The following is a 56808-nucleotide window of genomic DNA, read 5'->3' as shown; positions in this document are numbered from 1 at the left end:
CCCGCCGAGCGCGGCGAGGCCGAGCGTCTTGTAATCGCTTCGCCCAAGAGGGCGTGGGGTGACAGCCTGCGCTCCACCCAGATTTGTCGCTTGCATTGCTTGTGTCTTGTCTTGAATTGGGAACCACACGTAGCGCGTGGAAATGTGGCGGTCGTCGGGCGAGAAGTGTGGCAAGCGCTGGGTAGAGCACGGGACACCGGCGCGCCGGCCCGGATAGGGGAAGCGCGGTGACGACTGGGGCCAGGGCGGGGATTTTACAGGATGAAAGCCGGCGGTTTCGGGAAGTACTTAATTAGATTGGGAAAAGTTCCCCGAGACGTGCCTTTTCGACGGCAGGCAGGACCTCTTAGGCCGCACGTCGTGCGAGCCGCAGCGATTGGATGTAGGAATGCCGCGCATAAGCTGTCGGAGCGGGGCGATTTGTGTGCAATTTAGGAATGCTCTTATGGGATGGCTTGGGCGTCCCTCTGAGAATCGCGTCCGAGCTATTAGTTAAGAGTAATCCCATGCGTATTGCCATCCTTCAGCGTGACCCCGTCATGCGTCAGTCGATCGAAAAAGTCCTTATGAGCGCCAGTCATACCTGTATGGCCTACGACGACGGTCTGAGCATGTCGAAAGCGCTCGCCCGTTCCACCGTGGATATGCTGGTGCTCGACTGGCAAGGCACGCGCCTGTCCGGCGCCGAAGTCCTTCGCTCAGTGCGCGCGGTCGGCGGCGACCGCCTGCCGGTCCTGTTCGCCTCGGCGGAGATGTCGGAGGACAGCGTGGTGCGCGCCTTTGCCAGCGGGGCCGACGACTATGTCGCACTGCCGCTGCGCCCGGGCGAGTTCCGCGAGCGTGTTGCGGCGTTGCTGCGCCGTGCCTATCCGGACCGTTTCAGCGCCGCGAGCTTCGATGTCGGCCCCTACCATTTCGATACGCATCGCCAGCTCGTGATGCTGCGCGGCCAGCCGGTGCAGCTATCGGGCACGCAGTACCGGCTGGCGTCGCTGTTCTTTTCCAATATTGGCCGCGTGATGTCGCGCGACCATATCTTCGCGATGGTGTGGGGCCGTGAGTTCCGCGAGTTCACCCGCACGATCGACAGTCACGTGTCGCGCCTGCGCTTGCTGCTCGAGATCGAGCCGCAAAACGACTTCCGGCTTCAACCCGTTTACAAGAGCGGTTATCGGCTGCTGCATCTGCGCCAGGCCGAAACGGACGCGGAGAAGCAGGCAGCCTGAACCTGCCGCAACTCAAACCTGCGGCAGCGCCGGTCGGATTTCGATCGACCGGCGGATCAACGCTTCAACGTCCTTGCGTTCGTCTCCGGCCAACGGCAGGCGCGGCGGCCGGACCGGCTCCGTGCCAAGCCCGACGATGGTCTCGGCCAGCTTGATGTTCTGCACCAGTTTCGACGAGACGTCGAGCGCGAGCAGGGGCGCGAACCAGCGATAGATCGCGCGCGCTTCTTCAAGACGGCCCGCCTTCAGCAACTTGTAAATCACAACCGTCTCGCGCGGAAACGCGCACACGAGACCGGCCACCCAGCCATGTGCGCCCATCAATATCGCTTCCATCGCAAGGTTGTCGACGCCGCACAGGATCGCGAAGCGATCGCCGACCACGTTGATCAGATCGGTCACGCGCCGTACATCGCCGCATGATTCCTTGATCGCGACGATCTTCTTTTCGTCGGCGATTTCCGCGAACATCTCGGGCGTCATGTCGACGCCATAGGCAAGCGGATTGTTGTAGATCATCAACGGCAGCGCGCTTGCATCGGCGACGCTGCGAAAGTGGTGCAGCGTCTCGCGCCGGTCGGACAGATAGCGCAGCCCGGGCAGCACCATGAAACCGGCCGCACCGCGCCGGCTGCCGGCTTCGGCCTGGCGGCAGGCGTCGAGCGTGCTGTTCTCGGCGATCGTCAGCAAAACCGGCACACGGCCGCGCGAGGCATCGACCGCGATGTCGAGTACTTGCAGCTTCTCATCCAGCGAGAGCGTCGATGCTTCGCCGAGTGATCCACAGACGATGATGCCATCCGCACCCGCTTCGATCTGTGCCTCGATATTCTTGCCGGTCCATTCGCGATCTATGCTGAAATCCGCGTGAAACTTGGTGGTCACCGCGGGCCAAACGCCTTCCCAGATATGCGCCACGACTGCTCTCCTGAGTGTGTTGAGTCGAAGCGCAGTGTAAGCAGGGAAAATGCCGCCGTCTTGCGTGATTCACGCGTGACGGATGACGATTTCAGCATAGTGGTTGTGCCTGTAAGCCTTGCAAGAGCAAGCAGATCGACTATTTCGGGACAGCACGCAAAGTGCGTCGAAGTCGCTTGGACAGGACCTCGCATAAGTTTTTGAGTCCGCTTGCCGGGTGTTGTTCAGCCGTGGATTTCGCCCGTTCCCAAAGATGGAAGGGTGAGTGCACGGGCGCAAAGGCTATGCTGAAATCGTCACAATCCACGCTTAAGCACACCAAGACCCCGGCGCCCGTCATTCCTACCATGTGCATCATGAAAACCCTAGACATCATCGACTCGCACACCGGCGGTGAACCGACCCGCCTGGTGGTGTCGGGTGGCCCGGCGCTTGGCGGCGGCACGCTGGCGCAGCGTCTGAACGTATTTCGCGCGCATTTCGACGACTGGCGCGCGGGCGTCGTCACCGAACCGCGCGGCTCGGACGTGGTGGTCGGTGCGCTGCTGTGCGAGCCCGACGACCCCGCGTGCGCGGCCGGCGTGATCTTCTTCAACAACGTGGGCTATCTCGGCATGTGCGGGCACGGCACGATCGGCCTCGTCGTCTCGCTCGCGCACATGGGGCGGATCGGGCCGGGGCGTCATCGGATCGAGACGCCGGTCGGCATCGTCGAAGCGACGCTCAACGAGGACGGCAGCGTGGCCGTGCGCAACGTGCCGGCTTATCGCTACCGGCAAAGCGTGCAGGTGGACGTGCCGGGCTACGGCATGTTGAGTGGTGACATCGGCTGGGGCGGCAACTGGTTCTTTCTCGTTGCCGACCACGGGCGAGCGCTGGAGGCATCGCGTATCGCCGAGCTGACCGAGTTCAGTGGGGCCATCCGCGACGCGCTGATCGCACAGCGCATTACCGGCGCGGACGGCGCCCTGATCGACCACATCGAACTCTTTGGACCCGGCTCGCGCGATGGCATCGACAGTCGCAGCTTCGTCCTTTGTCCAGGCAACGCGTACGACCGCTCGCCATGCGGTACGGGCACGAGCGCGAAGATCGCCTGCCTCGCCGCCGACGGCAAGCTTTCCGAAGGCGCGGTGTGGCGGCAGGAGAGCATTATCGGCAGCGTATTCGAGGCGAGCTATCGTCATGCCGGCGACGGCGTCTCGGTGATTCCGACCATCACCGGCCATGCGCACATCATGGCGGAAGGGCGTTTGTGTTTCGACGAGCGCGACCCGTTTGCGTGGGGCATCCGCACGGCATGACGGCGGACGCGTTGATCGTCGGGGCCGGCATTGTCGGCGCGGCTTGCGCTGCGGAGCTGGCCGGACTCGGCATGCGGGTCGAAGTACTCGACGCACAGGGCATCGGGGGCGGCGCGACGGCGGCGGGCATGGGCCATATCGTCGTGATGAACGACTCGCCCGCGGAATTCACGTTGAGCCGTTATTCGCGCGACTTGTGGCTGGCGCTCGCGCCGCAGCTGCGTGCGCGTGACGCGTTCGCGCGTTGCGGCACTTTATGGGTCGCCGCCGACGAGGAGGAATGGCAAGCAGCCCGCGCCATGCATGCCGCGTTCGAGGCACAGGGCGTCTCTGCGCAGCTGCTCGACGCATCCGAGCTGCGGGCGTGTGAACCGGCGCTGTCGCAGACGATGGCGGGTGGTTTGCGGATCGAGCACGACAGCATCGTGTATGCGCCCACCGTTGCAGAGTGGCTGCTGACGCAATCCTCAGGAGTCGAGAATATCCGTGTGCGGCCTGGCACCCGGGTTGTCGCAATCGGTGCTGGCGGCGTGACGCTGGCCAACGGCGAACGCATCGGCGCCGCACATGTGATCGTTGCCAATGGACTGGGCGCTCAACAACTGCTGGGGTCGCTGCCCTTGCAGCCGAAGAAAGGCCATCTGCTGATCACCGACCGTTACCCCGACCTCATTCGCCATCAACTGCTCGAACTCGGCTACATCAAGAGCGCGCATCATGCGGCCGGCACCTCGGTGGCATTCAATGCGCAGCCGCGGCCCACGGGCCAGTTGCTGATCGGCTCGTCGCGCCAGTTCGATACCACCGATCCCGCCGTCGACATGCCGGTGCTTGCCCGGATGCTGCGCCGCGCCGCGCAGTATCTGCCCGTCCTGCCGACACTCAATGGCATTCGCGCGTGGACCGGCTTTCGTGCGGCGTCGCCTGACGGATTGCCGTTGATCGGTCCGGCCGGCGAATTTGCACCGGGCGTGTGGCTCGCTGTCGGGCACGAAGGTCTTGGCGTGACGACCTCGCTGGCAAGCGCAAAGTTGCTCGCCGCGCATATCACCGGGAATGCGGCACCGATTCCTGTCGAACCGTACTTGCCGGTCCGTTTTGCGCAAAAGGTGGCTCATGAGTAACGCCAGTACAACGCGTTTCCACCTGGTGATCGATGGTAGAAGCGTCACGGTCGAAGCGGGTACGACCGTGGCCGCGGCGCTCGTCATGGCGGGCGCGGGCGGCACACGGAGGTCGGTGAGCGGCGAGGCTCGCGCAGTGCTCTGCGGGATGGGTGTGTGCCAGGAGTGCCGCGTCACGATCGACGGCCGGGCGCATGTGTTGGCCTGCCAGACGCTTTGCCGCGAAGGGCAGGTGGTTTGCACTGCTGCTGCTGCTGCCGCTGCCGACGCCACCACCGTGGGCGTGAGATGAAGCAGCACTTCGACATCGTGGTCGTGGGCGCCGGTCCGGCCGGGTTGAATGCCGCGCAGGCCGCAGCGCGCGAGGGCGCCACAGTCGCACTGCTCGACGACAATCCGCGTGCCGGTGGCCAAATCTGGCGACAGGGTCCCGGCCATCCGCCGCAAGCTCAGCTCCACGCACTGCTCGACGCTGTAAGCATGCGGACCCATGTCACGTGGTTCGCGTCGACCCGCGTGATCGCGCCTTTGGGTTCGCGCGGTTTGCTGCTTGAGTCGGCTGAGCAGGGTGGCGTATCGATCAGCTACGATCGATTGATCCTCGCGACCGGTGCGCGAGAGCGGCTATTGCCATTCGCCGGTTGGACGCTGCCCGGCGTGACCGGTGCCGGCGCGCTGCAGGCACTCATCAAAGGCGGCATGCCGGTGCGCGGCGAACGGATCGTGATTGCAGGCAGCGGCCCTTTGCTGATCGCCGCACTCGCTACGGCGCGTGCTGCCGGTGCGAAAGTCGTTGCGGTAGTGGAGCAGGCGTCGGCACTCGAGGTTGCGCGCTTCGGCATCTCTCTGCTGGGCGAGAAGGCGAAGTTGTGGCAAGCCGTTGCCATGACACGCGGCTTCGCGGGCGTGCGTTACTTGACCGGAAGCATCGTGCGGCAAGCGATTGGCGAGGGGCGCGTCGAGCGCGTGACGATCCGGCGCGGCCAGCGGGACCTGACGCTCGATTGCGACCGCATTGCGTGCGGCTATGGGCTTGTACCGAACATCACGCTTGCGCAAGCGCTCGGCTGTGCGATCGGCGAAGCGGGGGAGATCGTTGTCGACAGCGAGCAGCGGACTTCGGTGGACGGCGTGCTGGCGGCAGGCGAATGCACGGGCGTCGGCGGCGCGGAGCTGGCTGGCGTGGAAGGCGAGATCGCGGGTCTCGCGGCAAGCGTCGCCATGGCGAGCGGAACCTCCGCGGGCAGCGCCTCGCCAAGCGGGGCTTCGGCGAGCGGCACCTATGCAAACCGCGATGCGCTGGTTGTGCAACGAGCCCGATGGCGGCGTTTCGCGAGACGCGTCGAAACGGCCTTCGCCCTGCAAGCTGCCGCGCGCACGCCGCCCGGCGACGCCACGCTGCTCTGCCGGTGCGAAGACGTCAGTCTCGGCGAGGTGCGCGTCTATCCGGATTGGCGCGAGGCCAAGCTGCACACCCGCTGCGGGATGGGCGCATGCCAGGGACGAATCTGCGGCGCCGCGGCCGGGCTGTATTTCGGCTGGCAAGCCACCGCTCCGCGCCCGCCGTTCAGTCCCGCGCAAATCGGCACATTGATGGCGGCAAGCGAGGAGCCGCCGCCGGCTGAATGACACCGGTATCCTCCTGCCCCTTGCTGGATAGTGTCGATGGCAACGCGGCCCTATAATCGATCGCACACGCTAACCGCCCAATTGCGCGAACGAACGCGTCGGCGAAGGCATCGGCGAACGCACGGTTGAAGGCACGCGCACACGCCGTATGCAGCCCGGCGAGTGCTTCAGCCAATGCTTCGACGGATACACAGGCAATCGCATCAATAACCGCACCGACCACGGAACCCGCACGATGAACACGCAGGCTCATCTGCTCGAACCGGACGACGCAACGCTGTCCGGCATGCTGTCGCATTTCACTTTGCTCGAGCCCGTGTTCGACGCGATGCCGGACGTCGTGTTCTTCGTCAAGGACGCGCACGCTCGCTATGCGCTGGTCAATCGCACGCTGGCTTCGCGTTGCGGTTTCAAGGAAAAGGCCGCTTTGCTCGGCAAGACCGCCGAAGACGTCTTCCCGCGCCGTTTCGGCCGCATCTACACCGCACAGGACAAAGCGATCATCAGCGCCGGCAGCCAGATGATCGATCAACTGGAACTGCACCTGTATCCCGGCCGCCAGCCGGGCTGGTGCCTGACCTGCAAGCAGCCGTTGCGCGATCCTGCGGGCAAGGTGGTCGGCCTCGCCGGCATCTCGCGCGACCTGAAAGCGGACGAAAGCAATCATCCCGCTTACGGCCGGCTCGCCGCGGTGGTGCAGTCCATCCAGGAAAACTACGTGCAGCCGTTAAACCTGAAACAGCTTGCTGCAATGGCGGATATGTCGGTGGCGCAACTGGAGCGCTACTTTCACAAAGTGTTCCATTTGACGCCGCGCCAGGTGTTGCTGAAAACACGGCTGGACGCCGCTACCGCGCTGCTGGTTTCGCACGACAAGGTCACCGACGTCGCCGCACTTTGCGGCTACACCGACCACAGCGCCTTTACGCGCCAATTCAAGGCGACCGTCGGCGTCACGCCGACCGAGTACCGGATGCTGCTGCACGGAACCTCGCGCAGTTGAGCCGTCGCACCTATGGTTCGTCGCAGGCATCACTACTACGTCTACGTCGTCGCGTTGGACGACACGGTCTGGAACGAGGCGCGCTTTCGCCGCGCGAATCCGGACTACCGGTTCGACAAGCCGTGCGTGTACGTGGGAATGACGGGGTTGGACCCGGATCTGAGATTCGACCGGCACAAGGCCGGGATTCAGGCAAATCGCTATGTGCGCGACTACGGCTTGCGCCTCTTGCCCGAACTGTATGAAGTGTTCAATCCAATGCCTTACCGCGGGGCACAGGATATGGAAGTGGAATTGGCGATTGGACTGCGAGAAGCGGGGTACGGTGTATGGCAGGCGTAACTAAAATGTAAAGCGCGCCTTATTTCACGCCAAGTCCGCGCAGCACTGCGTTGCCTTCGGACGTCAGACGGATATGCGAGGTGCCTTCGTCGCCAGAAATCGTTTCGATCAAGCCGGCTTCGTGAAGCTGGGGAATCTCGGGTTTCGCGGACGCGTCGATCGGCGCGTGCAGCAACAGCAGCAGCGTTGCCAGTTCGTGATGGCTTAACAGCCGGCGCAGAATGGTGGGCCGCTTCGCCGGTGCAGGCGTGTCGTTCGTGTTGTGGTCAGGCTGGTTCATGGAGCGCACCTTGTGCGGAATAGTGTCGAACGGATCATGCGGATGAAGTCTTAAACGATTCTTAAGACACCATTGTCGTGTAACACCGTGACACTATGATTGCGTCGGAACAAGTTACTGATCCTTACATCTGCCCGATCGTTACCCTTGTTTACCTTATGGCGCGCAAGTTTTGCTCGCTGATTCAATCCACAGATTGCCCACGTGGCGCTTGCCCGCGTAGAAGCGATAAGTCGTCTGGCCGTTGTCGCTGCGCACCTTGACGATATTCGAATCGCCGAAGTCGAGCATCTGGCCTTGCGGGATTTCGGTCGACTTGAACGCGGCGTTGTGGCTGGTCGCCACTTGCGTCAGGCAGGCGACCACGTCGTTGACCGAGCGCTGCGTGGTGGTGTCCGTGACGGGCTCGCCGGCATCCGGATTCTTCTGGAAATACGCGCAAGCGCTGAGAAGCAGGGGAACTGACAGGACTACGGCAAACTTCTTCATATTTCTCCTGGCGTTTCATTCGACCGACGGTTCGCGCCACGCCCGCATGGGGCATGCCTGCGCGGCACCGGGCCGTGGATCAACCGCCATTATATCGGTGCGGCGCGCTCGCTTACACCGATAAAGCATGGGCCGTGCCCGATCCGCCTGAATCCACAGGCGGCTGGCCGCAAACCGCAGCCCTCCCACGTTGCGGGCCGAGGGGCGCCTATTTGCGGCGCTGAGCCTGCGCTGCGAGCCGCACAGCCGCATTGGCCGCGCCGTAGCCGTCATAGCCGCCGCGCCGTTCGACGATCTCCAGGAAAAAGCGCTGATCCAGTTGTTCGGTGTAAGCGTGGAAGAACTCGCCACCACGCTCGTCCCGGTCATACAGGATGTTGTGCGCCCGCAGCGCTTCGAGCGTCTCGTCCGGCAGCGCATAGCGGGCGGCGAGGTCGTCGTAGTAATTGCGCGGGATGCGCAGCACCGGCAAACCGTCGGCGATGAACTCGGGAATCGCGCTGAAAATGTCACTGGTGCTGAATGCGACATGGTTCAGGCCCGAGCCGTGATAGGTGTGCAATGCCTCGGCCACCGCCGTGTGATGGTCCACTGACGCGTTCAGTACGATGCGCACCGAACCGTCGTGACTGCGCAGCGCGCGGCTGCGCACGAGCCCGTAAGGGTCGGGCACCAGCACACCCGGCTCGGCCTGGAAACCGAGCGCGGTCCGCAAAAACAGAACCCACGTATCCAGCGAAGGCGCCGGCACGGACAGGCAGACATGGTCGATGCGCGTGAGCGGGCCCACTTCGGCCGGACCGTTGATGTCGGTGAGCACAAAATCGGCTTCGAACAGGGTGGGCTGGTCCGGCGTTTCGTCGACGAAATAGTTCAGGCTGCCGTCGGGCGCCTGCACGGCGGGCAGCACGCGTTCGTTCGGCCCGATCTGGCCGGAGAACGGTGCGTAGCCGAAGCCGGCGGCGCGCTCGAACGCCTGATTGGCGTCGTCCACGCGAAACGCCGACGCGCACAGGGACAGACCATGCTGCTGGAAGAAGGCGTTGGCGAATGAATCCGGCTCGGCGTTCAGTACGATCGACGCCGCGCCGTGCTGAAACAAAGTTACCTCTTTCGAACGATGCTGACCGGCCTGGCGAAAGCGCAGCTTGCCGAGCCAGTCGACGAGGTGCGCGCGGGTGGTGTGGTCGACCGCGAACTCGAGGAACTGATAGCCGACGTGCGCGGGCGCGGCGGGCGATAGATAGAGCTCGCCGACCGGCTGACGGGTGGATTCGAGCAGCGCGCGAGTCTGTTCCTCGAGGAACAACAGTGAGCGATGGCCGTCCGCCGCGGTGATGGTGGTCGGTGCGGCGCGGAAACCGTCGTTGAAAATTTCGAGCGAAAGCGGCCCGGTGTAGCCGGTTTTCACGACCTGCGCGGTGAAGCCTGCCAGATCGAAATCGCCCTGACCCGGGAAGCAGCGGTAATGGCGGCTCCATTCGAGCACGTCCATGGCGAGTTTCGGCGCATCGGCGATTTGCACGAAGGCGATGCGGTCGCCCGGGATATCGGCGATTGCGTCCACCGTGTCGTTGAGCGACAGCGTATGAAAACTGTCGAGCACGAGCCCGAGATTCGGATGATTCACCGCGTTGACGAGTTTCCACGCATGGCGGTAGGTCTTCACGTGCTTGCCCCACGCGAGCGCCTCGTAGCCTGCGATCACGCCGGCCGCTTCGGCCGCGCGGGCCAGTGCGCCAAGCTGGTCGGTCATCAACGAATCGTCGCCGATGGTGTCGGGCGAGACGTTGCTGCAGACCAGAATCCGGTCCGTACCCAATTCGTGCATCACGTCGAATTTGCGCTTCGCCCGATCCAGATTGCGCTCGAGGCGCTCCGGGCTTACCCCGTCGAAATCGCGGAACGGCTGGAACAGCATGATCTTCAGCCCGAGATCTTCGGCGATGCGCCGCACGTCGGCGGGCGAGCCGTCGAAATAAAGCAGGTCGTTCTCGAAGATTTCGACGCCTTCGAAGCCTGCCGCCTGGATGGCGGTCAGCTTTTCGACGAGGGTCCCGCTGATCGACACGGTGGCAATCGAACGTTGCATGAACGGCTCCTGCAAAAAACAATGAAACGGCTGTTTGGACGGTGCCAGGCGGCCCTGCGCCGCGTTATGCTGCAATGCGAAAAATGGTCTAGCTAGTTACCCGTAGCCATCTTGACATGGGGCGGAAGCACCCGCACCAGCGCATTTTCTCGACAGTCTATACAAACTAACTAGATGGTACAAATTCGTATAAACCCCGAATGACGATTGCGTTCAATGGGCGCACACTGCGATCACGTTGTAGAGCCGCGGCGTGTGCTGTGGCCCGCTTTATGCCTTACTTTTGCGGGAGGTCGTCATGAGTTTTGCATCAGTGCTGGTCCTCAACGGACCGAATCTCAATCTGCTCGGCACGCGTGAGCCGGCTATCTATGGCTCGGAAACGCTCGACGACGTGGCGAAGCAGTGCCGCGAAGCAGGCGAGCGGCTGGATCTGTCCGTCGACTTCTGTCAGTCGAATGCGGAACACCAACTCATCGACTGGCTGCATGCGGCGCGCACCAAGGTCGACGGCATCGTGATCAATCCGGCGGCTTACACGCATACCTCGGTGGCGATTGCCGATGCGCTCAGCGCGATCGAAAAGCCCGTCATCGAAGTGCATATTTCAAACGTGCATCGCCGTGAAGCGTTCCGGCATCACTCGTACGTGTCGGCGGTGGCCGAGGCGATCATCGTCGGTTGCGGTACGCAGGGCTATGTGCTCGCTCTGGAGCGGATGGCGGTCATCCTTAAGAATAGGGCGGCTAAATGAACGCACAAGCGAACACTCAAGCGAACGCGCAATCCTTTCTCGTCGGTTTGATCGGCTCGGGCATTGGCGGATCGCTCAGCCCCGCGATGCATGAGGAAGAGGGGAGCAAGCTCGGTCTGCACTATGTGTATCGACGCATCGATCTGGAAGCGTTGAAGCTGGATATCACCGCATTGTCCGATTTGCTCGTCGCCGCTGAACACATGGGCTTCAATGGGCTGAACATTACGTACCCGTGCAAGCAGGCCGTCATTCCGTTGCTCGACGAACTGTCCGACGACGCGCGCGCACTCGGCGCGGTCAACACCGTTCTGTTCAAGGACGGCAAACGTATCGGCCACAACACCGACTGGTCCGGTTTCGCCCGCGCGTTTCAACGCGGCCTGCCGGACGTGTCGCTGGAACGTGTTGTGCAACTGGGCGCGGGCGGAGCGGGCGCAGCGGTGGCGCATGCCGCGCTGACAATGGGCGCGCAAACGCTCACGCTATTCGACGTGGACGCCGCGCGCGCCGCATCGCTCGCCGCGGAATTGCAGAAGCGTTTCCCCGCCTCCACCGTGAATGCCGGCACCTCGCTGGCCGAATCGCTCGCCGCGGCTAACGGCCTGATTCACGCGACACCTACCGGCATGGCGAAATTGCCGGGTCTGCCGTTGCCGGCCGAATTGCTGCACCGCGGCTTGTGGGTCGCGGACATCGTCTATTTCCCGATCCGCACCGCGCTGTTGCAGGCCGCGGAGGCGCTCGGCTGCCGCACGTTGAGCGGCGGCGGGATGGCCGTGTATCAGGCGGTCGACGCGATGCGCATCTTCACGGGCCTGGAACCCGACGCCGAGCGCGTTTACACGCATTTCCAGTCCTTGTTGGAAAGCTAGGCTAGTAGTTCACGAGCCATATACATCCGGTACGTAACCAGACCGAGGAGACAGAGACGCCATGCCACAACCTATTCAATCCACGCCCGCCGACGCGACACGCCAGGCGAATGCCGGCGTAAGCACCGCGCGCCGCTCGAAAGCCCGCTATCAGATCCTTTCGCTATTAGCGGTAGGCACGATGATCAACTATCTGGACCGCACGGTGCTAGGCATCGCGGCGCCGCAGTTGACCAAGGAACTCGGCATCAACGCCGCGCTCATGGGGCTGCTGTTCTCCGTGTTTTCGTGGAGCTACGTGGTCTCGCAGATTCCGGGCGGCCTCTTTCTCGACCGCTTTGGCAGCAAGCTCACGTATTTCCTGTCGATGACGTTCTGGTCGCTTTGCACGCTGGCGCAGGGCCTCGTGCACGGCATCGGGGCCTTGTTCGTGTTCCGGCTCGGTCTGGGCGTCTCGGAAGCGCCGTGCTTTCCGACCAATAGCCGCGTGGTGGCCACATGGTTTCCGCAGAGCGAACGCGCCATGGCGACCGGCACCTACACGGTCGGCGAATATATCGGCCTTGCGTTTTTCAGCCCGTTCCTGTTTATGCTGATGGGCGCGTTCGGCTGGCGTTCGCTGTTCTACGTGGTGGGCGGCGTGGGCCTCGTATTCGGTGTGATCTGGTGGATGTTCTATCGCGAGCCGCAAGATCATCCGTCGATCAATCAGGCCGAGCTCGACTATATCGAAGCAGGCGGTGGTCTCACGCACCGGAAGAAAGACGCCGATGTTTCCGGCGCACCGGCCGCAGCGGCTGCAGCAGCCGCTGCAGGAAAGAGCGGCTTTGAATGGCGCACCATTGGACGCCTGCTCAAGCATCGTCAGTTGACCGGCATCTGCCTCGGCCAGTTTGCCGGCAACTCGACGCTGGTGTTCTTCCTCACCTGGTTTCCCACCTACCTCGCCACCGAACGCCATATGGCGTGGCTGAAGATCGGCTTCTTCGCGATCATGCCGTTCATCGCCGCGTCGATTGGCGTAATGTTCGGCGGCATTTTCTCCGATTGGCTGCTTCGACGCGGCAAGTCGCCGAACGTGGCGCGCAAGCTGCCGATCATTGCCGGCCTGCTGCTCGCGTCGACCATCATTCTCGCCAACTATGTCGAGAGCAACGTGGTGGTGATCGTGATTCTGTCGGTGGCGTTTTTCGCGCAGGGGATGGCGGCGCTGGGCTGGACGCTGGTGTCGGACATTGCCCCCGACGGCCTGCTCGGCGTGACCGGCGGCATCTTCAACTTTGCCGCCAATCTGGCCGGCATCGTCACGCCGCTGGTGGTGGGTTTCATCGTTGCGGCAACCGGCTCGTTCGTCGGCGCACTGGTGTTCATCGGCGCGATCGCGTTGATCGGCGCGCTGTCGTACATCTTTATCGTCGGCGATATCAAGCGGATCGTGCTGGTGGATTGAGCCGCATGGCTTGATCGGACGGTTTGACCAAAAAAAGCGGGACCTGGCGTTAGCTCAGGTCCCGCTTTTTTGTTTGTGCCTTGTGCTTCAGTCTTCCTTGCGCACGAAACGCAGCACAGCGTCGACGATCATGGCGCGATGACGCGCGCGCAGGCGCGGGTGCGACGGATCGCGGCCGAACGCCGTACCGAAGGTATGGCGATTGCCGACGCGGTGAAAGCACAGCGAGCTGATCATCAGGTGCAGGTCGATCGCATCGACGTCGTCACGGAACAGCCCGGCTGCGATGCCGCGCGAGAGCAGGTCCTCGATCGTATGAATGACGGTGACGTTGCGGCCTTTGAAGCTCTTCACCTGCTCGACGTACTTCGCGCCGTGAATGTTCTCGATCGTCACGAGGCGCACGAAGTCGCGCTGGCGGTCGTGATAGTCGAACGTGAACTCGACCAGCGCGCGCATGCCCTCGACGGGATCGAGTTCGCTGATATGCAGATCCTGTTCGAGCGCGCGAATGTCGCCGTACACTTTTTCCAGCACGGCCTGGTACAACCCTTCCTTGCTGCCGAAGTAGTAGTACAGCATGCGCTTGGTGGTGTTCGTGCGTTCCGCGATCGCGTCGACCCGCGCGCCGGTCAGCCCCATCGCGGAGAACTCCTGGGTCGCGACTTCGAGGATGTTGCGCTTCGTCTGTTCAGGATCGTACTTGCGGCGGGCGTCGGGGCGCGGGACGCTGGACGCGATGCCGGTGGTATCAGGCTCGGCGGCCTTGCTTCCCTTTTTCATTGTGTATTCGAGCGGCAGTGACGGCGCATTCTAGCATGGCGAAACCCGCCTCTGGAGCGGGTCTCCGGCATAAGCCGCAGCGTATTGAGTCGCGCATTGGATCGGGTCACGGCGTCGACCGGGGCGAGGGGCGCCGGGCGGCGAGTGCGTCGCGCGCCTGCATGGCGGTGTAGGTGAGTTGAGCGGCTGCGAGACCGAGTGCGCCATATGCGGGCGTCAAGCCGAAGGTCGCGAACGCGTCGGGCACGGGCCGTTCGCCGGAGATGGCCGCCGCCAGCAATTCGCCGGAGACGGTGGTCGGCGCCATGCCGTGGCCGCCAAAGCCGGTCGCGTACCAGACGCCGTCCGCGCTGCGGCCGATTTGCGGCATCTTGTGCCGCGCGTAGCTCATCAGGCCGCCCCAGGCGTACTCGATCCGCACGTCGCGCAGTTGCGGATAGACCTTCAGCAGATCGCGCCGCAGCAGTCGCGCGATGATATCCGGGGCGCGGTCGCGCACTGAGATGCGGCCGCCCCACAGAATGCGCGTGTCGGGCAGCGGACGGTAGTAGTCGAAGGCGAAACGGGTGTCGTAGACGGCGGCCCGGGTGTCCAGCGCGTCTTTCAGTCGTGCACCCAGCGGTTCGGTGGCCATCACGTAGGTGGCGATCGGCAGGACCGCGCGCTCGACCCGTGCATAGACGTTGCGCGCATAGCCGCCGCCGGCCATGACGACGTGGCGTGCTTCGAGCGCGCCGTGCGGCGTATGCACGACGAAACCGGCGCCGCCGCGCTGCAAGCGCACAACCGGCGACTTTTCGTGAATCTGCACGCCCGCATCAGCCACAGCGCTGGCGACGCCAAGCACGTATTTCAGCGGATGGAAGTGGAACGCGTTGCGTTCGAACAGGCCGCCGTGATAACGGCTCGTCTTCAGTTCTGACGCGAGCGCCGCGGCCGCCACGGGTTCCCACTCGACCCCGAACGAATCCCGCATCAAACGCCGTTGCGTGTCGAGCCTTGCCGGTTCGTCGAACCAGTTGGCGAGGATCACGCCGGCATCGGTCACGTCGCAATCGATGCGGTAGCGCTGGATACGCTTTCTCATCAGATCGACGGCGTCGGTGGTCAGCGTATAGAGTTCGCGTGCGCGGGCCGGGCCGAGGGTTTTCAGCAGATCCGCGCAATCGAGGCTGTAACCGCCGAACACGAAGCCGCCGTTGCGGCCCGAGGCGCCGAAGCCTACCTGCTCGGCTTCGAGCACGGCGACGTCGGCGACGCCCCGCTCGGCGAGTCCCAACGCCGTGGATAACCCCGCGAGGCCGCCGCCCATGATGCAGACGTTGACGCTGCGCCGGCCGGTAAGGGGCGCGTAAGCGGACGAGTGCCCGGACGAGCGGCTGGCGGAGCGGTCGACGGTGGCTTCGTAAAAGCTTTGCATAGGGTTAGCGTTAAAGGTCACTCAGGACACAAGCAGCAGCTTGCCGCTGAACACCACCGGACCCGTAGGCGCATTGTGATCGGGCGAGCCGCCCGGTGCCTCGATCGAGACCGCGAGCGCGTCGTAGTTTTCCGGTTTCTGCTGACCGGCCGTGACCTTGCCGCTTGCGCTATCCGGCAGCATGCCAAGCGACACCGGATGGCCATTGGCCGGAATACCCCATAGCTCCATTGCGCGGCCGGCCGGCAAATCCACCTTGCCGAGCGGATGCAGCGTCATGGTGGCGTGAGCTTCGTCCCACGCGACCAGCATGACCGGATGCGTTTCCTTGTCGTTGAGCACCGCGACATGCGAAACGGCCGTTTCCGGCTGTTGCGCGACGGTCGGCGCCGAGGCAGGCGTCACACCGGACGGCAGCAGCGAGCGTACGGCGACCACCACGGCGACCGCGGCGAACCCGGTCACGCCGATCGCCCAGCCTCGCCAGAACGCGAGGTTCTCGAAGATGCTGCCGGACGGACGTGCGGGTTTTTCGACCACGGTGCGCGGCCGTGCCGCCTCACGTGCCACCTCACGTGCCGAGCTCAGGCCGAGCCGCCGCTCGATCGCGTCCCACACGGCGGCCGGCGGCATGTGCGGTTCCGCGAGTTCGGCCAACGGCGAGATTCGCCGCTGCCATTCTTCGATAGCCCGACGAATCACCGGATCGTGGTCCGCGTACCGTTGAAAGCGGCGCCGCGCGCCACCGCGCAGCGTGCCGAGCACATACTCGGCGGCCAGCATATCGACCAGCTGAGGATAGCGATGGAGATTCATCACTCGCCTCCCAGGCAGGCTTTCAGCTTGACAAGGCCGCGCCGGATCCAGGATTTGATGGTGCCGAGCGGCACTGCCAGCACTTCGGCGATCTCGCTATGGCTTTGGTCGCGCAGGTAGGCGAGCGCAACCGCCTGACGCTGCGCCGGTTCCAGCTGCTGCATGCAGCCGGCCAGCAGACGTGCCTGCAGGCTGACCGCAGTCAGTGCTTCGGGATCCGGATCGCCGCTTGCCACAAGATCGTCCAACGCATCGCCCCATTCTGTTTCCTGCGTGCTTACCCGCCGCAGGTGATCGAGAGCACGGTTCCTGACGATCGCCGACATCCACGTCATCGGGGCGGACAGTGCCCGGCGATAGTCGCCGGCAAAGCGCCAGATGTTGACGAAGCTGTCCTGCAATACTTCTTCTGCCCACTCGTGCCTGTTCAATATACGGAGCGCGAGGCCAAACAGTTTCGGAGCGGCGAGATCATATAGCTCTCGCAGTGCCGCGGCGTCCTGTTTGGCCACGCGTTCGAGCAACTCGGCGAGGGTTTCCGGCGTCAGCTCTCGAGGATTGGCGGTCATGGACGATGGTGTGGTGGGCGTGCGGGCCTATGTTACTCAACACCCCAGCGCAACACCAGCGGATCGAGCTTCCGTGCAATTTTCAGCAATCCTGCGCGCGTGGCCGGATGCATGGACGGCAACGGATGACGCACCGCGTCCGATCGAATCACACCGCCTTCTTTCATCAAAGCCTTGCACGACGCGAGGCCGCCCTGACGGTTTTCGTAGTTGATGAGCGGGAGCCATTCCTGATAGTGGGCGGCGGCCGCTTCGGCGTCGCCCGCCGCATAGGCGTCGACGATCAACCGGATGCCGTCCGGGTAACCGCCGCCGGTCATCGAACCGGTTGCGCCCGCATCGAGATCGGCCATCAACGTGATCGCTTCTTCGCCATCCCAGGGACCCACCACGGCGTCGCCGCCCAATTCGATCAGCTCGCGCAGTTTGTTCGCTGCCTGCGGCACTTCGATCTTGAAGTACGAAACGTTCTGCAGTTCACGCGCCATGCGTGCAAGAAACGGCGCGGACAATGCTGTGCCGCTGACCGGCGCGTCCTGGATCATGATCGGAATCCCGATTGCATCGGACACCGTGCGGTAGAACTCATAGATGCCGCGCTCGCCGATGCGGATCGTCGCGCCGTGATACGGCGGCATGATCATCACCATCGCGGCACCCGCGGCTTGCGCGCTGCGGCTGCGTTCGGCGCACAGGTGCGAGCTGAAGTGCGTGGTCGTGACAATCACCGGCACGCGGCCGGCCACGTGTTCGAGCACCAGGTGCATCAGCGTGCTGCGTTCGTCGTCGGACAGCGCGAACTGCTCTGAGAAGTTCGCCAGAATGCACAGGCCGTTGGAACCCGCGTCGATCATGAAATCGATGCAGCGTTTCTGGCCTTCCAGGTCGAGCCGGCCGGCCTCGTCGAAGATGGTCGGCGCGACGGGGAACACGCCGCGCATTGGAGCTGGGTTGTGTGTAGAGGTCATGGTGATTGATGGGCGTTGTGCCGAGGTGAGGTGATGACGCAATAAGGCGTGGGTTGTTGGATGTCTCCGCCGTTGACTATACGGCGGCGTGCGTGGCGGGTATATTGAATAGTTTCCATCTTGTGATCGCTTTTACGACTCACCTCGTGGATGCACGGTACGCCATGAAAGACACCCTGAACGTCCTGCTGTCGAGATTGCGCATGAAGCAACTGCAATTGCTGATCGCGCTCGACGACCACACGTCGCTGCACAAGGCAGCCGGCGCGATGTCGATGACGCAATCGGCTGCCAGCAAAGCGTTACAGGAGCTGGAGTCGATGTTCGAGGCGCCGCTCTTCGAGCGCTCGAAGAGCGGCATGATTCCGAACCAGTTCGGCCACTGCGTGATCCGCTACGCGCGGCTCCTGGCAACGGACCTTGCCGCGTTGTGCGAGGACGTGGCTGAGATTCGCTCGGGGCGCGGCGGGCGTCTGGCGATCGGGGCGATCATGGGCGCGATTCCCGAGTGCGTGGTGCCGGCGCTGAACGAACTGCATGCCGGGCAGCCGGGCCTGTCGATCGAAGTGGTGGAAGACACGAGCGCGCGCATGTTGCTGCAACTCGACGAAGGCCGGCTCGATCTGGTGATCGGCCGGGCGGCGGTCGCCGCCGATCCCTCGAAATATCACTATCGTCCGCTTGGGGACGAGCCCTTATCCGTGGTGGTGGGGTATGGACATCCGCCATTGCTCAGGAAGGAAGTGAAACTGCACGACCTGGTTGGCCACCGCTGGGTGATGTATCCGTCGCATATGCCATTGCACGCGTTGCTCGAACGGGAGATGGATCTGGCGGGGCTCGACATGCCGGACAACCCGATCTCGACCGCCTCCACCTTCGTGACAGTTGCGTTACTGCAAAGCAGTGCCGATCTTGTGTCACTCTTACCGACCGCCATCGCAACCTTGTTCGTGCGGCAGAAAATGTTGCGTTTCGTGCCGGTCAAACTGAAATCGCCGTCGCAAACTTTCGGTATTGTGACGCGCAAGGGCGGCGTGCTGCCGCCGGCGGCCGAGCAATTCATCGGGTTATTGCGTGGAAGCAAGGAGAGGCTGGAGATGCAGTTGGAGAATCAGGGGGCGCGAAAGCAAAAAACCGCCTGAAGCAGCGGTTTTTCGACTCACGAAAGACGTTCAATATCTCACGCCAATCGGCACTCCGCCATGTCTTGCGATGGGGTGTTGCGACGGCGACACTCTCGGGTAAATCCGAACCGATTGCACCCTCCCTTTCCGAGCTACACTTGATTGAAGGTGCGCCAGAATCAAGAGCAGGGCGCACGCTCGGGGAGAGCAACCATGAATCGGCCACTGGTTCGGTTACCGCTTCGCGCGACAGGCACGGCGCCCGTCAGGAAGTGGCTCAAATGGGGCCTGGCTGCGGCATTTCTGCTTGCGCTGGCTTTGGCGGCCCGCTTTATTCAGGTCGAGATCGAAACGTCTCGACTGCAGGCGCGCTATCTCTCCGAACTCACGCGCGACGTGGGTTTTGCCGTCGACGACGGTCCAAGTCATTCCATCCGGTTTCCTCAAACAGACAAAGGCCCCTACGACAGCCGCCTCGGCTACGCGTTGCTGCCTTCGTTCCAGCAGCGATTGCTCCAACGCGGGTTTGAAATCAGCGCCCAGGCGCGCGATTCCGAACGAATGCTGTGGCTGGCCGATAACGGTCTATTCATTCCCTACGCCGAAAAAGATCAGGCGGGACTACAACTTTTCGACGGTACGGGTACGCCGCTCTTTGGTGCACAGTATCCGGGCCGCGTTTATGACAGCTTCGATTCAATCCCGCCGCTTGTCGCCAATTCGCTGCTGTTTATCGAAGACCGCTATCTGCTCGATCCGGATCAGCCGAACCGCAATCCGGCGATCGACTGGGGGCGCTTTAGCCGCGCGCTAGTCGATCAGGGGGCGCGCGTGTTCAACAAACATCAGTCGACGCCGGGCGGCAGCACGCTCGCTACGCAGATCGAGAAGTTCCGTCACTCGGCGGGTGGGCGCACGGCAACGCCGCCGGAGAAATTGCGGCAAATCGCATCGGCCTCGGTGCGCGCCTATCTGAATGGTCCGCAGACCATGCCCGCGCGCCAGCAGATCGTTGTTCACTATCTCAACTCGGTGCCGCTTGCCGCGCAGCCGGGCATCGGCGAAATCAACGGGATCGGCGACGGTCTGGCCGCCTGGTATGGCCGCGATTTCAACGACGTCAACCGCATTCTCAACGCGCCCTCGACAGAAGAGAATCTTGCCGGGCAGGGCGTCGCGTTTCGCCAGGTACTTTCGCTGATGATCGCGCAGCGCGCGCCGTCGTATTTTCTGCATCACGGCTATGCCGAACTCGAACGTTTGACGGATAGCTATTTACGGTTATTGGCGAATGGCGGTGTCATCACGATTGGGCTGCGTGATGCCGCGTTGTCCGCACAAGTGGATCTGCACCACGCATCGAACAATACGCAGAACGCGGACTCGTTCGTATCGCGCAAGGCCGTGACGTCAATGCGCTCGCATCTGCTGGCGGCGCTCGGCATTCCGAGTTTCTACGAACTCGACCGGCTCGACCTGCAGGCGACAGGCACGCTCAACAACGCCGTGCAGCAGGCCGTGAGTGAACGCCTCGCCGCCGCAGCGACGAAAGACGGCGCCAAAGCCGCCGGGATCGTTGGCTATGAAATGCTGCGCCCCGCCGACGATCCGTCGCGAATCGCCTATAGCTTCACGCTGTTCGAACGGCGTGACGGCGCGAACCTTGTGCGGGTGCAAACCGATAGCGTCAACCAGCCATTCGATATCAACTCCGGCGCGCGGCTCAATCTCGGTTCGACCGCGAAAATGCGTACGGTCGTGACGTATTTGCAGATCATCTCCGACCTGCATGCGCGTTATGCCCCGCTGAGTACAGCGGAGCTCAAAGCCGTGAAGCCCGATCCGAACGATCAGCTTACGCGCTGGGCGCTCGACTATCTGGCGCATACCTCGGACCGCTCGCTGCAAGCCATGCTCGATGCGTCCGTGGAACGCAAATACTCGGCGAGTCCGGGCGAGACGTTTTACACGGGCGGCGGCGCGCAGAGCTTCAACAACTTCGACTCCGACGACAACAGCCGCATTCTCACCGTGCACCGCGCATTCCAGCATTCGGTGAACCTGGTATTCGTGCGGTTAATGCGCGACATCGTCCACTATGAGATGGTGCAGACCACCGGATCGTCGTCGCAATGGTTGGGCGATCCGGCGATTCGCAAGATGTATCTCACGCGTTTCGCCGATCAGGAAAGCCGTGTGTATATGAATCGTTTCTATACGAAGTACCACGGTAAAACGCCTGAGCAGCAACTGGCCTTGCTGCTGCTCGGCGTGCGCAAATCGCCGCCTAAGGTGGCGACCGTGTTGCGCAGTGTCGCGCCGGACGAATCGAATGCGTGGTTCAACGCGAAGATGCGTGCCGCGTTGAAGAACACGCCGGCCGCCTCTATCCTGGACGATGAGGATCTGGCGAATCTGTATGACAAATATGCGATCGACCGCTTCAATCTGAACGATCGCGGCTACATTTCGAGCGTGCATCCGCTGGAGCTGTGGACCCTCGACTATCTGCGCGCCCATCCCGATGCAACGCTCGATCAGATGCAAAATGCGAGCCGCGAAGTGCGTCTGTCGACTTATTCGTGGCTCTTCAAGACCCGCTATCACGCCACCCAGGATCGCCGCATCAAACGGATGGTCGAATTGCGCGCATACGATGCGATCGGCAAATCGTGGCAGGCGCTCGGCTATCCATTCGCGACGCTCACGCCGTCGTATGCGGCGGCGATTGGCGCGTCCGGCGACCGACCGGCTGCACTCGCGCAACTGATCGGTGTGATTGCCAACGACGGCAACAAGGTGCCGACAGAAAGCCTCACGCAACTCGACTTCGCGAAAAACACGCCGTACGAAACGCACTTCCAGCGTGCGGCGGTGGCACCGCAGCAGCAGTTGTCGCCGGAGATCGCCGGGGTGGTCAGAATGTTGTTGCGTGACGTGGTACTGGGCGGCACGGCCAAGCGTCTCGCACAAGGCATGACGTTCCCGGACGGTCAAACACTCGAGATCTACGGCAAGACCGGCACCGGCGATCAGCGCTTCAATGTGTGGGCCAAAGGCGCGCGCCTGATCGAGTCGCGCAAGGTGAACCGCAGTGCAACGTTCGTGTTTGTGATGGGAGACCGCTTCTACGGCACGCTGACCGCCTGGGTGCATGAGCCGTATGCAGCCCATTACGAGTTCACGAGTGCGCTCTCGGTGCAGTTGCTGAAAACGCTTGCGCCGGTGTTGCAACCGTTGCTGGAAAATCCGCCTGCCAAAACCGCTTCCGTATCGAAGGTGGCCGCGCAATAAATGCCGACGTCTAGTATCCCGCGTCCGTCGCCGGTTTAAGAAAAAGCTCGTGCACGGGCGCGAAATGCGCGTACAACGGCAGAATCGCCCCACCCATTGCCCGCGCATCGGCGCCAATGGTGCCTTCCAGTAGTTGCGGACGCACCATGCCTTCCCATTCAAAGCGGTCGAGCACGCGCTCGGTCCGGCGGATGATTTCGCGGACCAGTTGCCGGTCGAGTTCACCGTCGATCACCACCGCTTCCAGGTCGAGCAAGGCCGCCGCATTGGTCAACGCACTGGCGATCGCCGGGCACGCGGTGTCGAGCCATTGCTCGGTCAGCCGCCACAGTTCCGGGGACAACGCGCGATGGTCGTGCGCCGCGGCAGGCGGCGTTCCCGCATCGCTCAACAGCCGTTCCAGAACGAAACCCGATGCTGCGTGCAACAGTTGCTGCGCGGGTTTGCGGGCGCTGCCGTCCTTCAGCGGGATCGAGCCGACTGCGCCGGCGTTGTCGTGCGGTCCGGCATGCAAGCGTCCGTCGATCACCAGACCGCCGCCGATAAATGTCCCGACGAACAGGTACAGAAAGTTGTGAATCCCGCGGCCCTGGCCCATGACGAGTTCGGCCGCGCAGGCGGCGGTGGTGTCCTTGGCGAATTCGACGGGCAAGCCTGTCATCGTCGCGATGCGGCTGCGCAAGTCGATCTCGTGCCACGCCTCCAGCGCTTCCTGCGGCGCGCCCAGGAAGTCGCGCCAGCCGCCGAGCCACAACGGCGCCGCCACGCCCACGCCAACCACTTTGCTCGCCTTCGCGCCGAGTGTCTGATTCACGCGCGCCAGTTTGCTTTCGAGCGCGGGGAATAGCGTGCGCGGATCGGGATAGGCATAGTCGAATACATCGCGGCACACGACGTGGCCCGCGAAATCCATCGCCAGCACGTCGAGACTGCGGCGCCCCACCTTGATGCCGATGGTGTACGCGCCGTCGGCACGCAACGCGATCGGCACAGACGGTTGACCGATGCGGCCGCGCACGCGCGCCTGCTTCTCGAGCAGGCCGTCGTCGATCAGACGGTCGACGATCATCGACACCGTCTGCATCGACAGACGCGTGAGACGGCCCACCTCGGCTTTCGGCAGCGGCCCATGCAAACGGATCGTCTGCAGGACGATGCGCTCGTTGAACTGCCGCATGCCGACCTGATTGGAGCCGACCGTACGTTTAAGGGGCGAACGGGCGCCGGTAGTTTCCATTGTCGTGTGCCCCTCAGCGGGATGCAATCATCATGCAATGGCCTTGACGTCCGCTGTCTTCGCTCCCGTCATGATTGCCACGGCCTCCGACATGTGGATGTCTTTGGTGTTGACGACTGCCGCGCGCCGGCCGAGCCGCTGGATATGAATGCGGTCTGCAACTTCGAACACGTGCGGCATGTTGTGGCTGATCAGGATCACCGGCAGGCCGCGCTCGCGCACGCGGCGGATCAGTTCGAGCACCATGTTGCCTTCCTTCACGCCGAGCGCCGCCGTGGGTTCGTCGAGAATCACCACATGCCGCGCGAACGCGGCGCTGCGCGCGACCGCCACGCCTTGACGCTGGCCGCCGGATAAGGTTTCGACCGCCTGGCGCATCGAACGGATGCCGATTTGCAGATCCTTCATATGCGCGGTGGCTTCGTCGAGCATGCGGCGCTTGTCGATCATCTTGAAGATCGAGCCGCGCCAGCCCGGTTTGACGAGCTCACGGGCGAGAAACAGGTTTTCGGCAATGCTCATGGCGGGCGCCACCGCGAGTTCCTGGTAGACGGTTTCGATACCTTGAGCGCGTGCATCCAAAGGGCTGCGGAATTTGACCGGCTTGCCGTCGAGCAGGATTTCGCCTTCATCGGGCACGGTGGCGCCAGAAAGCGCCTTGATCAACGACGACTTGCCCGCGCCGTTATCGCCGATCACGGCGAGAATCTCGCCGGGCAGCACTTCGAAATCGCAGCCGTCGAGCGCGGTGACGTTGCCATAGCGTTTGACGAGTCCGCGCGCCTGCAGAACGGGCATGACGGTTGAAGCGGAAGTAGGTGTCGACATGACAGGTTCCTTTTGGGCGTTCAACCGCGACGATGGGAAAGTTTGTCCGCGGCAACCGCGAGAATCACGAGCATGCCGGTGATCAATACCTGGTAGACCGAAGAGACGCCAATCAGCGTGAGGCCATTGCGAAACACGCCGACAATCAGCGCGCCGAGCAGTGTTCCGGTAATCGAACCACGCCCGCCAAACAGACTCGTGCCGCCCAACACCACCGCGGTAATGCTGTCGAGGTTCTCGGTTTGCCCTGCCTGCGGATCGCCCACACCGGTGCGCGACACCGACAACAGCGCGGCGATCCCGTAGATCGCACCGGCCAGCGAATACACAGTGAGCAAGATCTTCTGCGACGAGAGCCCCATTAGCCGCGCGGCTTCGGGGTTATTGCCGAGCGCATACAGATGCCGGCCGGGTACCGTGTCGCGCAAGACGAACCATGTCGCCACGTACATCAGCAGTGTGAGCACCGTGCCGTAGGTGACGTCGGCGGGGCCGAGTTTGAACGTATTGCCGAGAAACATGATTGCGTCCGGCAGATTCGAGACGCTCTCCGCGTTCGAGTAGATCTGCGTGAGCGCGAACGCGATGTTCAGCGTACCGAGCGTGACGATAAAGGCCGGCAACTTGATCCGGGTGATCAGCACGCCATTGAGCGCGCCGAACAGCGTACTCGCGGCGACGCCGCACAGAATCGCGAGAACGGGTGGCACGCCGAGCGTGACCGCGAATTTGGTCATGATGATCGAGCCGAACGCCATCACCATTCCGCACGACAGATCGATCCCGCCTGTCAGCACGATCAGCGTCTGGCCGATGGCGATGACGGCGACCACCATCGTCTGCTGCAGGATCAACGAGAGGTTCTGGAACGACAGGAACCGGTCGCTCTGTGAAATGAAGAAGCCGCAGGCCAGCAGAAGGGCGATCAGCGGTCCGATTTCAGCGAGCGAGGGCAAGCGGTCGGTGAAGGGGCGCGAATGGCCCACGGGCGCGGAAGGGGTCGACATGATAGGTGTCCTCGATGCATGTACGTGGCGGGCTGGCCACGTGGTAAGTACGGAGGCCCGGCGGAGCGGGCCTCCGTTCAGTGCGCGTTACTTGTTGCCCCAGCAGTTGTCGAGGCCGAACTTCGTGTCCTTGCTATCGACGCCGGACATCGGCTTGTCGGTAACCAGCGTCACGCCCGTATCCTGATAGCCGGAGACCTTCTTGCCGGTCTTCGCGTAGTCGACGCCTGCCGTCACGCCGAGCGCGGCCATCTTCAACGGGTATTGCTGCGAGGTCGCGGCAATCGCGCCGGCCTTCACGTTGCGTACGCCTTCGCAGCCGCCGTCGATGGAAACGATCATCACGCTCTTATCCTTGCCAGCCGCTTTGAGCGCGCGATACGCGCCAGCGGCGGCCGGTTCGTTGATCGTGTAGACCACGTTGATATCCGGCGATTTCTGCAGGCAGTTTTCCATCGCCGTCTGGCCCTTCGACTGATCGCCGCGGGTGTCCTGGCTGCAGACGATAGACGGATCGCCTTCCTTCACGCCGAAGCCTTCCAGGAAGCCGTTATGGCGCAGCACGCCGACCGATACGCCAGGAGCTAGGTCGAGCGTGGCGATTTTCGCGGGCTTGCCGTTCATGGCGGCTTTCGCGTACTTGCCGATCAGCACGCCGGCCTTGAAGTTGTCGGTGGCGAAGAGGGCGTCCGTGGCATCTTGCGGATCGGTCGGCGTGTCGAGCGCGACCACCATCACACCGGCGGCGCGCGCCTTCTTGATGCTCGGCACAATCGCTTTGGTATCGCTAGGCGTAATCAGAATCGCTTTCGCGCCGGCGGTCATCATGTTTTCAATGGCGGTCACCTGGCTCGCGTTGTCGCCATCGAACTTGCCCGCGGCGGTGATCAGCCTGGCGCCGTCTTTCGAGGCAGCCGCTTCGGCGCCCTGTTTCATCTTCACGAAGAACGGATTGGTGTCCGTCTTGGTGATGAGGCCGACGACAGGCTGGTCGGCCGCCTGGCTCGCGCTCGCACACCACACCGCCGATGCCGCGACGCACATCGAGACGATTTTCCTGGCGACAGGATGCCTGCGGGAATTCTGATTCATGGGACGCTCCTCCGGTTATTGGCAACGACGTTGTGAACTGCTGGCGATGGCGCACGCGAATGCCGCGCGCTTGCCACCTGTTTGCAATCTGGCTCTGGAACCCGAAGCGATTGCGGTGCGGTCCGAAGTTGGCCGCTTAAATCACTTGAGTTGATTTAGTACAGCAGGCGCGCGGACGCCCGTCAAGAAAACGATCGCGGAGTAAATTAGCGTGCCGAAGCGAAAGATAAGGCTGTGGCCCTTACGGGGTGGGGCTTTGCGGGCGTGGTGCGATGCAAGATCGAGCGCCGGAGCTTGGGGAAAGTCCTGGCTCGCTTGAAAGCGAATTGAAATCAGTAAGTGGTTTTTCGCGACGGTATGGGCTGTCGTCGCGAAGGTTTTCAGTGGCGGCTGAACGTGACGACTCTCACGGCGACGGCCGCAAACCCGATCGATGCGGCGAGACTCACAATGAGCGTGCCTGAAGCTGCCTACCTGCGCGGCGCGAGTGCTTGACGCCTGGTTTCGAGGTGGGTGACGACTCGTTGCAAGGTGCGCTCAGCCGGCCCCGGCGTCTGCACGAACTTGCAGCCGATTACGAAGCGCCGGTCGCCCTTCGGAGTGGTCAATTGCCGTGGGGCGACGATTTCCAGATCGAGCCGAAGCGTGCCGAAGCTGCCGAGTTGCAGCATAACGTCGCGCAGTACGGTGCCGCTATCAAGCGAGCCGAAGCGCTCATCGGCGGTTTTCAACGCCACGCCGCCCAATGAGAGATCCTGCAGTTCCAGGCGGAACGAACCGCCGTCCACATACGGCCCGCTAGCGAGGTACGGATCGAGCACGGGCGTTTGTACCCGGAAGAATTCGCGGCGTTGAACGTAGTACAGGACCGGAGGGAAAGATGCCTCGAAAGCCGGGCGCCCTTCAAATGTGATCGGATTCGCGTCAAGCGTCGTGAACTCCGTGTGAATGCCGCCTGGCAAGCTGCGGAAGATCAACCGGCGCGCGGATGGAAGCGCGTAATTGTCGTCCGCCGTACTGCCGGCGTCGAAGATAAAGCGCGCATTGCGCGAATCGACGTCGAGCACTTGCGTCACGATCTGGCGGCCGTTGAATTCCACCGTCACGAAGTCCTGTCCAGCCATCAGTTTGCGCAGGCAAACGGCGATTTGCAGGGGATGGCGCTGCGCGAAAGTCGAGTCTGCGTCGGTGGCCTGTTCGGCGGCATCGGTGTCCAGCAGAAGATCGGCGATCATTTGAGTATCCATGCGTGTTATGGCCTTGGCCCGGCCGGTTGGGGGAGCGCAAGCGGCATGTGGGTCATGCCGGCGCTCTGCCTTTCCCTGTTTGATTGCAGGGACCGTGCCAACTGCATGGATAGACTGAGCGAAGCGGTGTTTTTTCAGTGGAACCGCTTGATACGGGCGTTTGCTGGCGTTTGCGGGCGGTGGCCCGGGAGAGGGGGGGGCCGTACCCAGGGTTCGCTACGTAACGTCCTCGACGCTGTTACGGCCACATCACCCCGGACGAGGCGCGCCAGTCGAGGCACGCACAACCAGTTTCGGCGCCGAGGAAATTCGCATCGGCACGCTTGCCGCAGGCGGGCGACCCGCTTGTCCATACGACGACTCGATCAGTTCGCGCAACAGCGATACCGCGAGGCCGGCGACTTCGACGGTCGGTACGGCGACGGTCGTCAGCGCGGGCCGCGATTCGCGCGCCAGTTGAATATCGGTAATGCCGATCACGGACAGATCGCCCGGCACGTTCAAACCGAGATCGGCAGCGGCGTGCATCGCGCCGAGCGCCGGCAGATCGTTGGTCGCGAAGATCGCGGTGAGTTTCGGGTTGGCTTCCAGCAGTGCGCGCGCCGCGCTGTAGCCGCCTTGTATCGTATCGGGCGCGTGCTTGACCCGGCCTTTCGGCGTTCCGGCCGCACGTAACGCATCGACAAACCCCTCATAGCGGGTCGCATGAATACCGGAGGCCTTGCTGCCGACAATCGCGCCGATCCGCCGATGGCCGAGCGCCAGCAGATGGGCGCCGGCCAATTCGCCGGCCAGACGAAAATCGACCGCAACGCAGGGTAGCCCCGGCGGCTCATTGGGCCGTTCCCACATGCACAGCACCACGGGCGTGCCGCGCGATTCGGTCGTATGAAGGTCCGTAAAATCGAGGTTTGCATTCGTCACGAGGACGCCCTCGGAAAGCGTCCCCGCGATCTGGTCGAGATAGGCCCGCCCGGTCAAAGGATCTTCGTTAGTATTGCAGATGATCACGAAATGGCCGCTGCCGCGCGCCGCGTGTTCGACGGCAAGCGCGAACTCCGGATAGAAGGGATTGGCAATGCTCGACACCATCAACGCCAGCGTCGGTGCGCGGCCTTCGGCAAGTGCGCGAGCGGCGAGATGCGGACGGTAGCCGAGCGCGTCGACGGCATCCAGCACGCGCTGCCGGGTGGTCGCGCCGACCCGCCCGCGATTGCGCAGCACGTTCGATACCGTGGCAGGGGTGACACCGGCGTGACGCGCAACTTCGCTGAGTGTGGGCATGGCTTGTCAATATTTGGGATGGCTGTTCGACATTTGCATCGCAGCCCAAGGCGCGGCACCATTTGCCGCACAGATAAAACGATATCGGAGACAGGCAAGGCCCAGCGATCGCACGCGATCGATTTTTTTCGGCCTTACTGGTTAAGCGCTTAATCTCCGACGTCGAGCCGATTAAATCACGGAGTCGATGCGATGGCGAGCATTTCGTTGAGAGGCGTGCAGAAGGCGTATGGCGACGGCGCGCTGGTGATCCGCGATGTCGATCTGGAGATCGGCGAGAACGAGTTCTGTGTGTTTCTCGGTCCGTCCGGCTGCGGCAAATCCACCTTGCTGCGGATGATCGCCGGCCTCGAAGACGTGACCGACGGCGACCTGTCGATCGCCGGCCGTCTCGTCAACGACGTGCCGGCGGCGCAGCGCGGTGTGGCGATGGTGTTCCAGAGCTATGCGCTGTTTCCGCATATGACCGTGTTCGAGAACATGGCATTCGGTCTCAAGCTCGCTAAAACCCCGAAAGAAGAAATCGACCGCAAGGTGCGGGAAGCCGCGCGCATCCTGCAACTGGAGGCGTTGCTCGAGCGCCGGCCGAAGGCACTGTCCGGCGGCCAGCGGCAGCGCGTGGCGATCGGCCGTGCCATCGTGCGCGAGCCCGGCGTGTTTCTGTTCGACGAACCCCTTTCCAATCTCGACGCGACGCTGCGCGGCCAGACCCGCATCGAAATCGCGCGACTGCATAAGCAGTTCGCCAAAGCCAGCGTCGTGTACGTCACGCACGACCAGATCGAAGCGATGACGCTCGCCGACAAGATCGTGTTGCTGCACGCGGGCAAGGATACCGAGCGCTACGGCAGCATTGCGCAGATCGGCGCGCCGCTCGAGTTGTATCACCGTCCGAGGAGCCGCTTCGTCGCCGGTTTCATCGGTTCGCCGCGCATGAATTTTTTGCCGGGGCGGGTGGCGTCGATCGATTCGCACGGCGTGATCGTGACGCTCGATCACACCGATGAAAACGTGTGTGTGCCCGTCAGCGGCGATGGGCTCAAGGTGTCGCAACCCGTCACGCTCGGCGTGCGCCCGGAACACATGGAATTTATCGGTGCGGCAAATTCTGAAAATGCACAGGATGCCGTATTAAACCGCACCGTGTCGCTCGTCGAACAACTCGGCGAGCACAGCTATGTTCACCTCGATCAGCCCGGCGGCGGCGCGCTGATCGCCAAGGCGCCGGGCGACACACGCCTCGCTTCCGGCGACCGCGCGAATTTGCGCGTGCCTGGCCGCGCTTGCCATTTGTTTACCGAAGACGGTTTCGCCGCCGCTTCGCTCGAATCCGTCGAACACTACGCATAGAGGACATTCGGATGCGCCTTGGAGTCTGTTATTACCCGGAACACTGGCCGGAGTCGATGTGGGAAGACGACGCTCGCCGGATGAAAGCACTCGGCATCGAGCAGGTGCGAATCGCCGAATTTGCGTGGAGCCGGATCGAGCCAACGCCGGGCGAATATGCCTGGGGCTGGCTGGATCGCGCGATCGACGTACTCGGCGCGGCCGGCCTTCAGGTCGTCATGTGTACGCCGACGGCAACGCCACCCAAGTGGCTGATCGACCGTCATCCAGACATTCTGCCGATTGGCGCGGACGGCCGTCCGCGCGCCTTCGGCTCACGCCGTCATTACGATTTTTCATCGCCCTCGTATTTCGCCGCATCGCAGCGGATCTGCACGGCGGTTGCCGAGCGTTACGGCCAGCATCCGGCCGTCGCGTACTGGCAAACCGATAACGAATTCGGTTGTCATCACACGGTGGTCAGCTATTCACCGGCGGCAGTAGGGCGCTTTCGGGAGTGGCTCAAGGCGCGCTATCAAACCATCGATGCACTGAACCGTGCGTGGGGCACGGTGTTCTGGAGCATGGAATATCGCAGCTTCGAAGAGATCGACGCGCCGGTGGCGACCGTTACCGAGGCGCATCCGTCGCACCGGCTCGATTACCGGCGCTTCGCCTCCGACGAGGTGGCACGCTACAACCGCATGCAGGTCGAAATCATCCGCGCGCATTCGCCGGGGCGACCGGTCGCGCACAACTTCATGCAGCTCTTCACCGAGTTCGATCACTACAAGGTGGCGGCCGATCTCGATGTCGCGGCGTGGGACAGCTATCCGCTCGGCGCGCTCGAAGAGCAGTGGTTTGCGCCTGAGGTGAAGGCGCGCTGGTTGCGCAGCGGGCATCCCGACTTTGCGTCGTTCAATCATGACGTCTACCGTGGCATGTCGAAGCTGCCGTTCTGGGTGATGGAGCAGCAGCCCGGTCCGGTGAACTGGGCGCAGTGGAATCCCGCGCCGCTGTCCGGCATGGTGCGGCTGTGGAGTTGGGAGGCGTTCGCGCATGGAGCGGGTTGTGTGTCGTATTTCCGCTGGCGCCAGGCGCCGTTCGCGCAGGAGCAGATGCACGCGGGCCTGAATACGCCCGATAACCGGCTCGATGTTGGCGGCAATGAAGCCGCGCAGGTCGCCGACGAGATTCGCGCGGTGCTCGCCGCGAACGCCGACGCCGAAGCCGCAATTCGTTCGAAGGTCGCGCTCGTCTACGACTACGAAGCGAAATGGCTCTTCGAGATTCATCCGCAGGGGGCGGACTTTCACTATCCGCGCTTCGCATTCGAGTACTACTCAGCGTTGCGTGCGCTTGGATTGGATGTCGATATCGTGCCGGTCGATGCGCCACTCGACGGTTATCGTCTGATCGTCGTGCCACCGTTGCCGGTCGTGCCTGCCGATTTCGCCGCGCGGCTTGCAAGCTCGGGCGCGCAAGTCGTTGTCGGTCCGCGCACCGGATCGAAGACTCAGGATGTACAGATTCCGGCGAACTTGCCTCCGGGTGCGCTTGCTTCGGTGCTGCCGATGCGTGTGTGGCGCGTTGAATCGATGCGGCCGAATGTGACCGAACGCGTGCTGCCGGTGGACGACAAGGACGCGACCGTCGAAGACGGCGTCGCGCGTCACTGGCGCGATTTCATTGAAGGAAACGGCGACAGCGATGCCACGGACGCTCGTCTCGACGTGCGAGCCCGTTTCGCTGACGGCCATCCCGCGTACGTGAAAAGCGGCGCGTTTCATTACCTCGCGAGCCTGTTCGACGATGCGTTTACCGTCCGTCTGTTCTCGCGAATCGCCGCGGAAGCGGGCGTCGACACGATGCCGCTCGGCGACAGCGTGCGAGTCAGCCGTCGTGGTGCGCTGACCTACGTGTTCAACTACGGCGATCAGACGCACACGCTTTGCGATGTCGCCGACGATGCCTTTGTAATCGGTTCACGCGCGATCGAACCGCAAGGTGTGGCCGTCTATCGATCGAGAAAATGATCTGAAGTGCTGAACGAGAGATTCCATGCAGTAACGACAACGACGCAAAATCAAGGGATAAAGGAGACAGCAACATGGCACTGAAACCTCGCAGGATTCTGCTGGCGTTAACGCTAGCGCTGGCCGCGGCGGCCGCAGGGACATCCGTCGTCAGCACGGCGCAGGCCGGCACCCTCGCGGTCAACATCGCGTTCAAGGGCGCGAGTCAACGCGCCGTCTGGCAGTCGATCATCGACGACTTCAAGAAAACGCATCCCGGCACCGACGTGAAGGTGTCTTTCGTCGACGAAGAAGCGTACAAGGTCCAGTTGCCCGGTTGGCTCTCCACCGTCGCGCCCGATATCGTCAACTGGCATGACGGCGAACGCATGGCGTATTACGCGCAGCGCGGCCTGTTCGACGATCTGAGCGGCGACTGGGCGAAGAACGGCTGGAACGACATGTATGCGTCGACGAAGGAAGCGTCGTCGTATAAGGGCAAGCAGTACGCCGCACCGACCGTGTATTACTCGTGGGGCATGTTCTATCGCAAGGATCTGTTCCAGAAGGCCGGCATTACCGGCGAACCGAAAACGTGGGACCAGTTTCTCGACGACTGCAAGAAGCTGAAAGCGGCAGGCATTACGCCGATCGCAGTAGCAGGCCGTGATTCGTGGACGTTGGCCGGCTGGTTCGATTATCTCGACCTGCGCCTGAACGGCAACGCATTCCATCAGAAACTGATGGCGGGCGATATCGCGTACACCGATCCGCGCGTGAAGAAGGTCTACACGACGTGGAAACAACTGATCGATGCGGGCTATTTCATCGACAATTCGCTTTCCTACGATCTGGATGCCGTGCAGCCGTTCCTGTTCCAGGGCAAGGCCGCGATGATGCTGATGGGCACCTTCATCACTGGAGGTTTCCCGCCGAACGTCAAGCCGGAAATGGGCTACTTCCAGTTCCCGATCATCGACGCGAACGTGCCGACCGCCGAAGACGGCCCGGTCGAATCGCTGCATATTCCGTCAAAGGCGAAGAACAAGGCGGATGCCCATGCTTTCCTCGCGTTCGTGCAGACACCGGAAAATGGCGCGAAGCTGGCGGCCGGGCTCGGCTCGCTGTCGGCGAACAGCAAGTCGCCTGAGCCTGAGGATCCGATCTCGAAGATCGGCTTCCAGATTCTCGCGAATACGAAGGGCGGCATTGCGCAGTTCTACGATCGCGACATGACGAAGGAAATGGCCGACGAAGGCATGAAGGGGATGCAGCAATTCGTCTCCGATCCTTCGAAGCTCGACGACGTGCTCGCGCAACTCGAGCAGACGCGCAAGCGGATCTATAAGAAATGAGCGGTAGCGGCCCGAGGTTGGGCCGCTACGCGTTGCATCGGATCCGCAATTATCTTGCATGGGACCAGAGTAAGTGCTTTGCATGGGACCGGAGTAACGCACTGAAGTGCGAACTCCGGTCGACAGCTAAAGCGCTAACTCTGGTCGACAGGAGAATGATCGTGTCGCACTCTGTCACCCGTCACACTGTCGGCGGTCCTGCCGAATCCGGCAGTCCTGGCTTGCCAGGGTCGGGCATACCGGCTTCGGGCGGCGCAATGCGCGGCGGGCCGGCTCGCGTGGCGCGCCGCCGCCCACCATCGCCGACCGCGCGCCGGCAGCGCCGAGCCGCCTTTCTGTTTCTCGCGCCGGCCTGCGTGATGGTGGCGATTTACGTCGTATGGCCGATCATCTCGACCATCCGCCTGAGCTTTTTCAACTGGGACGGGATGACCGACCCCGCTTTTGTCGGCCTCGCAAACTATGTCGAGCTTTTCCATACGCCGACGTTCTACACGGCGTTGAAGAACAACCTCATCTGGTTGCTGCTGTTCCTGCTTGCGCCGCCGATGGGGCTCGCCGTCGCGCTCTATCTGAATCAGGCGGTGGCTGGCATCCGCATCGTCAAATCGCTGTTCTTCGCGCCATTTGTTTTATCGGGTGTTGTGGTTGGCCTGATCTTCTCGTGGTTCTACGACCCCACCTTCGGTTTGCTCGCCATGATGCTCGGGCACGGCGTGCCGGTACTCGGTGATCCTCGATACGCCACCCTCGGGATCGTGTTCGCCGCGCTGTGGCCACAAACCGCGTATTGCATGATTCTCTACCTGACCGGCCTGACCTCGCTGAACGCCGAACAGATCGAAGCCGCGCGGATGGAAGGCGCGCGAGGCTGGTCGATGCTGTGGCACGTCATCCTGCCGCAACTGCGGCCGACCACGTTCATGGCGATCGTCGTCACGGTGATCGGCGCGCTGCGCAGCTTCGATCTGATTTCGGTGATGACGAGCGGCGGACCATTCGAAAGTTCGACCGTGCTCGCGTATTACATGTACGACCAGGCGATCAAGTATTACCGCATCGGCTATTCCGCGGCGGTGGCCGTCGTGCTGTTCGGAATCATGCTGGTGTACATCGTCTATCACCTGCGCCGCATGCTGCGCACCGAGCAATAAGGAGCCGGGCATGTTTCCGATCCCGATCGACAAATGGAAGCCGGCGACGCGCCGTGTGTACAAATTGACGTTGCCGCTCGCGCTGCTGATCTGGCTGCTGCCGATGATCGCGGTGCTCGTGACCTCGGTGCGTTCGACGGAGGAACTGAGCGAGGGCAACTATTGGGGCTGGCCGAAGCACTTCGCGATGTTCGACAATTATCGTGAGGCGTTGACGACTTCGCCGATGCTGCATTACTTCTGGAACAGCGTGCTGATTACGGTGCCCGCTGTGGTGGGCTCGATTGCGCTTGCGGCAATGGCGGGATTCGCGCTGGCCATCTACCGGTTTCGTGGAAATTCGACGCTGTTCGCGACGTTCGTTGCGGGCAATTTTGTCCCGGTGCAAGTGTTGATGATTCCGGTGCGTGATCTGTCGTTGCAGCTCGGATTGTTCAATACGGTGAGCGCGCTGATTCTGTTCCATGTGTCGTTTCAGACCGGATTCTGCGCGCTGTTTCTGCGGAATTTCATCAAGCAGTTGCCATTTGAACTGGTTGAGGCGGCGCGGATCGAAGGCGCGAACGAATGGACCGTGTTTTTCAGGATCGTGTTGCCATTGATCCGTCCTGCGCTGGCAGCGTTGGCGATTCTTGTGTTCACGTTCGTGTGGAACGACTATTTCTGGGCGCTGTGTCTGACGCAAGGCGACGACGCCGCACCGATTACCGTCGGGGTCGCGGCGTTGAAGGGGCAGTGGACGACGGCGTGGAACCTTGTGTCCGCGGGGTCGATTCTCGCGGCCTTGCCTTCGGTCGCAATGTTCTTCGCGATGCAGAAGCATTTCGTGGCCGGGTTGACGTTTGGGGCGACGAAGGGGTGAGGTGAGCGCTATGGAAACACGTTCGCCCGATTGAGGCTGATGTCCGGATGCAGACGGCGGATCGGGTCACTCTCATTAGCTCACATTGAAATGCACACGAATGTCCTGCCGGCTCTCGATCGGATGACCGGCCTGCATCGCGGGAAAAAAGCGCCATCTGCGGAGCGCTTCAATAAGGATCTGGTTGAGCCGCGGGTTGGACGTCGGCTTGATGAGTTCGACGTCGGCCGAGCCGTCGACGTGAATGGCGAAACGGGCCGTCGCGACGGTTTGATATGCCTGCTCGCGCAAATCGTCGGGGAGTTCTGGCAGCGGTTGGGAAATGGAGTGCGCCGCGGCATCGCCGGAAGACCTGGCAAACGGAGCGGCGTTTGCGCTTTCTTCAGAAGGTGCAGCGGCGTGCGTGGATGACTCGTCCGCCACCTTCGGTTCTTGTGTCGCAGGCGTTGACAGAGCCGGCGCTACGCTTTGCACCGATCGCACATCTGGCTTCGATGGCACAGGTTGCACAGGTTGCACAGGTGGTGTCGTGCGTGATTGCGTTGGAACATGAGGGCCTGGATCCGCGGGCCGTTGTGGTTTTGCCGGTGCAGTTGGAGCGTGCATAGTGCGCGTAGCCGGAGCCTTAGGAGGATCGAGTTCCACCATCCGCATCTCGAGTGGCTTTTCAGGGACATGTGCAGACGTTGTCGTACCCAACCAGCGCCCCAACTGAAACAGGAAACCAACCCATACAAATAGCGCGACCAGCACCGCTAGCGCGATCCGTATTCTCGGAGAATCGTCCACCGCAGCCGTGAAGCGCATCCGCTTATTCACGATGCACCGCGATCAGAAACCGCTCGGCGCCCGCGCGGCGCGCGGCCAGCATCGCCTGAACGACCACGCCGTGGCCCGCGTCGTCGTCGGCGGCGATGACAACATTGCCGTTCGGCTGGAGCAGGCGTTTCACCGTCGGCTCGATCTGATCGAGATGAACAGATTGATGGTTCACGAATATCGCGTTGCTGCCGTCCACCGAGATCGTCAACGGTTCATGGCCCGCTATCTGTTGCGCGCGACCAGCCGGGAGCCGGATTTTAACGGCGTCGAGCCGCTGCATCGCAAGCGATGCGAGCATGAAGGTCGCCAGCAGAAAGAACATCACATCGATCATCGGAATGATTTCGATGCGACCGCGCTTCGCCGCGCGCGAGCGCTTGAGCTTCACGGCTGCGCTCCCGCAGGTGACGTGGCAAGACGGATCTCGCTGAGCCGCGCATTCGCGAACGACTCGAGTTCATCCATGAGCCGTTCGAGCCGGCGGGAGAAATAGTTGAACGCAAAGAGTGCGAACAAGGCGACCACCAGGCCGATCGCGGTTGCCACCAACGACTGTGCCACGCCGCCGGTCACGCCACCCGGGTCGACGAGGCCGTCGCCGCCGAATAGCTGAAACGAATGCATCATGCCGACGATAGTGCCGAGCAGACCCAGTAGTGGCGCTGCCGTCACGATGGTTTCCAGCACCCAGAAACCCTTGCTCATGTCGCGTTCGATTTGCGAGGCAACCGATTGCGCCTTTGCCTCGCGCAGCCACAGCGGCACAGAAGGATCAGGTGTCCACGGTGCGCTCATACGTCGGAATGCGTTCTGACTGGAGGCATCTTTTAACCTGCCGGCCCAATCAAGGGCCGATCCGGGCGCGGCGATTTCGTGCGTGTCCGGCAGTGTGCCCGGCATCTGGCCAAAGCGCAGAAACACGTAGGCCCGCTCAAAGGCGATGGCGACCGCCAGAATGGCTAATATCGTCAACGGATAGATAACCCATCCGCCTACGCGTACCGCCGCCAGAACGCTGGTCCAATCTTGCATGACTGACCTCTTCGTAGCCTGACGGAATTAAAAATTCTTGGTGATGCCGGCGTAGACGGCGAAATGTGGACCGTATTGCGGTGCGCCGACGCCGATACCCGACCCGTCGCGCAACTCATAGACGCGGTTGAACGCGTTGACCACGAGCAGGCGTGCATCGAACTTCCCGATGAGGGGCTGATTGAAGTGCTGTATCACACCGAGATTGACCTGCGCATAGAGCGGCAGCCGGTCGGTGTTCGCAAAGCCGCTGCGCAAACCGCTCCCCACGAGACCATCGAAAGTGAAGGTCGTTTTGCCGAGATCGTAGGTTCCGCCGAATGACGCCGTAATGCGTTGGTCATGATCCAGATAGACCCAGTGGCTGTTGACATAAGCGAGTTCCGCCGGGTCGAAGTTGAACTGCGCCGAATCGATCTGGGTTCCCTGCGCGCGACTCCACGCGAGATTCAGGTAGGCGGATACGTTGTCCTGTTTGTAGTTGGCCGTGAACTCGACTCCATACACGCGCCCCTCCCTGTAGTTGAACGGTGTGAAGATGAGCGCGGAGCCGAACTGTCCTTCGTCGATCAGGTTCGTCGATTTCTTGTAGTAAGCGTCGAGTCCGACCGTCACGTTCGATCCGAGGCGTTGGGTCACGCCGAGATCGAAATAGTGGCTGCGTTCCGGTTGCACCTGATCGTTCTGGCTCGACGGACTCTGGTTGGTTGTGCCATTGAAGCGGCTGATGGTCGAGCCAGACACCAGCTCGAATGCAGGCGGCGTGAAATAGCGCGCGTAGCCGGCATGGAACGTCGTGGCCGGCGTCAGCGCATAGACGAGACCGATGCGGGGGCTAAACTGGCTTGCGCTGACGTACTCGTCCATCTTGTCATAGCGAAGACCATAGTTCAGCGTGAGCTTGTCGGTGAGCTTCCACTCGTCCTGCACGTAAGCGCTATACAGATAGCCGGTCTTGCTGCTGGAGTCCTGAATATTGAAGGGCTGATCGGATAGCTGATTGCCGTTGCTGTCCGTCGCGAATACGTTGACGCTGTCGTTGAACACAGCATGTTCCTGCTGGAAGAAGATACCCGCCCGGACCGTATGCTTGTCGTTCAGCCGCCAGGTCGTGTCCACTTGTGCGCCATTGGCCGAGTTGCTGTGAAAATCCTGCGACGCCACGCCGTTAAAGAGCAGATCGCCGACCGGATCGGGATTGAACTGCGTCCGTGTGTAGCGCGTAAAGAGGGCGACCTGATAGTCCAGTGCGCCGCCATTGGTGCCCTGGAGGGCCACCGCCGCGAAGTTGTTCAACTCCGATTGCGTTTCGTTCAACTGGCTCGAGTCGAAGGTGCTGTTGCCGTTGAGTGTGAAGTTGGTGGGCAGGCCGGGCGTGTTGGGGATCTCGAACTGATTGCTCGTCGTGCCGAACATCACGCTCACGCGCGTGAGCGGGTTGATGATGTACGACATGTAGCCGAACGCATTGCCCTGACGGGTGTGGTCGTGAATCGCGTTGGCACTCGCGGTGGGATTCTCGATCCCGAGGTTGTTCATGCCGAGCGAGCCGCTGAAGTAGTAGCTGAACGGCCCCTGATTACCGAATACATCCGCGCTCGTCTTGATCGTTTGATGGCTGCCGCCGAACACGTCGATGGATCCACCGTTGCCGGCATCGCCCGTCTTCGTGCGGATGTCCACCACGCCAGCCGTGCGGTAGCCGTATTGCGCCGGCAACGCGCCGGTGAGCAGGTTCACCTGGTCGATGATGCGGGTGTCGAGTGCCTGGCCGAAACCGCTGATCGGCTCGGGAATGATGATGCCGTTGATGCGGTATTGCAGGTTCGCGTGGTCGCCGCGAACGTGCAACTGGCCGTATGAGTCGCTTGCCACGCCGGGCGCCTGGAGCAGCACCTGGTTCAGCGGCGTATCTTGTCCCGCGGGCAGCGCATTGATATCGGCCTGGCTGAAGCGGTACACGCTGCTGCCTGTTTCCGGCAGCAGTCCGTTGCGGGCTCGATCGAGACGTTTTGCATTGACCTGAACATCGAGTGTGTCGCTTTGAGCGAGTTTGACGCTCACTGTGCTTTCTGCGCCTGCAGTCGTGGTCGCCATGCTGCTGCCGCTCGCGAATCCCGGCGCACTGACGACGATCGCATAGGTGCCTGGGCTCACATGAGCGATGGCGAAATGGCCGTCTGCGTCCGTTTTCGCTTCGCCGATAGCGGCACCACTTGCGTTCTGAACGCTGACTGTGGCGTTCCGGACGGGCTTGCCCGCTGCGTCGGCGACAGCGCCCGTCACCGAACCTTCATTGGGCGCGGCATGGACATGAGCAGCGATGGCGAACAGCAGCAGAGCTGCGTGGGAGACGCGCGGGCGGTTTTTCATCTCGATGTATTCAGGGTTGACCACTGGGTGGATGCATTTCCGTCTTGTCGACGTTCTTCCTGCCGTCGTTTTGCGTGAGGAATGTTATATCATTACATTAGAGAATAAAAATGACAAGGCGGTAGGAGGTGCTGCTGCGAGCGCACTCACGACGGGATGCACTATTTTATGCATCGAGTGATGCCATAATTAGTGCCTACATTTGCGGAGATTCCCATGCGCACGACTATCGCGCTTGATGACGACCTGGTCGCCAAGGCTCAAGCCTATACAGGCGTGGAGGAAAAAACGGCACTCGTGCGCGAAGCGCTAAAAGCCTTGATCCAGCGTGAAGCCGCGAATCGACTTGCAAATCTTGGCGGTAGCCAACCGGGCATCAAGGGGGCGCCGCGTCGCCGGCAGGACGTCGAATGATTCTTGTCGACACGTCGGTCTGGATTGACCACCTCAACGCCTCTGATTCCATGCTGATTAGCCTGCTTGCCGAGCAGCGGGTGCTGGCTCATCCCTATGTGATAGGCGAGATTTCGCTCAGTGGTCTGCGTGACCGTGAGATCGTGGTGGGCGCGTTGCTCGATCTGCCGCGCGCATCTGTTGCAACGCCGGAGGAGACGTTTTATCTGATCGAGCGCGAAGGTTTGTTCAATCGTGGAATCGGCTATGTCGATACGTCGCTTCTGGCGTCCGCGCGCCTACAGCCCGGCACCACCCTCTGGACGCGCGACAAGCGCTTGAAGAAGGTTGCCGATGAACTCAATCTCGGCGCAGTACTCGCGCATTAGATAAGCCACCAGACCAACTCGAGCACCAGCCCACAACCTAACGGAAGATTTCGGCGATGAGGTTGGCCACGGTCCGGATGCGTTCGCTATCGCGCAGGGCGGGATGCAGCACCATCCATACGTCCTGGTCGAGCGCCTTGATGTGCTTCTCGATGCAAACGAGATCGCTGGTGGTGTCGCCCGCGAGCTGGGCCAGCACGCCGAGTCCTGAGCCGCCCAGCACGCCGTCGAATACGCCCATGCCATAGCTGCTTCGAAGCGAAGGCGCGGGCGCGCCGGGCAGGGTCTTCAGCCATTGTGTGGCCGGGTGATCGGGCTGCCGGTCGTCATAACCGACAAACGACAGCTTGTCCCATTCCTTCCTCGTGATCGCTGCCTTGTGGCGCAGATAGTAGTCGCGCGAACCGAAGAGCCCGAAGCGGATCCTGCCGATTCGACGGACATACAGATCGCCCTCGTCGGGGCATTCGGACCACAGCGCGATGTCCGCTTCGCGGCGGGCAAGGCTATACGGCCGTCGCGAAGTCAGCACTTCGATGGCGAGGCCGGGCAACCGGTCCTGAAACGAGCCGAGCAACTTAAGCAAAATGTAAGACGGCCATTCGACGGCGTTGATCCGCACCGTGCCGTGAGCACTCGCGCCGCCGGTCACGTCCGCGGCGCGCTCGATCTGGTGGGCGAGGTCTTCCATCTGCTCGGCGCAGGCCAGCACGCGCGCGCCGAATGCCGTCACCGTGCAGCCTGACGGCACCCGGTCGATGAGCGGCTCGCCCAGCCGCCGTTCAAGCTCGGTCAGGCGGCGCGACAGGGTCGGCGCGCTCAGATCGCATGCCGCGGCAGCGGCTCGCATGGTCCCGCTGCGCGCGATCTCCACCAGAATCCGAAGGTCGTCCCAGGCTACGTGTTCCATTTTTGAAACGCCATATTTTGAAATTAGGCATAGCATAACGTGGATCGCGAGGATAGCATTGGACCTGGCCATACTCGTCCAGGCATCCGGCATAGAAACCGGAGGGTTTTATCGGCAGCCGGCGGCAGGTGTGGCGACCCAATCCATCACATGACTCAACGGCTATCCGTACGTAGACCGAACGAGCGAACAAGTAAAAGGAGACATCAATGATTCGTCATTTCCAGCCGGCGCGGCGTCGCGCTATCGTTGCCAGCGCAGCCTTCCTCGCCGTATCGATTCTGCCGATGCCCGCAGCGTTCGCTCAGGCGGCACACAAGCCGAAAGTCGCCCTGGTGATGAAGTCGTTGGCGAACGAGTTCTTCCTGACCATGGAAACGGGCGCCAAGGATTATCAGAAGCAGAATCCCGCGAAATTCGATCTCGTCACGAACGGCATCAAGGATGAAACGGATACGGCCAACCAGATTCGTATCGTCGAGCAGATGATCGTGTCGAAGGTCGACGCGCTCGTGATCGCCCCGGCCGACTCCAAGGCGCTGGTGCCGGTGCTCAAGAAGGCGGTCGACGCCGGCATTATCGTGGTCAATATCGACAACAAGCTGGATACGGACGTGCTCAAGTCGAAAGACCTGAACATCCCGTTCGTCGGTCCGGATAACGCGAAGGGCGCATTGAAGGTGGGCGACTACCTGGCCAAGCACCTGAAGTCGGGCGACAACGTCGCCATTATTGAAGGCGTCTCGACCACCACTAACGCGCAGCAACGCTCGGCAGGCTTCAAGCAGGCCATGGCGGCGGGCGGCATGAAGGTCGTCTCGCTGCAGTCGGGCGAGTGGGAAATCGACAAGGGCAACGCCGTAGCGAGCCAGATTCTCAATGCGAACCCGGACGTCAAGGCGCTGCTGTGCGGCAATGACAATATGGCAATCGGCGCGGTCTCGGCTGTGCGCGCGGCAGGCAAGGCCGGCAAGGTGCAGGTGGTCGGCTACGACGACATCAATGCGATCAAGCCGATGCTCGCCGACGGCCGCGTTCTCGCCACAGCGAATCAGTACGCCGCCCGACAGGCCGTCTTCGGTATCGATACGGCGCTCAAGGCACTCGCCGAACACAAGAAGCAGTCGGAATTGTCGGGCGTGGTCGAAACGCCTGTCGATCTGGTCACCAAGTAAGATTGGCATAGCGCGTGGCCCTCGTTGTTCATGTTGCATGACGGGCCACGCCGCCTGATCTTTGTCCCGCTTTATCGATCTGATGTCTACTCCCATCCTATCCCCTGCCGTTGCCCCGCCCGCGTTGAGCGTTCACGGCATTGGCAAGACCTACGCCGGGCCGGTGCTCGCCGATATCTCGCTGGAACTGCACGCGGGTGAGGTACTGGCGCTGACCGGCGAAAACGGCGCGGGCAAGAGCACGTTGTCCAAGATCGTCGGCGGTCTGGTCACGCCGACTACCGGCTCGATGACGCTGGGCGGCGCCGCTTACACGCCGGCCAGCCGCAAAGATGCCGAGGCGCTCGGCGTACGCATGGTCATGCAGGAGTTGAACCTGCTGCCGACCCTCTCGGTGGCGGAGAACCTGTTTCTGAACCGCTTGCCGCAGCGCGGCATGTTCGGCTGGATCGACCGCGCGAGGCTGCGCGAGGACGCCCGGCACGCCATGGCGCAAGTCGGGCTCGACGCGATTCACCCTGACACACTGGTGGGCACGCTGGGCATCGGGCATCAGCAGATGGTCGAGATCGCCCGCAATCTGATCGGCGATTGCCGGGTGCTGATCCTCGACGAACCCACCGCAATGCTGACGGCCCGCGAGGTGGACCTGCTGTTCGAGCAGGTCGAGCGGCTCAAGGCGCGCGGCGTGGCGCTGGTGTACATCTCGCACAGACTGGAAGAGTTGAAGCGTATCGCGCGCCGCGCCGCGGTGCTGCGCGATGGGCGGCTCGTGCATGTCGACGAGATGGCCAATCTTTCTGCCGACCGTCTGGTCACACTGATGGTTGGGCGCGATATCGGCGAGCGGATCGATCTCGGCGAACGGCGCATTGGCGGCGTGGCGCTCAAGGTCACGGGGATGACCCGCGAACCGGCCGTGCGCGATGTCTCCTTCGAAGTGAAAGCCGGCGAGATTTTCGGCGTTAGCGGGTTGATCGGCGCGGGCCGCACGGAATTGATGCGGCTCATCTATGGGGCCGATCGCGCGGATGCCGGCACCGTGTCGATCGCACAGGGCGGCGGCCCGCTCGAACCCGTGAAGGTCTCGTCGCCAACGGACGCCGTGAAGAACGGTATCGCGTTGATTACGGAAGATCGTAAAGGCGAGGGCCTCCTGCTGACGCAGCCCATTGCAGCCAATATCTCGCTTGGCCAGTTGCGCGCGGTGTCGAAGAACGGCGTGGTGGACGCCCGGCGCGAGGCGGCGCTGGCGCGCAAGCAGATCGACGCAATGAGCATCCGCAGTTCGGGGCCGTCGCAACCGGTGTCCGAGCTCTCCGGCGGCAACCAGCAGAAGGTGGTGATCGGCCGCTGGCTTGCGCGCGATTGCACGGTGCTGCTGTTCGACGAGCCCACGCGCGGCATCGACGTCGGTGCGAAGTTCGATATTTATGCCTTGATGGGTGCGCTCGCGCGGGAAGGCCGCGCGTTGGTGGTGGTGTCGAGCGATCTGCGCGAGTTGATGTCGATTTGCGACCGGATCGGGGTGATGTCGGCAGGACGGATGACCGGCATGTTCGAGCGCGGAAGCTGGACCCAGGACGCGCTGCTTGCAGCGGCGTTCGCGGGCTACACGAAACGCGACGCGCTGCTGCACGATCCGATCGAACCGGACGCCAAAGCGCCCGACGCAACGGCGCGCGACGAATAATCTGTGGAGTATTGAAGCATGACCGCACCAAGCAGCCTGCCTACGTTGCAGAACGAACCGCCCAAAGACGCGAAGCCGATCGGCACGCGCCTTGGATTCTCAAACTACCTCGGCCTGCTCGGCGCGTTGCTCGGGATGATCGTCCTGTTCTCGCTGCTGAGCTCGCACTTCCTGAGCTACGACACCTTCAGCACGATCGCGAACCAGATTCCCGATCTTGTCGTGATGTCGGTCGGCATGACCTTTGTGCTCATCATTGCCGGGATCGATCTGTCGGTCGGCTCCGTGCTCGCGCTCGGCGCGGCACTCACGAGCGTCGCGGCCTTGCAGTGGCACTGGCCGGCGTTGCCCGCCGCCTTGCTCGGCATGGCGGGGGCGGCTTTGACGGGTTGCCTGACCGGCGCGATTACCGTCACGTGGCGGATTCCTTCGTTCATCGTGTCGCTCGGTGTGCTCGAGGCGGCCCGCGGTCTCGCGTATCAGTTGACCAACTCCCGCACGGCCTACATTGGCGATGCATTCGATTTTCTGTCCAACCCGATTGCATTCGGCATTTCTCCCGCGTTCCTGATTGCGATCGTCGTGATGGTCGCCGCGCAGTTGGTGCTGACCCGCACGGTGTTCGGCCGTTATCTGGTCGGCATCGGCACGAACGAGGAGGCGGTGCGTCTCGCGGGCGTCAATCCGCGGCCTTACAAGATTGCCGTCTTTGCGATGATGGGCCTGTTATCCGGCCTCGCGGCCCTGTTCCAGATTTCGCGGCTCGAGGCGGCGGACCCGAATGCCGGCTCGGGCATCGAACTGCAGGTGATCGCCGCCGTCGTGATCGGCGGAACGAGCTTGATGGGCGGGCGCGGCTCGGTGATCAGCACGTTCTTCGGCGTGCTGATTATCTCCGTGCTGGCCGCGGGTCTTGCCCAGATCGGCGCGACCGAGCCGACCAAGCGCATCATCACGGGGGCCGTCATTGTTGTGGCCGTCGTGCTGGATACTTATAGAAGCCGGCGTCGCGCCGCATAAATTGACCATTGGCGACCATTCGTGGATGGTCAGCAGGAGAGTGGAAGTGTCGAAAGAAGCGAAGCCGGGCCGCGTGCTCGTGGTGGGCAGCATCAATACCGACCTGGTCGCCCGTGCCCCGCATTTGCCGCGGCCCGGCGAGACGATCGGCGGACATGAGTTCTCGCAGGTTGCCGGCGGTAAGGGCGGCAACCAGGCGGTGGCGGCCGCCCGCATCGGCGCGCGCGTGGCAATGATCGGGCGTGTGGGGAAGGATGCGAACGGCGCTCAACGGGTACTGGATCTGGAAGCGGAGGGTATCGACTGCGCGGGTATCGAGGCCGACCCGGCGCAGCCCACCGGCGTTGCAATGGTGACGGTGTCGGACGACGGGCAGAACACGATCGTGGTGGTTGCGGGCAGTAACGGCGAACTCACGCCGGAGCGCGTTGCGCGCCACGAAGCGGCGATCAAGGCCAGCGACGTCGTGGTGTGCCAACTGGAAACGCCCTGGGATTCGGTCCACGCAACGCTCGCGCTCGCCCGGCGCCTGGGCAAGATCACCGTGCTGAATCCGGCGCCGGCCACCGGCCCGCTGCCCGCGGAATGGCTGCCTCTGGTCGACTACCTTGTGCCGAACGAGGTCGAAGCCGCGATCCTCGCCGGCCTGCCGGTCGAATCGCAAAGCGGCGCGCGCAGGGCTGCGCTGGAGTTGCAGCGCGGCGGCGCCCGCAACGTGATCGTTACGCTCGGCGCACAAGGAGCTTATCTGTTGCCGGAAGGCGGCGAAGGCATGCATTTTCCCGCGACGCAGGTGCGGGCGGTCGATACGACGGCGGCAGGCGACACGTTTATCGGCGTATTTGCCGCGCAACTCGCCGCCCGGCAGCCGCTGGAAGGCGCGATCAGTCTTGCGCAACGCGCGGCGTCGATTTCCGTCACGCGCGCCGGTGCGCAGCCGTCGATCCCGACTCGCGCGGAAGTCGATAGCGCGGTCTGAAACGGATGCCCGTTGTGACATGAGGCAGTCCGATCTGCAATTCTGGGCAGCTTGACGTTGAATGACCGGCACCATCCATGGATGGTGTCCCTTTGGTTCAATCGCGATCTCTACTGGAAAAAATGGGCTAAACATGAAATCACAATATGTAGGCATCCTGATAATATCGCTGGCGCTTGCCGCATGTGGGGGCAACGTGACGACCACCGACCCGCTCGCCAACGCACCGAAGGTGATCATCGATTCAGACTTCAACACGATGGGGGACGACGGCCAGTTGTTCGCCATGACCACGCAGTTGATGGGGCAGGGCAAGGTCAATCTGCTTGGGTTGACCGTCGTGACCGGCAACGACTGGCTGCTCCAGGAAGAGGCGGATGCGCTGAAGGCCGTGGAGCGCATGGGTGTGCAAAACGTGGTGGGTGTCTACGGCGGCGCGGACTATCCATTGAAATACGACGTGGCAAGTATTCGCGCGCAGCAGGCCGCTAATCCGCAAGGTTATTTCGGCGCGTGGATGCGGCCAGAACCGACTCAGCAGTCTCAGCTCGTTGCACCGCCTGATGGCTTTGCGGTGTCGACGAAACTGCAGACGCAAAGCGCCGCGGACTTCATGATCCAGACCATCAAGCGCTATCCGAATCAGGTCACGATTCTCGAGGTTGGACCGCCCACCAATCTCGCCACGGCCATCATGAAAGCACCGGAGATCGTGCCGCTGATCAAGCAGATCGTCTACATGGGTGGAGCGATGGCAGTGCCGGGTAATGCGAATGCCGTGGGTGAACTGAACTGGTGGTTCGATCCGCTTGCCGTGCGTACGGTGCTTCAAACGACGATTCCGCAGGCCGTCATTCCGCTCGACGTTACGAATACCGTGCCGCTCACCCAGAGCATCTTCGATCAGATCGTCAACAACCCGAGCAAACAGACCGCGGTCACCAAAGCATACGGAATCGTCAATGCCGGTTCGTTCGGCGACAACACGCATCTGTTCGACACGCTGACGATCGCCTATTTCATGGATCCGACCTACGCCACGCAAACGAAAAGCGCCTACCTGGATATCGACACCACGAGCGGCGAGGACCAGGGACACGTGATGGTCTACCCCGACCAACCCGCGCCTGGCGCGTCACCTAAGAAGATCACGTACGTCACGCAGTTTGACAACAATCGTTTCTTTAGTCTCTATGTCGATTTGCTGACACGTCCGGTGCCGGTCACGTTGCCTTGATGATGCGGGTCGTGTCGTTGGCGCACCGCTCCCGTGCACCCGACGCAGACCCCAATTACGGGGCGCACGAATAATGTTGCGCCCCTTTACTCACGCACTTCGCACACCGCCTCGTTCACTAAGCGTGGCAGCGGTTTGCCGCCGACGCTTACAGCGCTGCAGGAAATCCACTGAAACACAACCGTAGTCAAAATGTAGTGTCGCGCCTCTAGGATATCTCCATCGCTCATGGTTCGATTAATGGAGGTGCGGGATGCTCAGTCATCACGAACTCGCGACACTCATGCTGCTTGGCGACACGGGCAAGCGGCTGGAAGCTCTTGATCCTGACGTGCTGGCATTACGCCGTTACGAGCTCGTGGAAATACGGCAGCGTGATCCGCAAGGATCGACGCTGCAACTCACCCGCCAGGGCCGTGCATTACTCGAGCGTCTGCGCACAGGCGCAGGCCGATGAGCGGATTGCGGTGACCGTGCCTGGCGAATAGTCAAAGCGCATGGTTCGCCAAACGTTTGCGCCCTCGCAGCTATTGGTCTGACGATTGAGAAGGTTAAAGATTTGCGTTTTGCATGTCGTTATCCAGTCAAATAAGTCAGGACCATCGCCCATACCCGTGCCTCGTGAAGACGCGGGATGCGCGAAGCAATAGCTCTCCGGGGGAACGAATTTTGAATCATCAACGATCGCCATGGTCGCGCGCAGCGGCTCCGGGCGAAGTCATCTATGCCGAAGGCTTCGCGGGCGACGCCGTCATCTACGTGATCGCAGACGGCAAGGTCGAAATCTCCACTCAATGCGATGAAAAAAAGGTCATCCTCGCGACGCTGGGAAAGGGCGAATTTTTTGGCGAAGCGTCCTTGTTGCCGGCCGAACCGCGGGCGCACACCGCGAAAGCCCTGAGCTTCTGTCAGTTGACCGTGATCGCGGCAAGCGTCGTGGAAGAAGAGCTCGAACGCGTCTCGCCGCTGCTGCGCCATATCGTGCGCACCATGATTCGACGCGTGAAGAAGAAGGACGATGTTCTCGCGACCAATACGCATGCTGACTTTCTGCCGGGTGTGCTCTCGTACGCACATGTTCTGTCGCTGATGGCCGGGTCCGAGAGCGCGGACCGGATGGACGGACGCGCGCGCCGCGCTCAAGGGGAGGAGTGTTCGGTGCCGCTGCCTGAAGTCATCAAGAAGTGCCATGCGATTGCCGGCCATTCGCGCCCGCATGTGATGGCGATGCTCAAGCGCATGGAAAAACTCAACCTCGTCACGCTCGAACCGGGCCGCTCCGACCGCCTGAGCACCCAGTCGGCGCGATATTCGGCGCAGGACGGCGCAGCGGGGCGGCAGCTTGTGACCTTCGATCCCGTGCGGATCACGGAACGGGCACAACAGGTGGCCGACCACGATCTCGACGTGTCGATCAACAGCGAACTGGAACTGATCGAGCTGGCCGACCTGGAAGCCCTGATCGGAGTCGAGAAGAATCTGATTCTCAACAAGCTCTCGCACGCGGAAATTGCAGAAGACATCTTCGCGTTTCGCAAGACCCGGGTGTTGAACTACGTCGAGGAAAAGGGCATTACGTATTTTTCCCGACGCAATCCGCGTGGCAACAGCGAGCTCAAGTCGCTGGCCGATCTGGAGTTTGTGGACCAGCGAACCTTGTTCGAAGCCGTCAGTGCCTTCGACACCTACGACCTCGCGAAACTGCTTGCTGCCGTGACAGGCGAGCCGGTTTCCGATCGTTTGTTCTCGGTGATGACCGAGGCGAGAAAGAAGGAGGTGTCGTGGGTCATGCGTCGTGAGATCAAGATCGATCCGCTCGAGATTGCCGAGATCGAGGAGCGATTCATCGAGACCGTACGCACGATCAAATCGTCGGCTGCTACGGCAGCGCCGCTTTCCAATGTGGATGCCTGACAGCTGGCCATCGGACAACAGGCCGCTTTCGGGTCCGGTCCGATGATTGGGGCAGCCGTTCGAGAGGATGTATGGATCTTTTGACGCTATTTGGCGCCCTGGTTGGCGTGACGGCCATCGTGGCCGGATTTTCGCTCGAGGGTGGTCACTTCGCCTCGCTGTTTCAACTGGAGGCGTTCGTCATCGTCCTGGGCGGCACGTTCGGCGCGGTGATGATCCAGAACACGTGGGCCAGGTTTTACGACGGCATGAAGCAATTGCGGCTCGCCTTTGTGAAAGCACGGCAGGTCGACCGGGACAGCTTGTCGGTCCTGCTCGAGTGGGGCGATCAGGCGAAGCTGAACGGCATGCTCGTGTTCGAGTCGATCGAGGTGGTTGAGGCAGGCGGCATCAATCCGTTTGCCAAACGAGGCCTGGAGCTTCTGGCCAACGGGGTGTCGACGGCGGTGCTCGAAGACGCCTTGCAGCGCGAACTGGATGCGTATGAGCGCAATCACATGGCGGCGGCGCGGATATGGCAGCAGGCGGGGGGATATGCGCCGACGTTCGGCATTCTGGGGGCGGTGCTCGGGCTGATTCAGGTCACCGGCCACATGCTCGAACCGGCGCAACTCGGGCAAGGTATTGCCGTCGCGTTTGTGGCAACGCTATACGGTCTCGCGTTGGCGAATCTGGTCTTTCTGCCGTTGTACGGAAAGATCAGGGCGCAGGTGGATAGCGAATTGCGCTTCAGACGTTTGTACCTCGATGGCTTGCTCGCGATTTCGCGCAAGGAGTCACCCCATACGATCGAAACCCGCCTCGCGGGCGACATCCGGGAAAGATCGGCTGAGTTGCTGGGCTAATCGAACCCGAAGCCGGTCTGGATCGATTGGCGGCAGCCTGCCAGGCGCCCCTTCAAACGCAATTCGGAAGCAGACGTTTCGAGCATGAGCACCTCTTCGGGTAACAAGCGCCTTGCGGCAGACAAAACCGGCTATCCGCGCGACGGCGAGGACGGCGATGGCGAGGCTCAGTCCGCGCGCTGGCTGATTTCCTATGCGGACCTCATCACGACGCTGATGGTGTTGTTCCTCGCGCTTTATGCGTTGCAGTTGGCGAAAAACCGGGAGCTCGAAATCAAGACGCTCGAGCGCCGCGAAGTGAAAACGCAGACGGCCGCCGGCAGCACTCATGCGCCTGGTGCGCCCGATACCGCGAGGCGGCAGCTTCTTTCCTTGCTGGCGCCGCTTCAGGACAACCGGCAAATCACGATCTCAAATGCCTCGCAGGGCGTGGAAATCGCCATCAACGCGAAAATCCTCTTCAATTCGGGCGACGCGCGCTTGCTGCCGGAATCCTTCGGCGTGCTGGACCAGATCACCGGCGTTCTGCGCGAGCGTTCGAAGAACAACATCCTCGTCGAGGGACACACCGACAGTGTGCCGATATCGACCGCGAAGTACGAATCCAACTGGGAGTTGTCGTCGGCACGTGCCGGTGCCGTGGTTCGATTTTTTGCCGACAAGGGGATCGAACCGCACAGAATGGCCGCCATCGGCAGGGCGGACAATTTCCCGCTGATCATCGGCGACGATGCGGCAGCGCGCGCCGCGAATCGCCGCGTCACTATCCTCGTGGAATATTGAGTCGCCAGACAGGTGAACGCGCAACGAAATCTCCATGTTGACCGCTACGCGTTTATACCGAGTACCTGTGCACCGAACGGAGCTTGCACGGCGCAGAACAGGCTGCGAAGATCGCGTTAAAGCCGCACTGTCCCAGACATTTTTCGTTTTACCAATGCCTCTGACCGTGCTGATCAGCCTGTCGGCGCTTCAGGTCATCGCTCAATTGTTTCCGAGCATGGCCGCCGCGTCGAATGGCTGAACGATGACACGCGTCGTATTTACCGGGGAATCCCATGTTTGTGTCGAGCCCGTTTCCGGAACTGCTGCGCCACGCGACCCAGTGGCTGGGCGGCTACGCGCTCGCACTGATGATGATGGCAGCGGGCGCGACACTGGAGCGCCGCTGGCCGGCCGAGTTGTTGCAATCGCGCGCCGGAACACGCTTTAACGTCGTCTATGCGGCGCTGTATATGGCGTTCGCGGAAGCAATGCGGCCACTCACCGCGATGGTTAGCGTCGCGATCGTCAATGCGCTCGGCGGCGGCTGGGTCGTGCTAGCCTCGCGAGGATGGAGCGCGTTGGCTTCCATTGTCATCGTGCTATTGACGTTCGATCTTCTGGAATATGCGTTTCACCGCTTGCAGCATGCAGGGCCCATGCTGTGGAAGTTGCATTCGCTGCACCATAGCGCCGCCGAATTCAATATCACGCTGACGTTCCGGCATCACTGGTTCGAAGTGCTCATCAAGGGCTGCCTGCTTTATCCGGTGGTGGGCGTTTTGTTCAAGGTCGAGCCGTGGATCGTTGGCGTGACTTCGATCATTTTCATGTTCGGCAATTACTTCGCGCATATGAACCTGCGTCTCAACCTGGGCCGCTTCACGACGTGGGTCAACAATCCGCAATACCACCGCCTGCATCACTCGAACCGCACCGAACATTTCGACCACAACTTCACACAATTGCTGCCGCTGTGGGACCACCTGTTCGGTACGTTATGGGTGCCGGCGAAGCACGAATGGCCGGCCACGGGCCTGGACGACGGCGCGCAACCGGGCTCGCTGCTCGGCGCGCTGAGCTGGCCGCTGCGCTCGCATTCCAGGCGCGTTCTAGGCCAGCCTCGCGCCGCGCACCGCCTTGCCGCCCAGCAGGCAGACGATCAGGGTGGCCACGACGAGCACGTATAACGCAACGCGCAAGCCGAGCCAGCCCGCGCCGAGCCCGATCAACGGCGGCCCGACCAGGAAACCGGCATAGCCCGCCGTAGCCGCCATCGAGACGCCGACAGCCGGTGTGGCGGTCGAGCGGCCCGCCGCGCTGAAAATGACCGGGACGATATTCGCGAGGCCGACGCCGACCATGGCGAAACCCGCGCATGCCGTGAACACGGTCGGCAGGCTCAACACCAGCGCGAGCCCGGCCACCGCCAGAAGACCGCCGAGGCCGATCACCTTGCTCGGACCGAAGCGGCGCACGGAGGCGTCGCCGACGAAGCGGCAGGCGGCCATCGAGAATGCGAACGCGGAATAACCGATCGCGGCGACGCTCGCCTCTTCGTTCAAGGCCGAGCGCAAGTACACCGCGCTCCAGTCGGCCACGGCACCTTCCACCAGCATGCAAAGGAATGCGAGCAGCGCAAGTTTCATCACCCCGGCGTTGGGCAAGGCGAATGCGCTGGAGGATGCCGCCGCCCGGGGGGCGAGATCGCGCAGCGCGAGCACCGCGGCGGCGAGCATGAGGGCGGCGATCAACACGTCTGGCAGCACAAGGCCGCCGGTCACGCCGACACCGCCTTTCTGGAGCATGGCGCCCGTGGCTGCGCCAAGCAGGCCGCCCGCACTCCACGACGCGTGAAACGACGACATGATCGGCGACTTCCATTGCGTTTCGATCGTGCTCGCGTGGCCGTTCATCGAGACGTCGAGCGCGCCGTTCGCCGCACCGAGTGCGAAGAGCGCGATGCACAGCGTCGCCAGGTTCGGTGCGAAGGCAGGGAGCGGCAGCGCCACGACAAACGCCGCGCCGAGCAGCGCGGTGGCTCGCCCGCTGCCCAGGCGCGGGGCCAACTGTCCGGCCAGCGGCATCGTGACGATGGCCCCCAGCGCGAAGGCGAACAGCGCGATGCCGAGCGAAGAGTCACTGAGTAACAGGCTTTCCTTGATGCGCGGCACTTCGACCGCCCACGCGCCGATCCCGAATCCGTTGGCGAGAAACACGCCGAGGGTGGCCACACGCTCCTTGAGTGGCGTGGTGCCTGGCTGAACGAACGGCTTGGCGAGCGTCTTCATGAGCGCGCCACCATGACGTTGTCGCAGACTGTTTCGAGCAGAGCGCGGCGCTCGGCAGTCACATCCGCTTCGACGAACAGATAGTCCACGGCGCGAGCCGGCGCAACGGAAAACGGCGCCGCGGTCATCAGCTTTTCCGATGTCACGGCGATGGCGACCTGGCCGCTGGCTTTTACCATCGCACGCTTGAGTTCGGCGTCTTCGGCGTCGAACGCCGCGACCCCTTCCTCGGGATCGAACGCGCAAGCGCCCAGAAAGCAAAGGTCGGCCTTGATCTGCTGGATTTGCAGTAGGGCCGTAGCGCCAGTGGAGCCTGCCGCTTGCTGGGCAATGCGCCCGCCGATGAGGATGATGTCGAACCCTGGCCGGTTCAGGAGGCGCGCGCACGCCTCAGGCGAGTTCGTCACGACGGTTAGATTCGCGTTGTCCGGGAGCGCCGCGGCAATCGCGACGTTCGTCGACCCGGCGTCCAGCAGAATGATCTGCCTGGCGCGGACAATCGACGCAGCGGCGACGGCGAGACAGGCCTTGCGGTCCACAGCTTCGCGCATGCGGACCGATGCGCTTTTGTCGGAGGGCGAGATCAGCAGGGCGCCGCCATAGACGCGCTTGCAATGGCCCTGATCGGCCAGTTCGCGTAAGTGACGGCGGACCGTGTGTTCGGACGTCTGCAGTTCAGCCGCCAGTTCGGATGCCAATACACGGCCTTGCGCCCGCAGCCGTTCCAGAATCAGCCGTTCTCGTTCCTCGGGCAGAAGCCCGTCCATTGCGTCCTGTCGCGTTCGTTGCATGACTTCACCTTGCTCGATTTCAAAACGACCATAATCGAGCATAATATATCGTAAACGAGCAAGCGATGCAACAGCGGCAAAGCGACGAGGCTCCGGCCTCGATGCCGTCGAGATGCTTCTGAATGGACAGCATTTGCGGGTCGTTAAGGCGCTGGCGCAAGCATAGGTTGGGCGTTTTGCGTACCGGGCTGGAGGCCTGTAATCGCCGAGGCCGTGATCCATGCGCGCCATTGCGAAGTGAAATCGAATTCCGCATCGATTGCGAATGCCGAGTCGAGCACTTCGTTGAGCGTCGCTCCGCGTTGCAATGCATCGAAAGCCGCATGCGCGGCGGCGCATTGAACGAGTAGGGTCGGCCGCCATTGGGGTCGCACGACCAGTGCATAAGTCGGTGACTCGAGATTTGCCGGCAAGGCCTCCACCGGCCGATGCGCAGACCAGATCTCGGCGATGGCATAGCGTGACGAGATGAGCGCGCAGGCAGGATGGACGGCCAGTTTCGCATCGAGCAGGTCTTCGGGGCGGATGGCGGCCCATTCCGGTGGCGTAAGGACATTAGCGTCCGCGGCAAAGTAGGCCAGATGCAGCAACCATTCGAGACGCGCGAGGTCGGCGAAAAAGCTGAAACGGGGCGCCTGGTCGCAGGTTTCGAGGAAAGCCGGTAACGCCGCGCCGAAGCGATTGAGGTCGCCGCTCTGCGACGGGTGCGCTTCTGCGTAAGCCATTGACAGCGTATCGAAGCGGGCTTCGCCCACGAGCGTCAGCAAGACAGGATAGGCACTCGCGAGTGCGGTCCGCCAATTGGCACGAATGCTGCGCCGATAGAGGTCGACACGCTGGCGCAGAGTGTCTGTGACATCGTTGCCGGTGCCGTTGAAGCAAGGTGCTGGTCCAGCGGCACATGCAGGGCTGCGGGCGCGAGCTTGGAGAGCGTTCTATTTGGTGGGGTCATGCGCTGAGTTGGAAGGTCGCGTCGTTGGCGGTAAAGCCGGGGTACCACCGTTCGAAGTCCTGGCGAAGACGGCCGTCGATGACGCGGATTCGCACCTGAAGCAGAAGGTGTGCACTCTGCGGCGACCAACGCATTTGCTGCGATTTCGACATGCGCTTGTCGATGATCTGGTTGACGACCGACTCCACGAACGCGGTCGAGATGCGCTCACCAGCTCGATACCGACGGCCATAGTCGGGTAACGATTCGGCGTTGTTCTTCAAGTATTGAAGCAACCCGGCGGCGAGCCTGTGGGCTCGAGTCACCACGGCCTTGCCCGCCAAAGAAGGCCGCGCGAGCCGGCTTAGCAAGGACTCGAGCCGGGCGATGGCCGTGACGGGTCGGCCGTGCCACAGGCGCCACTTGATCGAGTCGACCCACTCCGATAGCCGGGCGTGCTCTCGTGAGGGCAACTGTGCTGCGGCTTCCTTGCTGCACACGACGTTGCTCAACACGGTCAGGCGCCGCGTCAGGTGATACCGGTCCAGCACATGTGTCGTCCGGGGCAGGACCGACAGCTGCAAGTCACGCAAGCGGCTGTCGCCATCGGTGAAGACCATCAGGTTATCGCTGCTCTTGCCCTGTTCGGCAACGGCTCGCTGTACCCGCGTACGCGAGTGCTGGTCGACGGTGCGCACAAAGCCCACGCTGCTCTGCGCGCCGTCGTCGGCCAGTAGCCGTCCAGCAATGATCTCGAGGAGTGCCCTGCAACGGGGTCGCAATGGCGAACATAGCCACCGTCCAGGCCTGCTGTCGTGACGTGAGGCTGGGGCGTGCGACGACCTGGCGGTTTCACGGGCGCAGCCGCCAGCTTCAATTCCAGGCGTTGTCCGACGTGCAAGGTGCGAGCGCGTACTGTGCTGGCACTGTTGCCCGCCCCAATGCGGCAAGAGCTTGCTCAGGAGTTCCGCGCTGCGCGCGTAGGGCAACACTGCGGCAAGCTCGCTCTGGACGCATTTGAGTTCCGGTGCGATCCAGCGCTGCCGCAGCGTGGCATTGCCGGAGCCTTGTACCGGCGAGTCCAGGGCGCATTGGCATTTGCGCAACCGCGGCACCCGGAGTTCGACGTCGCTGCTGTCTACGGGCAGGATCAGTTCGAACTTCATGCGCAATCTCCGTCGCTCAACCCGGACGGGATTATCCAGCACCGCTCAAAACGCCCCGCTGTGGCGACCGGCGCGCGCCACCCCACCAAATAGAACGCTCCCTGTTTACTCCTTATGGCCCGGGATCAAGCGCGATCCGCAACACGTTCGCCGAGCAGACCCGACGGACGGAACACCAGCACGACGATCAGCACGATGAATGCGAACACGTC

General features: G+C 62.4%; 55 protein-coding genes (1 of these 55 only partly in view). 30 read left to right on the top strand and 25 right to left on the bottom strand.

From position 1 onward, the window contains the following. Positions 1–96, bottom strand: the beginning of a protein-coding gene (locus KHO23_RS28030; RefSeq protein WP_211615235.1) for an MFS transporter. The gene continues 1206 nt to the left of window position 1, outside the view; only the first 96 of its 1302 coding nucleotides appear in the window; the start codon lies at positions 94–96; its stop codon lies beyond the left edge, outside the window. Between the two features lie 410 nt (positions 97–506). On the opposite strand from KHO23_RS28030, the gene KHO23_RS28025 reads away from it, so the two are divergent. After that, a complete protein-coding gene (locus KHO23_RS28025) occupies positions 507–1226 on the top strand; it encodes a response regulator transcription factor (RefSeq protein WP_211615233.1) in 720 nt (239 codons plus the stop codon). Between the two features lie 12 nt (positions 1227–1238). Here the strand turns inward: KHO23_RS28025 and KHO23_RS28020 are convergent, their stop codons facing one another. Further along, on the bottom strand, positions 1239–2144 hold the full coding sequence (locus KHO23_RS28020) for a dihydrodipicolinate synthase family protein (RefSeq protein ID WP_211615232.1): 906 nt from the start codon (positions 2142–2144) through the stop codon (positions 1239–1241). A gap of 347 nt (positions 2145–2491) precedes the next feature. Here KHO23_RS28020 and KHO23_RS28015 point away from each other — a divergent pair, with 347 nt between their 5' ends. The 6 genes from KHO23_RS28015 to KHO23_RS27990 all read left to right on the top strand — a co-directional run bounded on the left by KHO23_RS28015 (position 2492) and on the right by KHO23_RS27990 (position 7546). After that, positions 2492–3448: a 4-hydroxyproline epimerase gene (locus KHO23_RS28015; protein ID WP_211615313.1), complete on the top strand. Its 957-nt coding sequence runs from the start codon at positions 2492–2494 to the stop codon at positions 3446–3448. Next, positions 3445–4572 (top strand): NAD(P)/FAD-dependent oxidoreductase, encoded by a 1128-nt coding sequence (locus KHO23_RS28010; protein WP_211615312.1) that lies wholly within the window; start codon positions 3445–3447, stop codon positions 4570–4572. The genes KHO23_RS28015 and KHO23_RS28010 overlap by 4 nt, the downstream gene beginning before the upstream one ends. Then, positions 4565–4864, top strand: coding sequence for a (2Fe-2S)-binding protein (locus tag KHO23_RS28005; protein WP_211615230.1), 300 nt, complete (start codon positions 4565–4567; stop codon positions 4862–4864). Before KHO23_RS28010 ends, KHO23_RS28005 begins: the two co-directional genes overlap by 8 nt. Further along, positions 4861–6201 (top strand): FAD-dependent oxidoreductase, encoded by a 1341-nt coding sequence (locus KHO23_RS28000; RefSeq protein ID WP_211615228.1) that lies wholly within the window; start codon positions 4861–4863, stop codon positions 6199–6201. Before KHO23_RS28005 ends, KHO23_RS28000 begins: the two co-directional genes overlap by 4 nt. Before the next feature lie 235 nt (positions 6202–6436). Continuing rightward, a complete protein-coding gene (locus KHO23_RS27995; RefSeq protein WP_211615226.1) occupies positions 6437–7204 on the top strand; it encodes an AraC family transcriptional regulator in 768 nt (255 codons plus the stop codon). Positions 7205–7216: 12 nt separating this feature from the next. Then, complete coding sequence (locus KHO23_RS27990; protein WP_074286802.1) at positions 7217–7546, top strand: hypothetical protein; 330 nt, start codon at positions 7217–7219, stop codon at positions 7544–7546. Positions 7547–7565: 19 nt separating this feature from the next. Here the strand turns inward: KHO23_RS27990 and KHO23_RS27985 are convergent, their stop codons facing one another. The 3 genes from KHO23_RS27985 to KHO23_RS27975 form a co-directional block, all read right to left on the bottom strand. Continuing rightward, entirely contained in the window at positions 7566–7826 is a 261-nt protein-coding gene (locus KHO23_RS27985) for a hypothetical protein (protein ID WP_211615224.1), read from the bottom strand. Positions 7827–7982: 156 nt separating this feature from the next. After that, positions 7983–8315: a hypothetical protein gene (locus tag KHO23_RS27980; RefSeq protein ID WP_211615222.1), complete on the bottom strand. Its 333-nt coding sequence runs from the start codon at positions 8313–8315 to the stop codon at positions 7983–7985. Positions 8316–8523: 208 nt separating this feature from the next. Beyond that, complete coding sequence (locus tag KHO23_RS27975) at positions 8524–10407, bottom strand: bifunctional sugar phosphate isomerase/epimerase/4-hydroxyphenylpyruvate dioxygenase family protein (RefSeq protein WP_211615220.1); 1884 nt, start codon at positions 10405–10407, stop codon at positions 8524–8526. A 298-nt stretch (positions 10408–10705) separates the two neighbouring features. Between KHO23_RS27975 and aroQ the strand changes: the two genes are divergently transcribed. The 3 genes from aroQ (at position 10706) to KHO23_RS27960 (ending at position 13486) form a co-directional block, all read left to right on the top strand. Further along, complete coding sequence (aroQ, locus tag KHO23_RS27970; RefSeq protein ID WP_211615218.1) at positions 10706–11161, top strand: type II 3-dehydroquinate dehydratase; 456 nt, start codon at positions 10706–10708, stop codon at positions 11159–11161. Then, on the top strand, positions 11158–12036 hold the full coding sequence (locus tag KHO23_RS27965) for a shikimate dehydrogenase (RefSeq protein WP_211615216.1): 879 nt from the start codon (positions 11158–11160) through the stop codon (positions 12034–12036). Before aroQ ends, KHO23_RS27965 begins: the two co-directional genes overlap by 4 nt. Positions 12037–12097: 61 nt before the next feature. After that, the gene (locus KHO23_RS27960) at positions 12098–13486 is read left to right on the top strand and encodes an MFS transporter (RefSeq protein ID WP_211615214.1); all 1389 of its coding nucleotides are present in this window, start codon (positions 12098–12100) and stop codon (positions 13484–13486) included. A gap of 87 nt (positions 13487–13573) precedes the next feature. Here KHO23_RS27960 and KHO23_RS27955 read toward each other — a convergent pair whose 3' ends face one another. From KHO23_RS27955 to KHO23_RS27935, 5 genes are all read right to left on the bottom strand, one after another. Beyond that, a complete protein-coding gene (locus KHO23_RS27955; RefSeq protein ID WP_211615212.1) occupies positions 13574–14269 on the bottom strand; it encodes a TetR family transcriptional regulator in 696 nt (231 codons plus the stop codon). 106 nt (positions 14270–14375) lie between these two features. Beyond that, positions 14376–15689: an NAD(P)/FAD-dependent oxidoreductase gene (locus tag KHO23_RS27950; protein ID WP_211615210.1), complete on the bottom strand. Its 1314-nt coding sequence runs from the start codon at positions 15687–15689 to the stop codon at positions 14376–14378. 21 nt (positions 15690–15710) lie between these two features. Then, positions 15711–16505, bottom strand: coding sequence for an anti-sigma factor (locus tag KHO23_RS27945; protein ID WP_211615209.1), 795 nt, complete (start codon positions 16503–16505; stop codon positions 15711–15713). Beyond that, positions 16505–17074: an RNA polymerase sigma factor gene (locus tag KHO23_RS27940; protein ID WP_211615207.1), complete on the bottom strand. Its 570-nt coding sequence runs from the start codon at positions 17072–17074 to the stop codon at positions 16505–16507. The genes KHO23_RS27945 and KHO23_RS27940 overlap by 1 nt, the downstream gene beginning before the upstream one ends. A 32-nt stretch (positions 17075–17106) precedes the next feature. Beyond that, positions 17107–18042 (bottom strand): dihydrodipicolinate synthase family protein, encoded by a 936-nt coding sequence (locus tag KHO23_RS27935; RefSeq protein WP_211615205.1) that lies wholly within the window; start codon positions 18040–18042, stop codon positions 17107–17109. Between the two features lie 164 nt (positions 18043–18206). Here KHO23_RS27935 and KHO23_RS27930 point away from each other — a divergent pair, with 164 nt between their 5' ends. After that, positions 18207–19187 (top strand): LysR family transcriptional regulator, encoded by a 981-nt coding sequence (locus KHO23_RS27930; RefSeq protein ID WP_211615203.1) that lies wholly within the window; start codon positions 18207–18209, stop codon positions 19185–19187. A gap of 195 nt (positions 19188–19382) precedes the next feature. Then, positions 19383–22463 (top strand): transglycosylase domain-containing protein, encoded by a 3081-nt coding sequence (locus KHO23_RS27925; RefSeq protein WP_211615201.1) that lies wholly within the window; start codon positions 19383–19385, stop codon positions 22461–22463. 10 nt (positions 22464–22473) lie between these two features. Here KHO23_RS27925 and KHO23_RS27920 read toward each other — a convergent pair whose 3' ends face one another. The 6 genes from KHO23_RS27920 to KHO23_RS27895 form a co-directional block, all read right to left on the bottom strand. Further along, a complete protein-coding gene (locus tag KHO23_RS27920; protein ID WP_211615199.1) occupies positions 22474–23700 on the bottom strand; it encodes an ROK family transcriptional regulator in 1227 nt (408 codons plus the stop codon). Between the two features lie 30 nt (positions 23701–23730). Continuing rightward, positions 23731–24528 carry an ATP-binding cassette domain-containing protein gene (locus tag KHO23_RS27915; protein WP_211615197.1) on the bottom strand — a complete coding sequence of 266 codons (798 nt, stop codon included), beginning with the start codon at positions 24526–24528 and terminating at the stop codon, positions 23731–23733. A 20-nt stretch (positions 24529–24548) separates the two neighbouring features. After that, positions 24549–25535, bottom strand: a complete 987-nt coding sequence (locus tag KHO23_RS27910) for an ABC transporter permease (RefSeq protein WP_211615195.1) — start codon at positions 25533–25535, stop codon at positions 24549–24551. An 87-nt stretch (positions 25536–25622) separates the two neighbouring features. Beyond that, complete coding sequence (locus KHO23_RS27905; RefSeq protein ID WP_211615193.1) at positions 25623–26627, bottom strand: sugar ABC transporter substrate-binding protein; 1005 nt, start codon at positions 26625–26627, stop codon at positions 25623–25625. 470 nt (positions 26628–27097) lie between these two features. After that, the gene (locus KHO23_RS27900; RefSeq protein WP_211615191.1) at positions 27098–27862 is read right to left on the bottom strand and encodes a flagellar brake protein; all 765 of its coding nucleotides are present in this window, start codon (positions 27860–27862) and stop codon (positions 27098–27100) included. Positions 27863–28123: 261 nt separating this feature from the next. Continuing rightward, entirely contained in the window at positions 28124–29158 is a 1035-nt protein-coding gene (locus KHO23_RS27895; protein WP_211615189.1) for a LacI family DNA-binding transcriptional regulator, read from the bottom strand. Between the two features lie 192 nt (positions 29159–29350). Here KHO23_RS27895 and KHO23_RS27890 point away from each other — a divergent pair, with 192 nt between their 5' ends. The 5 genes from KHO23_RS27890 (at position 29351) to KHO23_RS27870 (ending at position 35873) form a co-directional block, all read left to right on the top strand. Next, a complete protein-coding gene (locus KHO23_RS27890; RefSeq protein ID WP_211615187.1) occupies positions 29351–30508 on the top strand; it encodes an ABC transporter ATP-binding protein in 1158 nt (385 codons plus the stop codon). An 11-nt stretch (positions 30509–30519) separates the two neighbouring features. Beyond that, a complete protein-coding gene (locus KHO23_RS27885; protein WP_211615185.1) occupies positions 30520–32523 on the top strand; it encodes a beta-galactosidase in 2004 nt (667 codons plus the stop codon). 74 nt (positions 32524–32597) lie between these two features. Continuing rightward, a complete protein-coding gene (locus tag KHO23_RS27880) occupies positions 32598–33857 on the top strand; it encodes an ABC transporter substrate-binding protein (protein ID WP_211615183.1) in 1260 nt (419 codons plus the stop codon). Between the two features lie 155 nt (positions 33858–34012). Next, positions 34013–35011: a carbohydrate ABC transporter permease gene (locus KHO23_RS27875; protein ID WP_211615181.1), complete on the top strand. Its 999-nt coding sequence runs from the start codon at positions 34013–34015 to the stop codon at positions 35009–35011. Between the two features lie 10 nt (positions 35012–35021). Continuing rightward, positions 35022–35873: a carbohydrate ABC transporter permease gene (locus KHO23_RS27870; RefSeq protein WP_169489617.1), complete on the top strand. Its 852-nt coding sequence runs from the start codon at positions 35022–35024 to the stop codon at positions 35871–35873. Between the two features lie 75 nt (positions 35874–35948). Here the strand turns inward: KHO23_RS27870 and KHO23_RS35220 are convergent, their stop codons facing one another. The 4 genes from KHO23_RS35220 to KHO23_RS27850 form a co-directional block, all read right to left on the bottom strand. Then, positions 35949–36296: an energy transducer TonB gene (locus tag KHO23_RS35220; protein ID WP_236067020.1), complete on the bottom strand. Its 348-nt coding sequence runs from the start codon at positions 36294–36296 to the stop codon at positions 35949–35951. Positions 36297–36684: 388 nt separating this feature from the next. Further along, positions 36685–37083, bottom strand: coding sequence for an ExbD/TolR family protein (locus tag KHO23_RS27860; RefSeq protein WP_211615179.1), 399 nt, complete (start codon positions 37081–37083; stop codon positions 36685–36687). Next, complete coding sequence (locus KHO23_RS27855; RefSeq protein WP_211615176.1) at positions 37080–37727, bottom strand: MotA/TolQ/ExbB proton channel family protein; 648 nt, start codon at positions 37725–37727, stop codon at positions 37080–37082. The genes KHO23_RS27860 and KHO23_RS27855 overlap by 4 nt, the downstream gene beginning before the upstream one ends. A gap of 27 nt (positions 37728–37754) precedes the next feature. After that, a complete protein-coding gene (locus KHO23_RS27850) occupies positions 37755–40100 on the bottom strand; it encodes a TonB-dependent receptor (protein ID WP_211615174.1) in 2346 nt (781 codons plus the stop codon). 216 nt (positions 40101–40316) lie between these two features. On the opposite strand from KHO23_RS27850, the gene KHO23_RS27845 reads away from it, so the two are divergent. Together KHO23_RS27845 and KHO23_RS27840 are read left to right on the top strand one after the other, a co-directional pair. After that, positions 40317–40514 carry a type II toxin-antitoxin system VapB family antitoxin gene (locus KHO23_RS27845; protein ID WP_211615172.1) on the top strand — a complete coding sequence of 66 codons (198 nt, stop codon included), beginning with the start codon at positions 40317–40319 and terminating at the stop codon, positions 40512–40514. Further along, the gene (locus tag KHO23_RS27840) at positions 40511–40882 is read left to right on the top strand and encodes a type II toxin-antitoxin system VapC family toxin (protein WP_211615168.1); all 372 of its coding nucleotides are present in this window, start codon (positions 40511–40513) and stop codon (positions 40880–40882) included. The genes KHO23_RS27845 and KHO23_RS27840 overlap by 4 nt, the downstream gene beginning before the upstream one ends. A 37-nt stretch (positions 40883–40919) precedes the next feature. Here the strand turns inward: KHO23_RS27840 and KHO23_RS27835 are convergent, their stop codons facing one another. Beyond that, entirely contained in the window at positions 40920–41792 is an 873-nt protein-coding gene (locus KHO23_RS27835; protein WP_211615165.1) for a LysR family transcriptional regulator, read from the bottom strand. Positions 41793–42001: 209 nt separating this feature from the next. Here KHO23_RS27835 and KHO23_RS27830 point away from each other — a divergent pair, with 209 nt between their 5' ends. From KHO23_RS27830 to KHO23_RS27780, 11 genes are all read left to right on the top strand, one after another. Then, on the top strand, positions 42002–42967 hold the full coding sequence (locus KHO23_RS27830; protein WP_211615162.1) for a sugar ABC transporter substrate-binding protein: 966 nt from the start codon (positions 42002–42004) through the stop codon (positions 42965–42967). Positions 42968–43049: 82 nt separating this feature from the next. After that, on the top strand, positions 43050–44660 hold the full coding sequence (locus tag KHO23_RS27825; RefSeq protein ID WP_211615160.1) for a sugar ABC transporter ATP-binding protein: 1611 nt from the start codon (positions 43050–43052) through the stop codon (positions 44658–44660). Between the two features lie 18 nt (positions 44661–44678). After that, complete coding sequence (locus KHO23_RS27820) at positions 44679–45680, top strand: ABC transporter permease (RefSeq protein ID WP_211615157.1); 1002 nt, start codon at positions 44679–44681, stop codon at positions 45678–45680. A 46-nt stretch (positions 45681–45726) separates the two neighbouring features. Then, positions 45727–46659: a ribokinase gene (gene rbsK / locus KHO23_RS27815; protein ID WP_407946081.1), complete on the top strand. Its 933-nt coding sequence runs from the start codon at positions 45727–45729 to the stop codon at positions 46657–46659. A 133-nt stretch (positions 46660–46792) separates the two neighbouring features. Continuing rightward, a complete protein-coding gene (locus KHO23_RS27810; RefSeq protein WP_211615153.1) occupies positions 46793–47896 on the top strand; it encodes a nucleoside hydrolase in 1104 nt (367 codons plus the stop codon). Between the two features lie 253 nt (positions 47897–48149). Beyond that, positions 48150–48353, top strand: a complete 204-nt coding sequence (locus tag KHO23_RS27805) for a hypothetical protein (protein WP_211615152.1) — start codon at positions 48150–48152, stop codon at positions 48351–48353. 212 nt (positions 48354–48565) lie between these two features. Beyond that, positions 48566–49810 carry a Crp/Fnr family transcriptional regulator gene (locus tag KHO23_RS27800; protein ID WP_211615151.1) on the top strand — a complete coding sequence of 415 codons (1245 nt, stop codon included), beginning with the start codon at positions 48566–48568 and terminating at the stop codon, positions 49808–49810. Between the two features lie 71 nt (positions 49811–49881). Next, a complete protein-coding gene (locus tag KHO23_RS27795; protein WP_211615148.1) occupies positions 49882–50655 on the top strand; it encodes a flagellar motor protein in 774 nt (257 codons plus the stop codon). 84 nt (positions 50656–50739) lie between these two features. Continuing rightward, positions 50740–51438, top strand: a complete 699-nt coding sequence (locus KHO23_RS27790) for an OmpA family protein (RefSeq protein ID WP_211615144.1) — start codon at positions 50740–50742, stop codon at positions 51436–51438. Positions 51439–51472: 34 nt separating this feature from the next. After that, positions 51473–51679, top strand: coding sequence for a hypothetical protein (locus KHO23_RS27785; protein WP_211615142.1), 207 nt, complete (start codon positions 51473–51475; stop codon positions 51677–51679). Positions 51680–51713: 34 nt separating this feature from the next. Further along, complete coding sequence (locus KHO23_RS27780; protein ID WP_211615140.1) at positions 51714–52607, top strand: sterol desaturase family protein; 894 nt, start codon at positions 51714–51716, stop codon at positions 52605–52607. On the opposite strand, the gene KHO23_RS27775 is transcribed toward KHO23_RS27780, so the two are convergent. The 4 genes from KHO23_RS27775 to KHO23_RS27760 form a co-directional block, all read right to left on the bottom strand. After that, positions 52530–53708, bottom strand: a complete 1179-nt coding sequence (locus KHO23_RS27775) for an MFS transporter (protein ID WP_211615136.1) — start codon at positions 53706–53708, stop codon at positions 52530–52532. The genes KHO23_RS27780 and KHO23_RS27775 overlap by 78 nt on opposite strands. Continuing rightward, positions 53705–54721 (bottom strand): DeoR/GlpR family DNA-binding transcription regulator, encoded by a 1017-nt coding sequence (locus KHO23_RS27770; protein WP_236067019.1) that lies wholly within the window; start codon positions 54719–54721, stop codon positions 53705–53707. The genes KHO23_RS27775 and KHO23_RS27770 overlap by 4 nt, the downstream gene beginning before the upstream one ends. Then, positions 54643–55311 carry an HvfC/BufC family peptide modification chaperone gene (locus KHO23_RS27765; protein WP_236067022.1) on the bottom strand — a complete coding sequence of 223 codons (669 nt, stop codon included), beginning with the start codon at positions 55309–55311 and terminating at the stop codon, positions 54643–54645. The genes KHO23_RS27770 and KHO23_RS27765 overlap by 79 nt, the downstream gene beginning before the upstream one ends. A gap of 136 nt (positions 55312–55447) precedes the next feature. Continuing rightward, positions 55448–56596 (bottom strand): hypothetical protein, encoded by a 1149-nt coding sequence (locus KHO23_RS27760; RefSeq protein WP_211615133.1) that lies wholly within the window; start codon positions 56594–56596, stop codon positions 55448–55450. Between the last annotated feature and the right edge of the window lie 212 nt (positions 56597–56808).

The organism is Paraburkholderia haematera, from assembly GCF_905220975.1.
Classification (GTDB): domain Bacteria; phylum Pseudomonadota; class Gammaproteobacteria; order Burkholderiales; family Burkholderiaceae; genus Paraburkholderia; species Paraburkholderia haematera.
The sequence above is the reverse complement of the archived record's forward strand: the minus strand, read 5'-3'. Positions and strand labels throughout refer to the sequence as shown.

Coding starts and splice junctions, on each gene's coding strand:
- KHO23_RS27960 (WP_211615214.1), top strand. CDS start 12,098: ATGCCACAACCTATTCAATCCACGCCCGCCGACGCGACACGCCAGGCG.
- KHO23_RS27940 (WP_211615207.1), bottom strand. CDS start 17,074: ATGACCGCCAATCCTCGAGAGCTGACGCCGGAAACCCTCGCCGAGTTG.
- KHO23_RS27760 (WP_211615133.1), bottom strand. CDS start 56,596: ATGAAGTTCGAACTGATCCTGCCCGTAGACAGCAGCGACGTCGAACTC.
- KHO23_RS27770 (WP_236067019.1), bottom strand. CDS start 54,721: ATGGATCACGGCCTCGGCGATTACAGGCCTCCAGCCCGGTACGCAAAA.
- KHO23_RS28015 (WP_211615313.1), top strand. CDS start 2,492: ATGTGCATCATGAAAACCCTAGACATCATCGACTCGCACACCGGCGGT.
- KHO23_RS27925 (WP_211615201.1), top strand. CDS start 19,383: ATGAATCGGCCACTGGTTCGGTTACCGCTTCGCGCGACAGGCACGGCG.
- KHO23_RS28025 (WP_211615233.1), top strand. CDS start 507: ATGCGTATTGCCATCCTTCAGCGTGACCCCGTCATGCGTCAGTCGATC.
- KHO23_RS27835 (WP_211615165.1), bottom strand. CDS start 41,792: ATGGAACACGTAGCCTGGGACGACCTTCGGATTCTGGTGGAGATCGCG.
- KHO23_RS27890 (WP_211615187.1), top strand. CDS start 29,351: ATGGCGAGCATTTCGTTGAGAGGCGTGCAGAAGGCGTATGGCGACGGC.
- KHO23_RS27900 (WP_211615191.1), bottom strand. CDS start 27,862: ATGATCGCCGATCTTCTGCTGGACACCGATGCCGCCGAACAGGCCACC.
- KHO23_RS27870 (WP_169489617.1), top strand. CDS start 35,022: ATGTTTCCGATCCCGATCGACAAATGGAAGCCGGCGACGCGCCGTGTG.
- KHO23_RS27885 (WP_211615185.1), top strand. CDS start 30,520: ATGCGCCTTGGAGTCTGTTATTACCCGGAACACTGGCCGGAGTCGATG.
- KHO23_RS27845 (WP_211615172.1), top strand. CDS start 40,317: ATGCGCACGACTATCGCGCTTGATGACGACCTGGTCGCCAAGGCTCAA.
- KHO23_RS27775 (WP_211615136.1), bottom strand. CDS start 53,708: ATGAAGACGCTCGCCAAGCCGTTCGTTCAGCCAGGCACCACGCCACTC.
- KHO23_RS27990 (WP_074286802.1), top strand. CDS start 7,217: ATGGTTCGTCGCAGGCATCACTACTACGTCTACGTCGTCGCGTTGGAC.
- KHO23_RS27795 (WP_211615148.1), top strand. CDS start 49,882: ATGGATCTTTTGACGCTATTTGGCGCCCTGGTTGGCGTGACGGCCATC.
- KHO23_RS27785 (WP_211615142.1), top strand. CDS start 51,473: ATGTTGACCGCTACGCGTTTATACCGAGTACCTGTGCACCGAACGGAG.
- KHO23_RS27820 (WP_211615157.1), top strand. CDS start 44,679: ATGACCGCACCAAGCAGCCTGCCTACGTTGCAGAACGAACCGCCCAAA.
- KHO23_RS27965 (WP_211615216.1), top strand. CDS start 11,158: ATGAACGCACAAGCGAACACTCAAGCGAACGCGCAATCCTTTCTCGTC.
- KHO23_RS27825 (WP_211615160.1), top strand. CDS start 43,050: ATGTCTACTCCCATCCTATCCCCTGCCGTTGCCCCGCCCGCGTTGAGC.
- KHO23_RS27955 (WP_211615212.1), bottom strand. CDS start 14,269: ATGAAAAAGGGAAGCAAGGCCGCCGAGCCTGATACCACCGGCATCGCG.
- KHO23_RS28010 (WP_211615312.1), top strand. CDS start 3,445: ATGACGGCGGACGCGTTGATCGTCGGGGCCGGCATTGTCGGCGCGGCT.
- KHO23_RS27910 (WP_211615195.1), bottom strand. CDS start 25,535: ATGTCGACCCCTTCCGCGCCCGTGGGCCATTCGCGCCCCTTCACCGAC.
- KHO23_RS27995 (WP_211615226.1), top strand. CDS start 6,437: ATGAACACGCAGGCTCATCTGCTCGAACCGGACGACGCAACGCTGTCC.
- KHO23_RS27790 (WP_211615144.1), top strand. CDS start 50,740: ATGAGCACCTCTTCGGGTAACAAGCGCCTTGCGGCAGACAAAACCGGC.
- KHO23_RS27810 (WP_211615153.1), top strand. CDS start 46,793: ATGAAATCACAATATGTAGGCATCCTGATAATATCGCTGGCGCTTGCC.
- KHO23_RS27840 (WP_211615168.1), top strand. CDS start 40,511: ATGATTCTTGTCGACACGTCGGTCTGGATTGACCACCTCAACGCCTCT.
- KHO23_RS27915 (WP_211615197.1), bottom strand. CDS start 24,528: ATGTCGACACCTACTTCCGCTTCAACCGTCATGCCCGTTCTGCAGGCG.
- KHO23_RS27930 (WP_211615203.1), top strand. CDS start 18,207: ATGAAAGACACCCTGAACGTCCTGCTGTCGAGATTGCGCATGAAGCAA.
- KHO23_RS28005 (WP_211615230.1), top strand. CDS start 4,565: ATGAGTAACGCCAGTACAACGCGTTTCCACCTGGTGATCGATGGTAGA.
- KHO23_RS27950 (WP_211615210.1), bottom strand. CDS start 15,689: ATGCAAAGCTTTTACGAAGCCACCGTCGACCGCTCCGCCAGCCGCTCG.
- KHO23_RS27935 (WP_211615205.1), bottom strand. CDS start 18,042: ATGACCTCTACACACAACCCAGCTCCAATGCGCGGCGTGTTCCCCGTC.
- KHO23_RS28000 (WP_211615228.1), top strand. CDS start 4,861: ATGAAGCAGCACTTCGACATCGTGGTCGTGGGCGCCGGTCCGGCCGGG.
- KHO23_RS27920 (WP_211615199.1), bottom strand. CDS start 23,700: ATGGAAACTACCGGCGCCCGTTCGCCCCTTAAACGTACGGTCGGCTCC.
- KHO23_RS27830 (WP_211615162.1), top strand. CDS start 42,002: ATGATTCGTCATTTCCAGCCGGCGCGGCGTCGCGCTATCGTTGCCAGC.
- KHO23_RS27780 (WP_211615140.1), top strand. CDS start 51,714: ATGTTTGTGTCGAGCCCGTTTCCGGAACTGCTGCGCCACGCGACCCAG.
- KHO23_RS27805 (WP_211615152.1), top strand. CDS start 48,150: ATGCTCAGTCATCACGAACTCGCGACACTCATGCTGCTTGGCGACACG.
- KHO23_RS27945 (WP_211615209.1), bottom strand. CDS start 16,505: ATGAATCTCCATCGCTATCCTCAGCTGGTCGATATGCTGGCCGCCGAG.
- KHO23_RS27985 (WP_211615224.1), bottom strand. CDS start 7,826: ATGAACCAGCCTGACCACAACACGAACGACACGCCTGCACCGGCGAAG.
- aroQ (WP_211615218.1), top strand. CDS start 10,706: ATGAGTTTTGCATCAGTGCTGGTCCTCAACGGACCGAATCTCAATCTG.
- KHO23_RS27895 (WP_211615189.1), bottom strand. CDS start 29,158: ATGCCCACACTCAGCGAAGTTGCGCGTCACGCCGGTGTCACCCCTGCC.
- KHO23_RS27875 (WP_211615181.1), top strand. CDS start 34,013: ATGATCGTGTCGCACTCTGTCACCCGTCACACTGTCGGCGGTCCTGCC.
- KHO23_RS27980 (WP_211615222.1), bottom strand. CDS start 8,315: ATGAAGAAGTTTGCCGTAGTCCTGTCAGTTCCCCTGCTTCTCAGCGCT.
- KHO23_RS27855 (WP_211615176.1), bottom strand. CDS start 37,727: ATGCAAGATTGGACCAGCGTTCTGGCGGCGGTACGCGTAGGCGGATGG.
- KHO23_RS27905 (WP_211615193.1), bottom strand. CDS start 26,627: ATGAATCAGAATTCCCGCAGGCATCCTGTCGCCAGGAAAATCGTCTCG.
- KHO23_RS27975 (WP_211615220.1), bottom strand. CDS start 10,407: ATGCAACGTTCGATTGCCACCGTGTCGATCAGCGGGACCCTCGTCGAA.
- KHO23_RS27880 (WP_211615183.1), top strand. CDS start 32,598: ATGGCACTGAAACCTCGCAGGATTCTGCTGGCGTTAACGCTAGCGCTG.
- KHO23_RS27850 (WP_211615174.1), bottom strand. CDS start 40,100: ATGAAAAACCGCCCGCGCGTCTCCCACGCAGCTCTGCTGCTGTTCGCC.